This window comes from Lysinibacillus sp. NPDC058147 (assembly GCF_042884205.1).
Taxonomy (GTDB): domain Bacteria; phylum Bacillota; class Bacilli; order Bacillales_A; family Planococcaceae; genus Lysinibacillus.
Map to the genome: position 1 here is coordinate 57,672 of NZ_JBHVUJ010000002.1, position 55,559 is coordinate 113,230.

68 protein-coding genes (2 of these 68 cut by a window edge) are annotated in these 55,559 nt (G+C 34.1%); 45 read left to right on the forward strand and 23 right to left on the reverse strand.

The genetic code is table 11. The features are described from left to right. The 5 genes from ACFVT8_RS05575 to ACFVT8_RS05595 all read left to right on the forward strand — a co-directional run. A protein-coding gene (locus tag ACFVT8_RS05575) for a LysR family transcriptional regulator (RefSeq protein WP_387082615.1) crosses the window boundary here: on the forward strand, window positions 1-569 show its 3' portion. 310 nt of this gene lie to the left of the window's left edge; only the last 569 of its 879 coding nucleotides appear in the window; its start codon lies off the left edge, out of view; its stop codon occupies window positions 567-569. A 277-nt stretch (window positions 570-846) separates the two neighbouring features. Then, window positions 847-1,395 (forward strand): PadR family transcriptional regulator, encoded by a 549-nt coding sequence (locus ACFVT8_RS05580; protein WP_387082616.1) that lies wholly within the window; start codon window positions 847-849, stop codon window positions 1,393-1,395. 68 nt (window positions 1,396-1,463) lie between these two features. Then, window positions 1,464-2,159, forward strand: a complete 696-nt coding sequence (locus tag ACFVT8_RS05585) for an ABC transporter ATP-binding protein (protein WP_387082617.1) — start codon at window positions 1,464-1,466, stop codon at window positions 2,157-2,159. A gap of 11 nt (window positions 2,160-2,170) precedes the next feature. Further along, window positions 2,171-2,881: an ABC transporter permease gene (locus ACFVT8_RS05590; RefSeq protein WP_387082618.1), complete on the forward strand. Its 711-nt coding sequence runs from the start codon at window positions 2,171-2,173 to the stop codon at window positions 2,879-2,881. Window positions 2,882-3,038: 157 nt separating this feature from the next. Next, complete coding sequence (locus tag ACFVT8_RS05595; RefSeq protein WP_387082619.1) at window positions 3,039-3,455, forward strand: VOC family protein; 417 nt, start codon at window positions 3,039-3,041, stop codon at window positions 3,453-3,455. A 289-nt stretch (window positions 3,456-3,744) separates the two neighbouring features. Here the strand turns inward: ACFVT8_RS05595 and ACFVT8_RS05600 are convergent, their stop codons facing one another. From ACFVT8_RS05600 to ACFVT8_RS05610, 3 genes are all read right to left on the reverse strand, one after another. After that, window positions 3,745-4,059: a cupin domain-containing protein gene (locus ACFVT8_RS05600; protein WP_387082620.1), complete on the reverse strand. Its 315-nt coding sequence runs from the start codon at window positions 4,057-4,059 to the stop codon at window positions 3,745-3,747. Window positions 4,060-4,309: 250 nt separating this feature from the next. Further along, window positions 4,310-5,224, reverse strand: a complete 915-nt coding sequence (locus tag ACFVT8_RS05605) for a class I SAM-dependent methyltransferase (RefSeq protein WP_387082621.1) — start codon at window positions 5,222-5,224, stop codon at window positions 4,310-4,312. Between the two features lie 151 nt (window positions 5,225-5,375). Continuing rightward, window positions 5,376-6,062 (reverse strand): DUF421 domain-containing protein, encoded by a 687-nt coding sequence (locus ACFVT8_RS05610; protein WP_387082622.1) that lies wholly within the window; start codon window positions 6,060-6,062, stop codon window positions 5,376-5,378. Between the two features lie 547 nt (window positions 6,063-6,609). Between ACFVT8_RS05610 and ACFVT8_RS05615 the strand changes: the two genes are divergently transcribed. The 7 genes from ACFVT8_RS05615 to ACFVT8_RS05645 all read left to right on the forward strand — a co-directional run bounded on the left by ACFVT8_RS05615 (window position 6,610) and on the right by ACFVT8_RS05645 (window position 10,969). Further along, window positions 6,610-7,416, forward strand: coding sequence for an aminoglycoside adenylyltransferase domain-containing protein (locus tag ACFVT8_RS05615; RefSeq protein ID WP_387082623.1), 807 nt, complete (start codon window positions 6,610-6,612; stop codon window positions 7,414-7,416). Between the two features lie 189 nt (window positions 7,417-7,605). Next, entirely contained in the window at window positions 7,606-8,163 is a 558-nt protein-coding gene (locus tag ACFVT8_RS05620) for a cysteine hydrolase family protein (RefSeq protein WP_387082624.1), read from the forward strand. Between the two features lie 144 nt (window positions 8,164-8,307). After that, window positions 8,308-8,868 carry a DUF1697 domain-containing protein gene (locus ACFVT8_RS05625; RefSeq protein ID WP_387082625.1) on the forward strand — a complete coding sequence of 187 codons (561 nt, stop codon included), beginning with the start codon at window positions 8,308-8,310 and terminating at the stop codon, window positions 8,866-8,868. 592 nt (window positions 8,869-9,460) lie between these two features. Then, the gene (locus tag ACFVT8_RS05630) at window positions 9,461-9,610 is read left to right on the forward strand and encodes a hypothetical protein (protein WP_387224241.1); all 150 of its coding nucleotides are present in this window, start codon (window positions 9,461-9,463) and stop codon (window positions 9,608-9,610) included. Next, complete coding sequence (locus ACFVT8_RS05635; protein WP_387082626.1) at window positions 9,607-9,792, forward strand: hypothetical protein; 186 nt, start codon at window positions 9,607-9,609, stop codon at window positions 9,790-9,792. Before ACFVT8_RS05630 ends, ACFVT8_RS05635 begins: the two co-directional genes overlap by 4 nt. Window positions 9,793-9,886: 94 nt before the next feature. Further along, entirely contained in the window at window positions 9,887-10,072 is a 186-nt protein-coding gene (locus ACFVT8_RS05640) for a hypothetical protein (protein ID WP_387082627.1), read from the forward strand. A gap of 153 nt (window positions 10,073-10,225) precedes the next feature. Continuing rightward, window positions 10,226-10,969, forward strand: coding sequence for an amidohydrolase family protein (locus ACFVT8_RS05645; protein ID WP_387082628.1), 744 nt, complete (start codon window positions 10,226-10,228; stop codon window positions 10,967-10,969). Between the two features lie 557 nt (window positions 10,970-11,526). Here the strand turns inward: ACFVT8_RS05645 and ACFVT8_RS05650 are convergent. Next, window positions 11,527-12,843: a transcriptional regulator gene (locus ACFVT8_RS05650; protein WP_387082629.1), complete on the reverse strand. Its 1,317-nt coding sequence runs from the start codon at window positions 12,841-12,843 to the stop codon at window positions 11,527-11,529. Window positions 12,844-13,071: 228 nt separating this feature from the next. Here ACFVT8_RS05650 and ACFVT8_RS05655 point away from each other — a divergent pair, with 228 nt between their 5' ends. Both ACFVT8_RS05655 and ACFVT8_RS05660 read left to right on the forward strand, forming a co-directional pair. Next, window positions 13,072-14,310 carry an MFS transporter gene (locus ACFVT8_RS05655; protein ID WP_387082630.1) on the forward strand — a complete coding sequence of 413 codons (1,239 nt, stop codon included), beginning with the start codon at window positions 13,072-13,074 and terminating at the stop codon, window positions 14,308-14,310. 24 nt (window positions 14,311-14,334) lie between these two features. Then, complete coding sequence (locus ACFVT8_RS05660) at window positions 14,335-15,768, forward strand: M20 family metallopeptidase (RefSeq protein ID WP_387082631.1); 1,434 nt, start codon at window positions 14,335-14,337, stop codon at window positions 15,766-15,768. Window positions 15,769-16,251: 483 nt separating this feature from the next. On the opposite strand, the gene ACFVT8_RS05665 is transcribed toward ACFVT8_RS05660, so the two are convergent. Continuing rightward, complete coding sequence (locus tag ACFVT8_RS05665; RefSeq protein ID WP_387082632.1) at window positions 16,252-17,166, reverse strand: DMT family transporter; 915 nt, start codon at window positions 17,164-17,166, stop codon at window positions 16,252-16,254. A 129-nt stretch (window positions 17,167-17,295) separates the two neighbouring features. Here ACFVT8_RS05665 and ACFVT8_RS05670 point away from each other — a divergent pair, with 129 nt between their 5' ends. The 4 genes from ACFVT8_RS05670 to ACFVT8_RS05685 are packed head-to-tail and all read left to right on the forward strand — an operon-like array spanning window position 17,296 to window position 20,207. Continuing rightward, the gene (locus ACFVT8_RS05670) at window positions 17,296-18,705 is read left to right on the forward strand and encodes an aminotransferase-like domain-containing protein (RefSeq protein WP_387082633.1); all 1,410 of its coding nucleotides are present in this window, start codon (window positions 17,296-17,298) and stop codon (window positions 18,703-18,705) included. A 15-nt stretch (window positions 18,706-18,720) separates the two neighbouring features. Continuing rightward, window positions 18,721-19,365 (forward strand): DUF3267 domain-containing protein, encoded by a 645-nt coding sequence (locus tag ACFVT8_RS05675; protein WP_387082634.1) that lies wholly within the window; start codon window positions 18,721-18,723, stop codon window positions 19,363-19,365. Between the two features lie 43 nt (window positions 19,366-19,408). After that, window positions 19,409-19,792, forward strand: a complete 384-nt coding sequence (locus tag ACFVT8_RS05680; protein WP_387082635.1) for a helix-turn-helix transcriptional regulator — start codon at window positions 19,409-19,411, stop codon at window positions 19,790-19,792. Beyond that, window positions 19,728-20,207: a DJ-1/PfpI family protein gene (locus ACFVT8_RS05685; protein ID WP_387082636.1), complete on the forward strand. Its 480-nt coding sequence runs from the start codon at window positions 19,728-19,730 to the stop codon at window positions 20,205-20,207. The genes ACFVT8_RS05680 and ACFVT8_RS05685 overlap by 65 nt, the downstream gene beginning before the upstream one ends. 122 nt (window positions 20,208-20,329) lie before the next feature. On the opposite strand, the gene ACFVT8_RS05690 is transcribed toward ACFVT8_RS05685, so the two are convergent. Both ACFVT8_RS05690 and ACFVT8_RS05695 read right to left on the reverse strand, forming a co-directional pair. Beyond that, on the reverse strand, window positions 20,330-20,788 hold the full coding sequence (locus ACFVT8_RS05690) for a putative iron-sulfur cluster-binding metallochaperone (RefSeq protein ID WP_387082637.1): 459 nt from the start codon (window positions 20,786-20,788) through the stop codon (window positions 20,330-20,332). 211 nt (window positions 20,789-20,999) lie between these two features. Continuing rightward, window positions 21,000-21,902 (reverse strand): DMT family transporter, encoded by a 903-nt coding sequence (locus tag ACFVT8_RS05695; RefSeq protein ID WP_387082638.1) that lies wholly within the window; start codon window positions 21,900-21,902, stop codon window positions 21,000-21,002. 208 nt (window positions 21,903-22,110) lie between these two features. On the opposite strand from ACFVT8_RS05695, the gene ACFVT8_RS05700 reads away from it, so the two are divergent. From ACFVT8_RS05700 to ACFVT8_RS05720, 5 genes are all read left to right on the forward strand, one after another. Further along, entirely contained in the window at window positions 22,111-22,596 is a 486-nt protein-coding gene (locus ACFVT8_RS05700) for an Lrp/AsnC family transcriptional regulator (protein WP_387082639.1), read from the forward strand. 85 nt (window positions 22,597-22,681) lie between these two features. After that, window positions 22,682-23,251: a histidine phosphatase family protein gene (locus tag ACFVT8_RS05705; protein ID WP_387082640.1), complete on the forward strand. Its 570-nt coding sequence runs from the start codon at window positions 22,682-22,684 to the stop codon at window positions 23,249-23,251. Between the two features lie 81 nt (window positions 23,252-23,332). Continuing rightward, window positions 23,333-24,538 (forward strand): phosphoenolpyruvate hydrolase family protein, encoded by a 1,206-nt coding sequence (locus ACFVT8_RS05710; RefSeq protein WP_387082641.1) that lies wholly within the window; start codon window positions 23,333-23,335, stop codon window positions 24,536-24,538. A gap of 285 nt (window positions 24,539-24,823) precedes the next feature. Next, window positions 24,824-26,083 carry a Tm-1-like ATP-binding domain-containing protein gene (locus ACFVT8_RS05715; RefSeq protein ID WP_387082642.1) on the forward strand — a complete coding sequence of 420 codons (1,260 nt, stop codon included), beginning with the start codon at window positions 24,824-24,826 and terminating at the stop codon, window positions 26,081-26,083. Then, a complete protein-coding gene (locus tag ACFVT8_RS05720; RefSeq protein WP_387082643.1) occupies window positions 26,049-26,873 on the forward strand; it encodes a phosphoenolpyruvate hydrolase family protein in 825 nt (274 codons plus the stop codon). The genes ACFVT8_RS05715 and ACFVT8_RS05720 overlap by 35 nt, the downstream gene beginning before the upstream one ends. Before the next feature lie 205 nt (window positions 26,874-27,078). Here the strand turns inward: ACFVT8_RS05720 and ACFVT8_RS05725 are convergent, their stop codons facing one another. The 3 genes from ACFVT8_RS05725 to ACFVT8_RS05735 all read right to left on the reverse strand — a co-directional run bounded on the left by ACFVT8_RS05725 (window position 27,079) and on the right by ACFVT8_RS05735 (window position 28,927). Continuing rightward, the gene (locus ACFVT8_RS05725) at window positions 27,079-27,600 is read right to left on the reverse strand and encodes a GNAT family N-acetyltransferase (RefSeq protein ID WP_387082644.1); all 522 of its coding nucleotides are present in this window, start codon (window positions 27,598-27,600) and stop codon (window positions 27,079-27,081) included. A gap of 140 nt (window positions 27,601-27,740) precedes the next feature. After that, complete coding sequence (locus ACFVT8_RS05730; RefSeq protein ID WP_387082645.1) at window positions 27,741-27,887, reverse strand: YjcZ family sporulation protein; 147 nt, start codon at window positions 27,885-27,887, stop codon at window positions 27,741-27,743. 410 nt (window positions 27,888-28,297) lie between these two features. Beyond that, entirely contained in the window at window positions 28,298-28,927 is a 630-nt protein-coding gene (locus tag ACFVT8_RS05735) for a LysE family translocator (protein WP_387082646.1), read from the reverse strand. Window positions 28,928-29,197: 270 nt separating this feature from the next. Here ACFVT8_RS05735 and ACFVT8_RS05740 point away from each other — a divergent pair, with 270 nt between their 5' ends. After that, window positions 29,198-29,449 (forward strand): hypothetical protein, encoded by a 252-nt coding sequence (locus ACFVT8_RS05740; RefSeq protein WP_387082647.1) that lies wholly within the window; start codon window positions 29,198-29,200, stop codon window positions 29,447-29,449. Between the two features lie 158 nt (window positions 29,450-29,607). Continuing rightward, entirely contained in the window at window positions 29,608-30,117 is a 510-nt protein-coding gene (locus tag ACFVT8_RS05745) for a MepB family protein (protein WP_387082648.1), read from the forward strand. Between the two features lie 421 nt (window positions 30,118-30,538). Here ACFVT8_RS05745 and ACFVT8_RS05750 read toward each other — a convergent pair whose 3' ends face one another. Continuing rightward, window positions 30,539-31,174, reverse strand: coding sequence for a GDSL-type esterase/lipase family protein (locus ACFVT8_RS05750; protein WP_387082649.1), 636 nt, complete (start codon window positions 31,172-31,174; stop codon window positions 30,539-30,541). Window positions 31,175-31,391: 217 nt separating this feature from the next. Between ACFVT8_RS05750 and ACFVT8_RS05755 the strand changes: the two genes are divergently transcribed. Continuing rightward, window positions 31,392-31,667, forward strand: coding sequence for a hypothetical protein (locus tag ACFVT8_RS05755; RefSeq protein ID WP_387082650.1), 276 nt, complete (start codon window positions 31,392-31,394; stop codon window positions 31,665-31,667). 19 nt (window positions 31,668-31,686) lie between these two features. After that, on the forward strand, window positions 31,687-31,839 hold the full coding sequence (locus ACFVT8_RS05760) for a hypothetical protein (RefSeq protein WP_387082651.1): 153 nt from the start codon (window positions 31,687-31,689) through the stop codon (window positions 31,837-31,839). An 85-nt stretch (window positions 31,840-31,924) separates the two neighbouring features. Here ACFVT8_RS05760 and ACFVT8_RS05765 read toward each other — a convergent pair whose 3' ends face one another. Next, window positions 31,925-32,116, reverse strand: a complete 192-nt coding sequence (locus tag ACFVT8_RS05765) for an RNA polymerase subunit sigma (protein ID WP_387082652.1) — start codon at window positions 32,114-32,116, stop codon at window positions 31,925-31,927. 598 nt (window positions 32,117-32,714) lie between these two features. Between ACFVT8_RS05765 and ACFVT8_RS05770 the strand changes: the two genes are divergently transcribed. The 7 genes from ACFVT8_RS05770 to ACFVT8_RS05800 all read left to right on the forward strand — a co-directional run bounded on the left by ACFVT8_RS05770 (window position 32,715) and on the right by ACFVT8_RS05800 (window position 39,474). Continuing rightward, window positions 32,715-33,275: a hypothetical protein gene (locus ACFVT8_RS05770; RefSeq protein WP_387082653.1), complete on the forward strand. Its 561-nt coding sequence runs from the start codon at window positions 32,715-32,717 to the stop codon at window positions 33,273-33,275. A 434-nt stretch (window positions 33,276-33,709) separates the two neighbouring features. Next, a complete protein-coding gene (locus ACFVT8_RS05775) occupies window positions 33,710-33,904 on the forward strand; it encodes a hypothetical protein (RefSeq protein WP_387082654.1) in 195 nt (64 codons plus the stop codon). A gap of 276 nt (window positions 33,905-34,180) precedes the next feature. After that, window positions 34,181-34,606 carry an acyl-CoA thioesterase gene (locus ACFVT8_RS05780; RefSeq protein ID WP_387082655.1) on the forward strand — a complete coding sequence of 142 codons (426 nt, stop codon included), beginning with the start codon at window positions 34,181-34,183 and terminating at the stop codon, window positions 34,604-34,606. An 11-nt stretch (window positions 34,607-34,617) separates the two neighbouring features. After that, on the forward strand, window positions 34,618-34,992 hold the full coding sequence (locus tag ACFVT8_RS05785) for a DUF423 domain-containing protein (protein WP_387082656.1): 375 nt from the start codon (window positions 34,618-34,620) through the stop codon (window positions 34,990-34,992). 263 nt (window positions 34,993-35,255) lie between these two features. Then, entirely contained in the window at window positions 35,256-36,572 is a 1,317-nt protein-coding gene (locus ACFVT8_RS05790) for an SPFH domain-containing protein (RefSeq protein ID WP_387082657.1), read from the forward strand. Window positions 36,573-36,586: 14 nt separating this feature from the next. After that, on the forward strand, window positions 36,587-37,690 hold the full coding sequence (locus tag ACFVT8_RS05795; RefSeq protein WP_387083361.1) for a TFIIB-type zinc ribbon-containing protein: 1,104 nt from the start codon (window positions 36,587-36,589) through the stop codon (window positions 37,688-37,690). 578 nt (window positions 37,691-38,268) lie between these two features. Next, window positions 38,269-39,474, forward strand: a complete 1,206-nt coding sequence (locus ACFVT8_RS05800; RefSeq protein WP_387082658.1) for an EAL domain-containing protein — start codon at window positions 38,269-38,271, stop codon at window positions 39,472-39,474. Window positions 39,475-39,562: 88 nt separating this feature from the next. On the opposite strand, the gene ACFVT8_RS05805 is transcribed toward ACFVT8_RS05800, so the two are convergent. Both ACFVT8_RS05805 and ACFVT8_RS05810 read right to left on the reverse strand, forming a co-directional pair. Continuing rightward, window positions 39,563-39,781 carry a tyrosine-type recombinase/integrase gene (locus tag ACFVT8_RS05805; RefSeq protein WP_387082659.1) on the reverse strand — a complete coding sequence of 73 codons (219 nt, stop codon included), beginning with the start codon at window positions 39,779-39,781 and terminating at the stop codon, window positions 39,563-39,565. Between the two features lie 273 nt (window positions 39,782-40,054). Beyond that, window positions 40,055-40,312 carry a hypothetical protein gene (locus tag ACFVT8_RS05810; protein ID WP_387082660.1) on the reverse strand — a complete coding sequence of 86 codons (258 nt, stop codon included), beginning with the start codon at window positions 40,310-40,312 and terminating at the stop codon, window positions 40,055-40,057. A gap of 112 nt (window positions 40,313-40,424) precedes the next feature. On the opposite strand from ACFVT8_RS05810, the gene ACFVT8_RS05815 reads away from it, so the two are divergent. From ACFVT8_RS05815 to ACFVT8_RS05825, 3 genes are all read left to right on the forward strand, one after another. Next, a complete protein-coding gene (locus ACFVT8_RS05815) occupies window positions 40,425-40,511 on the forward strand; it encodes a dUTP diphosphatase (protein ID WP_387083362.1) in 87 nt (28 codons plus the stop codon). An 8-nt stretch (window positions 40,512-40,519) separates the two neighbouring features. Next, entirely contained in the window at window positions 40,520-40,660 is a 141-nt protein-coding gene (locus ACFVT8_RS05820) for a hypothetical protein (protein ID WP_387082661.1), read from the forward strand. Between the two features lie 188 nt (window positions 40,661-40,848). Further along, on the forward strand, window positions 40,849-41,247 hold the full coding sequence (locus tag ACFVT8_RS05825; RefSeq protein WP_387082662.1) for a LuxR C-terminal-related transcriptional regulator: 399 nt from the start codon (window positions 40,849-40,851) through the stop codon (window positions 41,245-41,247). A 136-nt stretch (window positions 41,248-41,383) separates the two neighbouring features. On the opposite strand, the gene ACFVT8_RS05830 is transcribed toward ACFVT8_RS05825, so the two are convergent. Next, complete coding sequence (locus ACFVT8_RS05830; RefSeq protein ID WP_387082663.1) at window positions 41,384-41,776, reverse strand: hypothetical protein; 393 nt, start codon at window positions 41,774-41,776, stop codon at window positions 41,384-41,386. A 319-nt stretch (window positions 41,777-42,095) separates the two neighbouring features. Here ACFVT8_RS05830 and ACFVT8_RS05835 point away from each other — a divergent pair, with 319 nt between their 5' ends. Both ACFVT8_RS05835 and ACFVT8_RS05840 read left to right on the forward strand, forming a co-directional pair. Continuing rightward, window positions 42,096-42,260 carry a hypothetical protein gene (locus ACFVT8_RS05835; protein ID WP_387082664.1) on the forward strand — a complete coding sequence of 55 codons (165 nt, stop codon included), beginning with the start codon at window positions 42,096-42,098 and terminating at the stop codon, window positions 42,258-42,260. A 185-nt stretch (window positions 42,261-42,445) separates the two neighbouring features. Then, a complete protein-coding gene (locus ACFVT8_RS05840) occupies window positions 42,446-42,919 on the forward strand; it encodes a hypothetical protein (RefSeq protein ID WP_387082665.1) in 474 nt (157 codons plus the stop codon). A 152-nt stretch (window positions 42,920-43,071) separates the two neighbouring features. Here ACFVT8_RS05840 and ACFVT8_RS05845 read toward each other — a convergent pair whose 3' ends face one another. The 3 genes from ACFVT8_RS05845 to ACFVT8_RS05855 form a co-directional block, all read right to left on the reverse strand. Then, window positions 43,072-43,407, reverse strand: coding sequence for a hypothetical protein (locus ACFVT8_RS05845; RefSeq protein WP_387082666.1), 336 nt, complete (start codon window positions 43,405-43,407; stop codon window positions 43,072-43,074). Window positions 43,408-43,532: 125 nt separating this feature from the next. Further along, a complete protein-coding gene (locus tag ACFVT8_RS05850; protein WP_387082667.1) occupies window positions 43,533-43,922 on the reverse strand; it encodes a hypothetical protein in 390 nt (129 codons plus the stop codon). Window positions 43,923-43,927: 5 nt separating this feature from the next. After that, entirely contained in the window at window positions 43,928-45,016 is a 1,089-nt protein-coding gene (locus ACFVT8_RS05855) for a hypothetical protein (RefSeq protein WP_387082668.1), read from the reverse strand. 422 nt (window positions 45,017-45,438) lie between these two features. Between ACFVT8_RS05855 and ACFVT8_RS05860 the strand changes: the two genes are divergently transcribed. From ACFVT8_RS05860 to ACFVT8_RS05875, 4 genes are all read left to right on the forward strand, one after another. Further along, window positions 45,439-46,131, forward strand: coding sequence for an SDR family oxidoreductase (locus tag ACFVT8_RS05860; RefSeq protein WP_387082669.1), 693 nt, complete (start codon window positions 45,439-45,441; stop codon window positions 46,129-46,131). Window positions 46,132-46,309: 178 nt separating this feature from the next. Beyond that, window positions 46,310-46,921, forward strand: a complete 612-nt coding sequence (locus ACFVT8_RS05865; protein WP_387082670.1) for a flavin reductase family protein — start codon at window positions 46,310-46,312, stop codon at window positions 46,919-46,921. Between the two features lie 215 nt (window positions 46,922-47,136). Then, on the forward strand, window positions 47,137-48,627 hold the full coding sequence (locus tag ACFVT8_RS05870) for a serine hydrolase domain-containing protein (protein ID WP_387082671.1): 1,491 nt from the start codon (window positions 47,137-47,139) through the stop codon (window positions 48,625-48,627). A gap of 213 nt (window positions 48,628-48,840) precedes the next feature. Further along, window positions 48,841-49,233: a RidA family protein gene (locus ACFVT8_RS05875; protein WP_387082672.1), complete on the forward strand. Its 393-nt coding sequence runs from the start codon at window positions 48,841-48,843 to the stop codon at window positions 49,231-49,233. A 238-nt stretch (window positions 49,234-49,471) separates the two neighbouring features. Here ACFVT8_RS05875 and ACFVT8_RS05880 read toward each other — a convergent pair whose 3' ends face one another. Together ACFVT8_RS05880 and ACFVT8_RS05885 are read right to left on the reverse strand one after the other, a co-directional pair. Further along, the gene (locus tag ACFVT8_RS05880; RefSeq protein WP_387082673.1) at window positions 49,472-50,524 is read right to left on the reverse strand and encodes a DUF418 domain-containing protein; all 1,053 of its coding nucleotides are present in this window, start codon (window positions 50,522-50,524) and stop codon (window positions 49,472-49,474) included. 93 nt (window positions 50,525-50,617) lie between these two features. Next, window positions 50,618-51,562, reverse strand: a complete 945-nt coding sequence (locus ACFVT8_RS05885; RefSeq protein WP_387082674.1) for a helix-turn-helix transcriptional regulator — start codon at window positions 51,560-51,562, stop codon at window positions 50,618-50,620. A gap of 100 nt (window positions 51,563-51,662) precedes the next feature. Between ACFVT8_RS05885 and ACFVT8_RS05890 the strand changes: the two genes are divergently transcribed. Beyond that, window positions 51,663-52,193, forward strand: a complete 531-nt coding sequence (locus ACFVT8_RS05890; protein ID WP_387082675.1) for a dihydrofolate reductase family protein — start codon at window positions 51,663-51,665, stop codon at window positions 52,191-52,193. Window positions 52,194-52,210: 17 nt separating this feature from the next. Here ACFVT8_RS05890 and ACFVT8_RS05895 read toward each other — a convergent pair whose 3' ends face one another. Next, window positions 52,211-53,233 carry a serine hydrolase domain-containing protein gene (locus tag ACFVT8_RS05895; RefSeq protein ID WP_387082676.1) on the reverse strand — a complete coding sequence of 341 codons (1,023 nt, stop codon included), beginning with the start codon at window positions 53,231-53,233 and terminating at the stop codon, window positions 52,211-52,213. Between the two features lie 68 nt (window positions 53,234-53,301). Beyond that, complete coding sequence (locus tag ACFVT8_RS05900; protein ID WP_387082677.1) at window positions 53,302-54,057, reverse strand: class I SAM-dependent methyltransferase; 756 nt, start codon at window positions 54,055-54,057, stop codon at window positions 53,302-53,304. A 262-nt stretch (window positions 54,058-54,319) separates the two neighbouring features. On the opposite strand from ACFVT8_RS05900, the gene ACFVT8_RS05905 reads away from it, so the two are divergent. After that, window positions 54,320-54,823: an AAA family ATPase gene (locus tag ACFVT8_RS05905; protein WP_387082678.1), complete on the forward strand. Its 504-nt coding sequence runs from the start codon at window positions 54,320-54,322 to the stop codon at window positions 54,821-54,823. 43 nt (window positions 54,824-54,866) lie between these two features. Here the strand turns inward: ACFVT8_RS05905 and ku are convergent, their stop codons facing one another. Beyond that, window positions 54,867-55,559, reverse strand: partial view of a non-homologous end joining protein Ku gene (ku, locus tag ACFVT8_RS05910; RefSeq protein ID WP_387082679.1) — the 3' portion only. 126 nt of this gene lie beyond the right edge of the window; only the last 693 of its 819 coding nucleotides appear in the window; its start codon lies off the right edge, out of view; its stop codon occupies window positions 54,867-54,869.

The window sequence follows — 55,559 nt, forward strand, 5'->3', positions numbered from 1 at the left end:
ATCTTTCACCGATTGTCAAAGCTTATATGGAAATATACCCGAGTGTGAAAATAAGTCTTCTACCACTAAATAGTGTACATGCAATTAAAAGTGTGAGAGACCACGTTGCGGATATTGCTATTATTGCGAATGAGTGTAATGCTATCGATATTAATAAAACTTTTTTAGAAGAAGAAAAGGCTTTATTAGTTGCTTCGTCTGAAACTAGCAAAGAAAGAAGTTTTCATGAGATTATAAGAGAAGATACCTTTATCTCCTATGACTATCATTGTAGTTTTAGTAATATCATAGAACAATACTTCAAAAAAGCTGAATTTCAACCGCAGTCCACAATTATGCTTGGAGGAAGCGATGAGATGATAAAGCGTGCCGTATTGAATGGAATAGGCTATGCGATTTTAGGTCAAAATGCTATTGCAAATGAAATACAGGACGGTTCGATTACCATCCTTCAACATATTTCAGAATCTATCATTACATCAGCCATTAATTTAAAAGTTCGCTCAGATGAACCAAATATTCTAACGTTTAATGAATTTTTACAAAACGCCTGGCAAGTTAATAATTAGTAATTAGAAAATGAGGAATACAAGAGGGCATTCCCATTTTTTATTTTATGTTGGATATATTTAAAAGTAAAAAGACTGTAGCAAAATAAATTTGCTACAGTCTAAATTGGTTCATGCCCCTTGATGGCGCAATATCATATATTTTATCATAAAATACTTTATTGTAATATATTTTGTTTATTACAACATTTCAATCAAAAATAAAAGCCTATTGACAAAAAAATGCAGAACCGTTATATTCAACTTATTCAACGTTGAATATAAAAAGGTGATTATTATGACAAGGCTATTAGTTCTTGCTATGTTAGGACTAAAACCAATGACTGGCTATGATATTAAAGTAATGCTTGAATTAAGTGACGCTGAACGATGGGGTGGTGTGCTAATCGGCTCGATCTATAATGCTTTAAAGAAGCTTGAAAAAGATGGCTATATAGAGGTGGCTAGTATTGAATCCACGGGTCATAGACAAAAAGCAATTTACCAAATTACTGAAAAGGGCAGGGCGCATGAGCAAGAATTAATTATCGAAGCTCTTGAAAAATCCTCTGTAGTTTATCCTACAACTTTATATTCTGGTGTCTCTTTTGCATTTAAACTACCAAAAGTTAAAGCGGTGGATGCATTAGAAAAGCAGAAAATAATTTTGGAACAAGAAGAAAAGGCGATCAATGCTGGCTATGAGGCGAAATTGATTGCTATGCAAGGAGAACTACCAGCATTAACACAACTAGCATTTGATAATATGTTAGAAATTGTGAAAGTACAATCCAAGTTTGTACATCAAGCTATTGAAATTATGAAAAAAAGTAACTCTCTCGAATGAGGGAGTTAAAAAATAGCTGTATATTCAACGTTGAATATACAATATTAAATAAGGGGTGGAAATATGTTATGAAAGAACTCATTAGCGCTAGTCAATTAACGAAAAGTTATAAAGATAGATGTGTCGTTGATCATATAAATGTTGCCATTAAAGAGGGGGAGGTAATAGCTTTAGTGGGCACAAATGGTGCTGGGAAAACTACAACGATCGGTATGCTTCTTGGCATCATCCCTCAGGACAGTGGAACGATAAAATACTGGACATCTGATTACAAAAAGGAAATAGGTACGCAGCTTCAATCAACACCTTTTTTCGAAGGTTACTCTGTAGAGGATAATGTGAAATTATTTGGGGCATTCTATGGAATTTCGCTAACAAAAAATGAAATTGATGAAAAACTTGCGGCTTTTGATTTATTACAGGTCAAAAAAACTCCTGCTATCAAATTGTCATTAGGACAGCAAAAACGGCTAGCAATTATCGTGACAACTTTGCATCAACCTAAATTAGTAATTTTGGATGAACCTTCTGCCGGATTGGATCCTAGAGGCCAAAGAGAAATTCAACAGATCATTAAACATTTAAAAGATACCGGCGTTACAGTTTTATTTTCTTCCCACGATATGTTGGAGGTAATGAATGTAGCTGATAGAGTGTTGATTATGCATCACGGAAAAATAGTGGCAAATGGCTCACCTGATGCTTTAATGGAGCACTATCAAACGCAAAATTTAGAAGAATTATTTTTTGAATTAACGAAGTGAGGAGAGAGAAGATGAAGGCTATTTTCGTATTAAATTTGAAATCTAGCATAAAGGATATGTATTTACTCTTTTGGTCAATATTAATGCCATTTGCTGCAATCATTGCGCTAAGGATATTTTTACCGAGCTATTCAGGAAATTATGTAGAAGGCATCATTGCCGTTAGTGTATTTTTCTATTCATTTATGACCACTGCTTTTATAGCGCTATCGCAAAGAAAAAGAGGCGTTTATAATTTACTTCACGCTACACCACTGCCTTTATGGAAATATATCGTCAGTATTTCTAGTGCTTGGGCTATAGTAGCGATTATTTTATCTTATATAGTGCTTTTATTCTCTATCGTTATCAATCAACTGAATTTTTCTTTTAATGTCCTCTTACTTATGACACCGATTATTCTTATAGCTTCATTAAGTTTTGTCTTTCTAAGCTTTTTTATTTCAAGTCTAGTGAAAAACGAAGGACATCTAAGTATGACTGCAAACGTTTTAATGATACCACTAATACTTTGTAGTAATGCATTTTTTACAATGGAAAAGGCGCCAAATCTTATACAATACATTAGTCTAGCAAATCCATTTGAATGGTTTTTAAATGGAATTAAAGCTGCATTTCTAAATAATTTTAGTACATGGGGAGAATCTTTACTTCTTTTAATGGGTTGCTTATCTATGACACTTATCGTTTCCATAAAAACATTCAAATATAATGACCAATAAATGTAAAAGTAAAAATGCAAATGACCAGAAACTAAAATTGAGACTAGTCATTTCAGACTGAAGACAAATGCAACTTTGCAGATCATTTAGCTAGTCTGAAGGGATATAAAAGTTAAAAATAGAATAATTCATTAAAGACTTTGGAGAGGGTGTTTGGATGAGTGAGACTTTAATTAGAATAGGAACTACTTATATTCCACTTAGCAATGTAGAACAAGCGTGTGAATGGTATGTAAGTAAGTTAGGAGCAGAATCTAGTTACCAAGATCTTGATAAGGCTATTCTTAATGTTGCCAATCAAAGTATTTTTCTTGTTAGAGCATTGAAAAATCAAAGCTCAAATTTCATTGATTGTTATGGCGAAGAACATTTTTCGATAACCTTTGAGGTTGATGGAATAAATGCATTAGAGACGATTCGTAAAGTTTTTTTCGATAAAGGAATTAGAGTTGGAGAAGTTGAAGATAGGGGACATGCGGGGAGAAATTTTGTTTTTTATGATTTAGACGGAAATAAATTTGATGTGTGGAGTGAGCTAAGTCCTAAATTTAAAGAAAAAGAAAATAAGGTTTGAAAGGAGTAATTCGATTCCATTAAATTTCCCAGACAATTATTTGGGTGTCGGGAAATTCTTTTATTTTGTGTGATCCAGATGGAAATACATTAGGGGTTTGTCCAATAAACTATATAGATACAATATTTTCTGAATAGTGAATATATAGAGGGTCACTTAGTATTATAAGTGACCCTTAGTAACAAGCCTCGGAGGTGTAAGACTAAACCATCTTACATTACTAAAATATGATACGATGTTATTTTTGCATAGTTAATTGCCTGAGAAATAGTTTGAAAATATTAATACGTCATTTTATAGGCATAAAAGTTGCTGGATTTAATTGCTCAGATTCTATGACGATTCCTGTCAATCCTTTATCCGTTTTTGTTTCATGCCATTCATCTTTTTCCCAAAAAACTGCATCTCCAGGCTGTACTTGAAAATATTGCTCCTGTTCATTTCTTACATATCCTTCGCCTTCTAAAATTAAGAGAAGCTGGGGAACTACAGCTTGATGAAAGCCAATAACACCGTTTTCTTCTAAATACATGCACCCGATACTTGCTGCTGCTTCAGTGTTGATAATCCGAGACATAATGAAATTCGATTTAACTTCTTTCATCAGAAGTCTCCCACCTCAATATGTGGTGAGATGAATGCGAATTTGTGTTACTTTTCAGCGGCTGTCCAAACACCAGCTGAAAGAAGTTAAGGCCTCCGGCGGATGTCACGGAATCGGAAAGGAGTGCTTTGTGCAAGCACAAAGCCGATTCCGGACACAATTATGCCGAGGCATAATTGATACTATGTTATGTTTTTCCCATTTTCTTTAGACAATTGATAAAATTTCATTAGATTCCTCCGAACTTAACTTATTTTTTTACAGCATGAACGTAATGAATCGTTTCAAAGGCTGTTAAATAATCTTCCCGATTGTCAAAATAAAGCTCATTAATTGTATTTGGCGATAGATGTTCGTAAATAAGAAGGCCTGAGTTTTCTAACATTTTTTCTAGTTCCTCATAAGTAAAGCAAGATTTCATCGGTTCACCACTTGCTGCAGCCATTTTCACCATGTTATCTACACGATTTGAAATTCCACTTTCTTTAAATAGTTTTTCATCTGCATAATCAAATACGATGGAACTTCCTGATGGTACATTGGCAAACAAATGATCAATTAAGCTTGAAGTTTGCTCTTTCGTTAAATAATAGGAAACACCTAGTAGGCTAAAGAAAGTTTTTTTATTATCAAAGCCGCTATCCATTAGATTTTGATATGAAAACTTTTTTGTGAAATCCATCGAAACGAAATGTACATTACTCGGTCGTTTTAAATCAACTTCATTCAATCTTTTCTTTTTAAATTCCTGTGTTGCAGGGTGATCAATTTCAAAGATTTCTAAAATCTTTTCAAGTTCTGGGTGTCTTAAGCTGAATGTATCTAACCCTGCTCCAAGTATGACGTATTGCTGTAAACCTAGCAAAACTTCATTCAGTAAAACTTTTTCACAATATGCTGCACGTGCCAAGGGTGTAGGGGAGAGTTGAGTTTGCACAATCCATTTTAATAGCTCTTCGGTTTGACCATTTAGTTTTTCTGCGATTTCTTTGTTAAAAAAATGAATGCCTTGAATCATATTTGTTTGGATGTCATTGAACTCTTGTTGTGTGATTAATTCTTGAGCTAGGTAGTCATCGAAAATTTTAGGGGCATCGAATTGACTATGATATGCTCTACTAAAAGCTGAGATTAATGAAGTTAAACTAGATTCACCTTTGTTCATGCAAATACACTCCTTCAAAAAATAAAAATAGGATCCCCCTGGCCAGGAGAATCCTATTGTACATATAAATATCGCAAAAGTAAATTATTGCATAAATAACTTTTTTTGTCAAGTTTTAAGTACCGAAAAGCAACAAGATATAGAAATTTCCTTAGTCAAATTTTTGGATAAATATTTTACCGTTTGGTTGAATTTCTGCATAGAAAACTTCTTCGATTGATTGTATATTTGCCTTTATTAATTCGTTATCTAACCATTCTCTACTTTTTCCAACTTCCAAAAAATTTCGTTTCAATAGCTTCCCATCAGTGATTATTTCAATAGGGATAAATGCCGGAGATGAAGGATAGATGCTTACATCGATTTTTTGGGTGCTTTGAAATTCAGGCTTTTTCAGAATACTAAGCATGCCATTCGGTTCTAAAATAGCATAGTCAATTTCTGTAATTGAAAAAACTTGATACTGTCTAATCATCATTGTTAAATCATCAATATTAATTTTAGTGTTTGCTAAAGCTTTTCTATCGATTTTGCCTTTTTTAATAACGATTGTCGGTTGTCCATCAAGTAATGTTCTTGCTTTTCCGGATTTTAGAGCGATGTAACTAATTAAAGTAGTAAGCGCACACCAAACAATTAAGCTTACTAAAAATTTTGTGTATACAATTGTTTTTAAAACTACCATATTGGCTGCCATTGAACCAATTGTAATACCAGTTACGTAGTTAAAGAAGGTTAAGTGACTTAGTTGTTTTTTACCTAGAAACCTCGTAAGTGTCAGAAGAACAAAAAAACTAATAATCGTTTGAACAACTACTTGTATATAACCTGTGTACAAATTCTCCCACTCCTTATCTAATCCCTAGAATACCCAATGAATTTTTAAAAGATACTCCAATACAACAACAGAGATTTATAAAAACTTACATTTAATTGAAAATCAAAAGTTGAAATGTATACTATGTAAATAAGTTGATTGGAATGGAGACTGGGCGACTCCTTGGGGATCAGCGATATAGAGGAACAAAGGCTAAAACCATCACATCCTGTGATAACGCCTTCGTGACCAACATCGTGTTGGCCCGAGACCCTGGAGCGAGCAACGCGAGTGAAGCGGCTCATCGGACGCCCCCAGGAAGCTCTGCTCTGTGCGAAAGCGAAGCGTCAGCAACAAATGTTTTCTGCGCGAAAGCGAAGCGTCAGCGATAAAAGCGCCCAGTCGGAACGGAAATCAACCCTACGTTATGATGAAGAGGCAATAAAGTCAAATTGTATTTCTTAATTTCGGGAATGAACTTATTATAAATAATGGAAAATACAGTAGGTGGTTTGGTAAGATAAGTATTATTATTTATGAGTATTAATCAGATAAAAGGAGTGTTTTTATGGATTCTAGAGTTCCTATTCCAGCTCAAAAAATTTTAAATGACTATATAGCCCTTTTTCAAAATAAACTACCGAATACACTTGAAGGGTTCTATTTACATGGTTCAATTGCTCTGAACGCTTACATATTCGGTTCTAGTGATATCGACTTTATGACAGTTGTAAACAGATCCTTAACCGAAGAAGATATGGAAGTCATATCAGATCTTCACAAAGAATTAAATCGAAAATATAAGAATATAGGGATGGACGGATGCTATTTATTAGTTGAAGATGTTGGGAAGAAACAGTGTGAGGTAAAAGGATGTTTAAACGTAAATGAAGGCCAAACAAATTGGGGTAATGATGATATTAACCCCATTACTTGGTGGATATTGAAAAATAAAGGGATTACCATTTTAGGACCGGATGTAGCTACATATAACTTCAGTATAGATGAACGGGTGCTAAGTGATTATGTTTTAGAAAATATGAACAATTATTGGTCGAATAGATTGAAAAAAATAAAAAAATATAAAGCATTTTTAATACCAAATAAATTAGTCGATTCAGAAGTAGAGTGGTCAATTACAGGGATGTTACGACAATTTTACACACTGCAAGAACATAAGATCGTTTCAAAAGTAGATGCTTGTAAATATGCAATACATCATTTACCAGAGGAATTTCACAATATTATTAACGAAGCCATCAGTATTCGAGAAGGTTCCAATATAAGATACTGTAATTCGAAAAAGCAACGCATTGATGACACTATTCAATGTATGGATTATATACTTAAAGATTGTAATAGTATCAAAAATTAACGAATTATTTCATTTTAACTGCTATTACATTTATAGGAAAATATGATAAAATTAATTAGTCTTAAATGACAATTTCATTTAGGGGGAGATATTATGAATAAAAATTATGTTAGCGTGATAAACAAAAAGGGGAATTCGTCTAACTAAAATTTTATATAGCGTTTCCTCAAAATGAAAGGGGAAAATTATTTGAATCAAGCATTACTTATTATTGATGCTCAGCAAGAATTAATGGATGGCAATGAGAAAGAAAAAGCAGTTTTTAATAAAGAACATCTTATTAGAAATATCAATTTAGTCATTGACAAAGCAAATAAATCCGATATACCAGTCATCTTTGTAAGGGATCTCGATGTTGCTGAAGGTGTAGGGGCCGGGTTCGATATTCATAATGGCATTCGTGTACCTAAGGAAGCAAGGATTTTCGATAAAAAAGCAACGAATTGTTTCCATGGGACTGAACTGCTAAATCATTTACAATCTCAAGATATTAAACATATTGTTGTGATGGGCTGCTCGACGCAGCACTGTATAGATAGTGCAGTAAGAACTGCAACTATATGTGGTTTGGATGTCACGTTAGTAGGTGATGGGCATTCAACAGCGGATAGTGATGTTATAAGTGCAGAACAAATTATCAAGCATCATAATCATACACTTCATGGTCATTACAATGTCGAACACTTTTCTGTTGTTAGAAATACTGAAGAAGACTTATTTCAACCTACACATGATTCGTATAGATAAAAAATGTATAAGGGCACTCATATTTATGGGTGTCTTTTCTTCTTTATTGAAATTATTATCGATTTTCTAGAGGATAAACCTTTGAAGCAATATAAGGATGTAGCTATTTTTAGTGAATAAAGTTTAATAAAAAGGCGGGATAGTATGACCATATATATTGCATTACTAAGAGGAATTAATGTAGGCGGGCATAATAAAATCATCATGGCAGAATTAAGAAGTTCTCTTGAGAAATTAGGCTTACATAATGTGAAGACTTATATCCAAAGTGGAAACATCCTTTTTGAATCAGACGAAGCTGAGGAGATTTTGCAAACGAAAATTTACAAGAAAATTAAAGAGGATTTTGGGATTTCAAGTGTTGTTGTTATAAGGACAGCAGAGGAAATACAGCAGATTGTTAGTCAATCCCCTTTTTCAGATCAGGAGATTTCAGAAGCTGAACAATCATGTAAAGGGGAATGTTTGCATGTTGCTTTGTTACCAGCAGCGCCTTCGATGGCCAATAGTGAACAATTTTTATCTTTTACTAATGAAAGAGAACTTAGTGTCATAAGTGGGAGAGATGTGTATCTTTTATTTTATGACAGCATTCGAAATTCTAAACTTAATAATCATCTGAAAAAGCTTGAGATTCCAGCAACTGTCCGTAATTGGAAAACGCTAGTGAAGCTTTCAAGTATAGTTGAAGAATTCAGAGATTGATACCCAGTTCGAAAATTTATTTCATGGTTTATTTGGAATTTATTAGAATTATATGTTAAACTAGTAATGTCAAGGTTAACAAATGAACACGCATAAAAGAGGCTAGGTATTCACAATTCTTTGTGAGCCTAGCTTTTTTGTTTAGATGAAGGAAGCTATATATAAGCTATAATTAATGTAAACTTTTCAATGACATAAGGTAAACTTATCTAAAGATACCAGGTACTCATCAATTTGAGCTTGGTATTTTTTTATTAAATAAAGCTATATTTTGAGCTGCACTTCGATTATAAGTAAGTTTCTCACAATAGGGCTGTAGATTATTTTGATGATACATACAAGAAGCCTTTAAATTAATAAATTTGTAAGGGATGAGAAAGAAAAAAGAGATGATCGGTTCGTACAATTAAGTACATGAAAGGGGCATTTCGCGTGTAAATATAACGTGTGAGAAAGGGTGAAATTCCATTGCTTGTTTGGATTGAGAGTGCTGGAAGTTCAATTCATGTTAGTTACTCTGGATTAAAAATATCAATAAATACATAGCTTTTTAGAGGAGTAAGGCTTAATTAAACGAACGGAGAGAGAATCCATGTTTAAACCGATGGAACTAGGATGGAAAAAATATCATTTATCTAAATATATTACAGGAATAATCATTTTTATAGAGGCAACCCATCTTCCGGTTAATCTTGCACCGTTTGGATTTAAAGTTGTAAGTGGACTGATGTTTTACAAATGACATTAGCGAATATTCTTTTTAAAACAATAGTGACGACTATCTCAGCTATTATTTTATTACGTTTAATAATTGATGAATATAAGAATAGTTATAGGCTTCCAATATTCAATGTAATGAGTATTGTTTATATTATTATCAAGTACTTAGCTATTCGTAGTATTGAAAAAGTGGATGCAATGTAAGTTGAAGTACGGCAAAATTGAATCGAAAGACTAAGTGAAACGGAAGAGATTTAGGTAATATTTGGTTTGCAAAAAAGAAAGAGGGCAAGAAGAAATGGGAATGATTATAGGCAATATAACAGGTACAGCTTTGGGTGTCATTTTATTATTAATTAGCGTCATACTAATTTGGATTAGCAAGAGAAAACAACAAGAGAATCGATATGCAATATGGTTCATTGTTGCAGGTTTTATAGCGTTATTTACATCTGGAAGCAATGCTTTAAGGTATTTCTTATAAGAAATTATTTTTTTGCTCAAGGCAGGAATTTTGCAAGAATTTACCGGTTTGGCTGATGAATTATTGATAAGAAATAATTATGGATTTACATAAAAAAACATAACTTTTCTTTATGTTATCTGTTTGATAATGTAAAAGAGAGGAGGCGGAAATATGAGAATTTTTGATGCACACTTTCACATTATTGATTTTGATTACCCTATTACTGAAAATCAAGGATATGTACCACCTAGCTATGTTGTAGAAAATTACCAAAAAGAAACAGTGACTTATAATATTGTTGGTGGTGCAATTGTTTCAGGTTCTTTCCAAGGATTTGACCAAGCTTATTTAGTGAATGCATTAGAAAAAATGGGGTCTGCATATTGTGGTGTTACACAGCTACCATTTGCGGTGACAGATGAAAAGATTATGGATTTACATAAAAAAGGTGTGCGAGCATTACGATTCAATGTGAAGCGGGGTGGTTCCGAGGATTTAACTAAGCTCGATTACTTTGCGAGACGTGTTTATGATTTAGCTGGTTGGCATAGTGAAATGTATATCGACGCAAAAGATTTGCCTGAAATTGCACCAACGATTGAAAAATTACCAGCGATTTCAATTGATCATTTGGGGTTATCCGAGGAAGGCTTACCTCATTTGTTGCGCCTTGTAGAAAAAGGTGTACGGGTTAAGGCAACAGGTTTTGGTCGTGTGGAGCTCGAAGTTGAACAAGCTTTGAAATCTATTCATGCTGTTAATCCAGAGGCGTTAATGTTCGGCACAGATTTACCGTCCACACGAGCAAAAAGACCTTTTGCTTATGCAGATATTGAGCTTATTCAAGAATTGTTTGATGCAATGTCAGCTGAGAAAATTCTTTATCAAAACGCGGTGGATTTTTATTTCAAGTGAGTTTTTTAGTAGAAGTACCCTTATTCCGCATAATTGCTACTGCCTTTCATATCAATGAACTGCACCCAAATTGTTAGATACAATTGTGGGGGGGGTTTTATGATGCGCTGGGAGAGCATAGGGATATGCAATAAGATCACTTTATACGATACCGCAATTATTAATCTAAAGTAATTTAAAAAAGCTTTTATCAAAATAAGATCAAAATAAAGCAATGGTTGACTTTGAATCATTTTGCGAAGACTCAGTAATTTTCACTACTAGAGAATGTAAGAGAGCTACTTGACGAACAAGTTTACCAATTTCAATTGTAGATTGATGTAGGAGAGTTTATTCATATAGATGTTCTCGTTCTGGTATTGGGGTCACTCTTTATCAGAATAGAGAAGCTATTGAACAGCATTGCAGGTGAAAAACGAACTAAACTAAAATGAAACCGAGTTACTCATAAATATTTGAGTACTCGGTTCTTTTATTTGTAGCTACCCAGCGATTAAACCCACAGATATTAGCACGAGATTACGCAGCTCGCATTGCTATATGACGTAATTTTGCGATTATTCCAATCCAGTAAATTCAATGTGATAGATTTTCTTTGGCCTTCCTCGCAACTTCTCTTGTTTTTTATAAAGGATACGTGCGACTCCTTTTTCCTCCAACCGATTTAAAATACGGTTAGCACTGCGTATAGTGACATCGAGATGATAGGCAAGTTCCTCAGCGGTCATTTCATTGCTACTGGTCTTTTTCATTACAGCCATGATTTTTTGAAGCTGCAGCGTAGAAATTTCCACATCTTTGCTAATACGTTGGATTGACTTGTTTATTCCTTTGAAATTTTCAAGATTATCTCCTTCATTCAATGGCCCAATCACCTTATTTGAATCTGTCACAACAAAAGTGCCATGAGGTCGGCTTGTAATAGATAAACGGTTTGCATACTGCGCATTTATACGCGCTTTATAAATTGTATTATTGACACCCCAACCAAGGTGAACCTGAAATGGTAATACTTTTGAGAGATAAGACATTAACAAGCATTGCGAAAGATTATTAGTAAGTGACTTCAATTCTTTATATGAACTGATGAGTTCAAAACTGCCATTCGATATTTGAATGAGGAAGGGGACCTCTTGCTCCGTATTGAATTCTAAAAGCGATTTATGCAATAACATTTGCTGAAACTCCCACTCATTTATGTTTTGTTTGGTGGTGTCCGAATATCCAATGGAGACATGACCAATAGCAATTTGGTTCTCAGCTAGTTTAATCACTGATAGTTCATTTATGATTTGTTCGAATTGCTGGATAACAGAATCAGTCGATGGAAACAGAAAAATATGGGGAATTCCATGTCGAGTTAAATCATCAACGATATTACTCAAACGGGTTAAAGACAAATCAATTTTTCCTTCTTGCCATAACTGAATATGTTCATTTAGTACTTGTTCGTAGCCATCATCCGTCACCTTAGAAAAGGAAACCAAATGTGGCATGTCCTTTTTAGACAATACGTCTTTTAATCCGAGGAAATTGTTTTGACTCGCTACAAAATCGATGTAAATCCTTGAAAATTCAAGCGTACGGTTAGACAAACTGATTTGTAATAGCTTTTCATAAAATTCCTCTTTTGTAAATTGAAAGTAATAAGTTGGAATGGGAAAGCTATCCCATTGGTCTGTTAAATAATGGTACGCTAGCTCGGTTAGTACGAACCCATCTACATCGTGCATATTTTGTTGGTATAGATCAATTGTTTCCTGTAAGCGTTGATAAGGAATCATGATGATCTCACAGCTCTCACGGAGACGATCAGGTACCGTTTTTATTTCTTTGAGAGAATGCTGAGCAATTAAGACACCCAACCGGATCATTCTCAATCCCTCCTTTTATTCACTGATAACAATTATAAGCCATTCCTTTTGACAATGGAAATGAATAAAAAAAGCCTTGAAAAAGGACATTAATAAATTTATACTTATTTTCAGACAATTTGTCTTATTTATGTCTAAAAATCAATAGTCTTATACAAGGGGGAGATATGGCGAATTTTTTTCATACAAGAATAATTGTCAGGAAAATTAACAAAGGGGGAATCAAAGATGAACACAACTGCTACAAATAGAAAAACAAAAACAGTAATTCTTGTATTTCTTATTTTTGGAGAGCTGCTCAGTACTTTTGACAAGGTTGCCATTAATGTGGCTGTTATCCCTATCTCTAAAGAGTTCGGTTTAACAGAAACACAAATGGGTTTAGTTATCAGTAGCTTTTTTTTAAGTTATGCGATTATGCAGCCAATTGGTGGTAGTCTAGCAGATCGATTTGGCACGCGAAAAGTGATTGTTATTTCTTTAATTACATGGTCCGTGATTACGATTTTTACTGGGCTTGCTTGGTCCTTAGCATCATTAATTACTATTCGTTTTTTATTTGGTATTGGGGAAGGAAGCTACCCAGCAGCAAGTGTAGCAGCCATTGGAGAAACATTCCCCTTTGAAGAACGTTCGCGAGCTAAATCCACTCTTTCAGCTGGAGGAAAGATTGGTGGTGCGCTAGGTTCTTTATTTGTGGCTGGTTTAATAACTGGATTCGGATGGAAGTTAATGTTTGTTATTTTAGGTTGTGTTGGTTTACTTCTTTCTCCACTATACATCAAGTACTACCATCCTGGAGGCACCGATGTTCAAAAGCATAGTACTAATGAAAAAATTACATTGATTGAGTTATTCAAAAAACCTTTATTGTGGAAATTGATGGTTGTTTATTTTGGTTTTTCCATTGTATCTTGGGGCAGTCAGTCATGGTTACCTTCATATATGGTAAATGTACATCATTTAAATTTAGTGTCGATGGGTGCATTAATTACTATTCCGGCAATTTTAACAATAGTGGGTGTAATTGGAATAGGCTGGATACTTGATAAATATGTAGCTGGACGGGAGAAAATTGTTATCATTACAGGTTCTCTTACGACAATTATCTCTTTACTGTTTTTGACACAATCTCCTTCCATCGTAGAAGTTTTGATTTGTATGACGATAGCAAGTATCAGCATTGTATCTGGAGTTGTCACAATATTTACAATTATTCTAAAACATATCCCTGGTTCAGGTGTGGGGAGAGCCTCAGGATGGATCTATCTTTCTGGAAATTTTGCAGGTGTCGTTGCTCCTACAGTAATGGGATTTATGATTGAGCGATTTAATGGTTCATATGAGGCTGGATTTTGGTTTTTAATTGCAGCGCTTATCATTTCACTTTTGATAGGACTGACAATTGAAACGAACTCGGATAAAACAAATAAAAAAGAAAGAGAGATAGGTTTCCAAGTACAATAGCCTATCACAGAAAGGGTGTTTTTTATGTTTAATCATCAGAGAATATGTGACATTATTGAGGAAAAAAGAGAGCAATTGATTCGTGTAAGTGATTGTATTTGGGAATATGCCGAAACAAAGTTTGAGGAGTTTCGCTCAGCAGAGCTAATTTGTAAGACATTAGAGGAAGAAGGATTTAAGGTTGAAAGAGGAGTAGCCGGACTTGAAACTGCTTTTATCGGTCACTATGGAAATGGTGGACCAGTTATAGCCATTCTAGGAGAATATGACGCTTTACCTGGTTTAAGTCAGGTAAGAGGTCAAGCTACACAAAGTCCTATCGAAAAAAGCGGAAATGGTCATGGGTGTGGTCACAATTTGCTAGGTACTGGGGCGTTAGCTGCTGCAATAGCAGTACGTCAATACATGAAAGAAAACCAGCTACAGGGAACTGTTCGTTATTACGGTTGCCCTGCGGAAGAAGGCGGATCTGGCAAAACCATTATGGTAAGTGAAGGCTTGTTTGATGATGTAGATATTGCTATTTCTTGGCATCCTTATCCATTTAACGCTGTTGCATCAGTGACAAATGTAGCAAACTATCAGGTAGCATTTAAATTTAAAGGGAAGGCAGCCCATGCATCATCATCTCCGCATCTTGGGAGAAGTGCATTAGATGCCTTAGAACTTATGAATGTTGGGGTTAATTTCCTGAGGGAGCATATTATACCTGAAGCGCGTATTCACTATGCAATTACAAATTCTGGTGGACTAGCTCCAAACGTTGTACAAGCCGAAGCGGAAGTACTTTATTTGGTACGGGCTCCTAAATTGGAGCAAGTTGAAGAAATTTATCAACGTGTATGTAAGGTAGCAAAAGGCGCAGCGATGATGACTGAAACAGAAATGGAAATCCAATTTAACAAAGGATGTTCTAATCTAATTCCAAACAAAACTTTAGCTGCTGTAATGTATCAGAATTTCCTCAAGGTAGGTGTCCCGATATTTAATGAAGAAGAAAAAGCTTTTGCAAGTGAAATTCGCAACACGATGCCAGAGTCAGACAAGTTAAGTATTTTCCGAATGCTCTCTCAGCTACCAGTACCAAAAGAATTACTACAGCAAATTAAAGAACAAGAGATTTCTTCCATTTTAATGCCATATGTAGATAAAACATTTAATATGACAGGTTCTACTGATGTAGGAGATGTTAGTTGGAATGTACCTACTGTGCAGTGTGCAACGAATTGTTTTGCAATGGGTACACAGCTTCATACTTGGCAAGTTGTAGCACAGGGAGGAACATCCATCGGACACAAGGGGATGCTTCATGCCGGAAAGGTAATGGCAACTACAGCCATCGATATTCTGTTACAACCACAAATCATTGAAAAAGCAAAAGTTGAGTTAAAGGACCAATTAGGGGGCGCAATATATAACCCACCGATTCCAAAGAATATCGAAAGCCCAACCATCTAGGTTATAAATACTCATAAAAGATTAAATAGAAAGAACTCAATACTGAAGATTTCTTTACAAATTAAACATTAATATGTTTTGTTTAGCATAGGAAGTAGAGGAGACGAGGTTGGTTCAAAAAAACTGGTCAAAACCTTAAAAAAACGTGAGAAATTTATACCGTATCCTACACTCTTTAACGAAGTTTTTTCGACATTTATTTGTAGATTCTGAAATTGTAAATGTAACGGAAATGAATAGGTTAAATATGGATTTTGGGGTAACTGGTTGTTTAATTTTATTTTTGATTGATCTAAATAGTAAATATATTCATTAACGAGTAGTGAAACGTGATATGCCCCCATTAGGTAGACAGATTAAAAAATAAAAATCTGTTTTTCTAGGGGGCATTTTTTTATGGCTCGAAGTAACTACTCAAAAGATGAAAAATTAGCGATTCTTAGATTTTACTAAGGGTTGTCAACGCTATTTTTTTAATCGAGATCATTTGATTAAATTCTGAGCATTTTTGTTTTCTTGAACAATATCTTCTTTCTTTATATTGGCAATAAATACCCCTATTAAAGTGATTAAGCCACCTGTTACGGCTGAAAAATGTGGGACTTCACCAAGCCAAATCCATGCGATAAGAAATGCAAAAACAGAGGTTAAATATAGCGTACTTGTTGCTTCAGCTGCTCCAGTTCGTGAGGTAACATAAGCTAGCGTAAAATAAGGAATGATTGTTGGAAAGATTCCAAGATATAAAATGACCAATGTTGCATTTAACGGTGCATCCATTATTGCATCACTTAGCCCGGGTGAGAATAGTAGCATAAAAATAGTACCTGACCAAATTGCGTACATCGTAAAGGGGATAGCCCCGTATTTTTCTAGATAATGATGTTGAAAAACAAAATAAATACTTTCTGAAATGGATGCTATTAAAACGATAATAATCCCCGTATTAAAAGAAAAACCTTCAGTTGAACCTCCTACTGTAATAAATGCTACACCACAAAAGCCAACAAGTGAACCAACCCATCCCCATAATCCAAGCTTCTCACGATAAAAGACTACAGCTAATAAAGCGGTGAATATAGGGGTTGTTGAAACAAGTAAACTTGCAACGCCAGCACTAATCGTTTGCTCTCCATAATTTAGCGCTAGTTGATACACGGTGAAACCTAAAAAGCCAAGTAATAAAATAATTGGGATATCTTTTAACGCAGGCAAAGGAGTTTTTGTAATAACTGCTATGATTATTAAGACGAATGAGCCGACTAATAATCGTAAAAGTGATATATGTTCAGGTGAATAGGCCGTCAATGCCACCCGTATTCCTGGAAAAGCCGATGCCCATAAAATGATTGTTATGAAATGAGCAGAAATAATCTTAAAATCTAATGTTTTTAACATGAATACACCTCGTTTTACTTTTATCATCCAACCAATTAAATTGTTGTTTTCAATATTAATAGGATTTTGATAAAATTTCTCCAACAGGTTAAAATAAAAAAAACCAACCAGTCAGAAGAGGGCGTACATATGAAAAAACCAAAATATCAATTGATTATTGATTTTATAAAAGAAAAAATTGCTAAAGGGGAGTGGGCGATTGGAAGCCCCATACCAAGCCAACGTAATTTGGCAAAACAGTTTGAGGTTAATCGTAGTACAGTCATAACGGCATTAGAGGAACTAATGGCAGATGGGCTACTAGAAGGTAAGGCAGGAAAGGAAACAATCGTCACCAATAATACTTGGACTTTGATGGGGGCAAAATCCTCGACAAACTGGAATGAAAATGTCACTTTAGGCATTCATAAACCCAGTGTATCTATGGTGCAGGAGATTAACGAAGCGGAATCGAATACGAATCTTATTCAATTGAGTAAAGGGGAGTTATCACCAGAGATGTTCCCTTTAGAAGAGATGAAATTCATCGTTCAAAAGGTATCGAATCAATTAACCTCTTTTGGCTATGAAGAGCCGAAGGGAAATATAAAATTACGCCAAGCCATTAGTGACTATTTAAAGGTAAGAGGAGTCGAAGCATCACCGTCGTCCATTCTCGTAGTATCTGGTGCGCTCCAAGCTTTACATCTAATCTCGATTGGACTTCTAAAAAGAGGTTCGACGGTGTTGTTAGAAATGCCGTCCTATCTTTACTCGTTGACTGTTTTTGAGTCTGCGGGGATGGAGTTGAAAGGGTTAGTGATGGACAATGAGGGGATTATCATCGATTCAATTTATCCGACAAAGGAAAAAGGAAAAAATATTTTATATACGATTCCAACCTTCCATAATCCAACAGGCGCCTTAATGCAAAAAGAGAGACGAGAGAAATTAATTGCTTATTGTGAAAGAGAGCAGCTGCCAGTTATAGAAGACGATGTGTACCGTGATTTATGGATTGATAACCCACCACCTAAACCACTGAAAGCAATGGACCTTTACGGAAATGTATTATATGTCGGGAGTTTATCAAAAACCCTTAGTCCAGGATTACGAATTGGCTGGATAGTTGGCTCGGAGTCAGTTATTAATCGATTAGCAGATTTAAAAATGCAATCCGATTATGGCTCAAGTACTCTATCACAGCTCGTTGCCGCGGAGTGGCTATCTAGTAATTTCTATGATGGACATCTTGATAAAGTAAGAGAACAACTTAGGATTCGTAGAAAAGTTGCTTTAGATGCACTGGATAAATATTTGAGTCCTTACGCTACGTGGGACATCCCAAAAGGTGGATTGTTCATATGGGTTAAAATAAAACCTGAATTTAAGGTGAAAAGGCTGTTTGAAAAAGCATTATCCAACAATATTCTTCTAAATCCCGGTAGTATTTATGCTGAAAAATCAGGACAGTTTATACGAATTTCTTATGGGTATGCTTCTATCGATGAAATAAAAGAGGGTATATTCCAATTAAGTGAAATTATTAAAATTCAATAAAATTGGAGGGGTTAAATGAAAATACTAAACAAATTGCCAAAAGGTAACCCAAATTTACATGAAGACTTAATTAAAAATGGCTGGATTCCGTTGAAAGAGCCTAAGAATTTAACAAGTGCTATATTGTTATCTATCCCTTTAATGATTGTCGCTTCAATGATCTCTATTGGGGTAATAAATATTTTTTCAAGTATTTCTTTGAGAGATTTTGGATTTACATCTGGTGGAATTTCAATAACCATTAACTTAAGCGTTATTTTGGGGATCGCCTTACTATTAATAATTCACGAATTACTTCATTTGATATTCATTCCTAACTTTATTAGATCAGAAAAAACTTCAGTAGGGCTTACTCTATTCGGGGGTTTTGTAATTACGGAAGAAGAGATTTCAAAATCAAGGTATATATTCATTACAATTGCTCCTTTTATTATACTTTCAATAATTTTACCACTGATTTTAAGTGTATTTGGACTCTTAACAACGACACTAAAGTTCCTGATCATACTTAACTCGATGGGATCGTCAGTTGATTTACTAAATCTTCTTATATTGAAACAGGTACCAAAAAATGCAACTTTAAAAAGTAATGGATCAAACACTTATTGGAGAAAAGCTCAGACTGAACAAAAGGGTAAAGATAAACGAAAGTCATCCTAATAGGATAAATACTGTTATAGAAACATTGAAAGAGGAAGAAGAAATGAAATCGGCCCGAATGTTTAGTATTTTAAATTTATTAGTTAATCATCAGAAACTCACAGCACAAGAATTGGCCGAAAAGCTTGAAGTATCGAAACGAACTATTTATCGCGATATTGAATCACTGAATTTAGCTGGAATCCCGATAGAAAGTTATCCCGGTCAAGGTGGAGGATTAGGGATATTAGCCAACTATAAAATTGATAAAAAGTTTTTATCCATTGATGAATTACAAACTATACTAATTGGTCTAGACGCCCTAAAAAGTATACATACAGAAAATAATATTAATCATCTTATTACTAAAAGGGTGGAAAAAGATGAGCAAACGATTCTTAAAAATGCTGATATTGTCTTCGACTTATCATCAATGGTTCTCGGATAACAATTCTTCTATCGAGGACTATTTGAGAAACAATAGCAATTTTAATATGGAACTGCTTTTGTTGTGCGGAGGAACTATTTGGAGAGAGAAAAACTATGAATTAGCTGAAGTAACAAAATTAGTTGATTACTGTCAACGAAACAATGTGTTAATTTCAGCTATCTGTGATGCAACTACGTTTTTAGCATACAACGGGTATTTAAATAAAGTAGAGCATACTTGCAACTCTCTTGGGTTTATTGCAAATAGTTGTTCAAATTATAGTGGAAGTGAATTTTATATAGAGAAGCAATGTGTCAACTCCGGTGATTTCATTACAGCAAAACGGGACTGCTGCATTGGAATTTACACAAAAGAAATTATGAATCATCTAAAAGTTTATTCAGAAGAGAAGATACAAAATGGTATGATTTAAATAAAAATGGCTTTTTACGAAGAATAATAGTTTAGTTTATAAACGATTGGAGGTTAGAAGGAAATAAGAACAAAAAAAGGTCCTAAAAACCTTGTTTTTTTAAGGTTTTTAGGATAACTACGCTAGGCTAGACCTTTAATATATTTCGTAACATTCCCTAAACAGCAACTACCTTGTGGATTGTTTATCTCGCAGCCACAACGATTTTCTTTTATATTTGCACGAATATGTTCTAATGGATTAGGCTTAAGTTCATTTTCAACATATTGCTTAATTTTTTCTTTAGTCCAATCAAAACAATAACAAACCGGTGTACTTAATGAATCATCCTTTTGATGTACATCTACCTTTATATCAGATAGAAAGTACTCCTTATGACTCGTATCAAAATAAACGACATGACAATCTTTAGTAGCACAAAAATAGTGATTTTCCATAGCATTTATTGATCCTAAGACAGCTGGTTTCAACATTGATTTAAGAGTTAGTAGTTGTACATTTTTAGCTTTAGTTTTGCAAGAGGGACATACAATAGTGTTTTCATTTATTTTTTTATTACTACTACTACAACAATTTCCCATCTTCATACCACCTCATACAATTTATTTTCAGTCGCCGAAGACATTCGTGCAGTTTTCGTGAGGACTCATCATACCCCTTATATAAAGTATAACCCATGTACGAAGGTTAATGGGAAAGGAATTGTTTCATTATCAACAAGACAGTGAACATTAAAAAATCAAGAACTCGAAGGAATAAATAGTAATTCCTTTTTAGAAAACACCAAAATTTTTAATTTGAAAGCGACGTATTTAAATAAGTTGTTTTTGTTTTAAAATGTGAAAATAAAAAACATCCCATAATAACAATCAATCCCCCAATTCCTTGCGTCCAAGAGATGCTCTCTCCTATAAATAAAAACGCTAGAAGTGCCGTGAAAATCGGATTGAAATTAAGGAAAACACCGGATGTTGTAGCCCCTAATTTTTGAATACCAATGCTCCAAAGTACCATACAAACGACAGTGGAGATAAAGCCTGTATATAACAGGGATAGAATAAAAGAATGATTCACGTTAGAAATGGTAAAATCCTTAAGGTTAAACGGCAATAGTATAATAAGTCCGAATATACCTGAATACAAAGTAGCCATTAGTGGAGAGGTAGTTTGCATTGCCCATTTATTACAGACGGAATAAATACCCCATATACATACAGCTGCAAGCATCCATAAATCCCCCAAATTAAAATGAAAAGAAAATAAAAGGTTGATGTTTCCCTTTGAAAGTACGAGAAGAACACCGAACAATGAAAGTAGCATTGAAAGTGCTTGGAGCATATTAATTTTTTCTTTTAGAAAGACAAATGAAAAAACGGCAATTGAAATTGTATTTAATGTTGAAATGAGGCCAACATTCGTCGACGTAGTTCTTTCTAATGCTAAAAATTGAAAGATATTGAACAATACCACACCAGTAATGCCCATTAACAATAAAGGGAGAAGGGCATCTCGGGAGGGAAGCAATCTTTTTTCTTTCCACCAGACCATTGGAAGAAGTACAGCGACGGCAATAATCCATCTTAAGCTCGTCAATGTTAAGGGAGAGGCATGATCAACAAGAGATTTGGCAACAACAAAATTGCCTCCCCAAAGTAAACTAGTTAAAAGCATTAATAAAACATAGACATTCGGCAAATCCGATCTCTCCTTTGATTCTCATATGTACAATCGAGTTATATTAGATAAAAGAATCATAACATTTTCACTTTTTACGCAGTATAATATTTTGTACAATGAATAAAAATCAAAATAACAATAAGAATAATAGAGTTTTACGGAATAATATTAATAATAGCTGTTAAATGTAGATGAATTTTCGAATAAAAAAAGGAGAAAAAATAGCATGAGAGATGTTGAAAGAAAATTATTAGATAGTGTTGATACTCAAATACTAGATATTTTGCAGAGAGAGGTTCAGATAAGTAATGCAGAGATAGCGAGACGGGTGAATTTGTCCCCACCGGCAACCCATACGAGGATAAAACGTTTAGAAAGTGAAGGGTTTATTGACAAACAAGTTGCCATTCTAAATCATGAAAAACTGGGATTCGACTTACTGTGCTACGTTTTCATGAGTACAAATATTCATCAAGCTAAGGAATTAGAAGCTTTGGAAAATGCCTTAAAAACAATGCCAGAAATATTAGAATGTCATTGTTTAACAGGAGAGTATGATTATCTTTTAAAGGTTATTATTCGAGATCGAAAAGAATTAGATTGCTTTATAAGAAAATTAAATAGGCTAGGCATCTCCCGCATTCAAACAAACCTATCTTTAAGAGAAGTTAAATATTCTACAGTCTTACCGATATCAGATGATGAACAGTAGAAGAATATGGATTTTTAGCTTCGTTACATAAATGCTTAAGATCATAACCTCGAGCATAGAAAGTATGAAAATTATAGGAGGCATTATGAAAACATTCATATATATGGTACGTCACGGTGATTCACCAAAAGACGGAAATGAAAGAACGAGAGAATTAACTGAAAAAGGTAGATTAGACGCTCAAAGAATAACTGATATTCTACAAAAAGAGGGCATTGATACTGTTATCTCAAGCCCGTATAGTCGTTCAATCCTAACTGTTCAAAAAGTCGCTGAACAAATAGGAAAAGAAGTAATTATATTTGAAGATCTTAAAGAGCAAATTTTTTGTACTGGAGATAAGCGAATTTCTGACAAGGAATTATTCCCTTTATTAGAAAAGTCATTTTCTGATCCAACCTATGCATTAGAGGGAGGGGAGTCTAATGCTGACTGCCAACACCGTGCTATAAGAGTTTTAAAAGAAATATTAATCACAAATCGAGGAAAGAAAGTAGTCATTGGCACACATGGGGCTGTGATGACTTTAATGATGCAGTTTTTTGATAGTAGATACGATTTGAACTTTTTATTACATACAACAAAGCCAGATATATACAGAATGGAATTCGATGGACAAGAATTGATTGATGTAAAAAGGTTATGGGTAATTTAAGTGAGGGTTTTATTAGGAGTCTTGAATTAAAAACAAATGATTTTTACAGCACTTTATAAAGTTAGTAGAGGTGAAAAATATATGGAGGACAAGCTAAATAAGAAATATGAAATAAAAAATAATATAAGAAAACAAATTAATAATAATAATTATATTTTAGGTGTTGCTGCTGGTTCTGGAATGACGGCTAAATACGCAGAACAAGGCGGTGCTGATTTTATTTTAGCATTAAATTCAGGCCGATTCAGATTAATGGGTGTAAGTTCATTAGCCGGTTTCTTACCGTATGCAAATAGTAATGATGTAGTAATGGATTTTGCCTGTAAAGAAATCATTCCGATAATTAAAAAAATTCCAGTTTGTTTTGGTTTATGTGCAACTGATCCAACAATTGAGTTAGATAGCTATATCGATTTAATTCAGAAAAATGGATTTACAGGCATTAATAATTATCCAAGTATTGGCCTAGTAGATGGACTTTTTAGAGAAGCTTTAGAGGAACAAGGGATTACTTATGAACAAGAGGTTGAAGCAATTCGTATCGCTAGTGAAAAGGGATTGTTTACTGTAGCCTTTGTTTTTAATGAAGAGCAAGCTAAAAGTATGGTAGAAGCAGGTGCAGATATTATTTGTGTTCACTTAGGTTTAACGAATGGTGGTTCGTTAGGGGCAAAAAAGATTTTATCTTTACAGGCTGCTAAAAAAGTGGCGGTAAATATTTTTAATAAATGTAATGAACTGAATCCAAACATTATTAAAATGATTTACGGCGGCCCGGTTAATAAACCAATAGATGTTCAATATATGTATGATGATACTACGATTATGGGCTACATCGGAGGTTCTGTTTTTGAAAGAATTCCAAATGAACAAACTCTCATACATATTACGAAATCATTTAAGCAAACGAACGATTTTCAGTTGGAAGAATTAATCGGTAAAATTACAGATGGTTTAGGAAGTCATGATGATTATATTAATTTTATTAAGAAATATATAAGTTTGCATTATATGGACGAAATATCATTGAATGAAATGGCAGAAATATTAAACTTGTCTCGTTCTTATTTAAGCACCTTATTTAAGAAAGAAATGGGTATTTCATTTACAGAATATCTTATTCATTTTCGACTTAATAGGGCGATTGAAATTTTAAAATTTGAAAAACTACCTCTAAATAATATTGCTGAAATGGTAGGTTACCCTGATTATACTCAATTTAGTAAAATATTTAAAAAATATAAAGGTGTATCACCTAAAAACTATTTAACTTCTTTCAGCAGGTGATGTTAGCCTAAAATTATCGCATCCATGCAATAACGGCTAACTGACCTGAATCGGTGCTACTGTCGTTTACGCTTTCGCACAAAAAATGCAGGCCAAAGCACAAAGCTGATTCCAGACGCAATTATGCAAGGCATAATTGATAATATAACAAAGAGACAATTTTATAGAACAAAAACACATTAACTCTCCCGAAAGAAAACGTTATTATGGAATGGAGTAATAAATGAAACCGCTTTCTTATATGATTATTTAATGTTTTAAAGATCAAGAAGGGAGAGAGTTAATATGAAGACAATTGCTTTAGCAGGAACATTTGATTCAAAAGGAAAAGAATATTTATATGTAAAAGAGTTGATTGAGTCGTTAGGTTTCAATACTTTCACAATCCATACAGGTGTTTTCACCCCAGTATTTGAGCCTGATGTATCAAATGCTGAAGTAGCGGCTGCAGCTGAAGAAGATATACAGGAGATTGCAGCAAAAAGAGACCGAGCAAATGCAACCGCAGTTCTTGCTAAAGGGATGGAAGTGCTTTTACCGAAATTGTATGAAGAAGGTAAATTCGATGGTGTACTATCCTTTGGAGGTACTGGAGGGTCGTCTATTGTTACAACTGGCATGAGAGCTTTACCAATTGGTGTTCCTAAAGTAATGGTTTCAACAGTTGCTTCTGGTAATACAGAGCCGTATGTAGGGACTAGCGACATCATGATGATTCCGTCAGTAGTGGATGTAGCTGGTTTAAATGTAATTTCGACTAAAATTTTTACGAATGCAGTATTTGCGATAGCAGGCATGCTTAACTTTGAAAATAAAGCGATAGTGAAAAAGAAGCCCCTTATTGCTGCAACAATGTTTGGACTGACAACACCTTGTATTAATCAGGCTAAAGATTTCTTAGAAGCTAAAGGATATGAAGTATTAATTTTCCATGCAACAGGTGTTGGTGGTCGTACGATGGAGAATTTAATAGCTAATGGATTTATAGATGGTGTCCTTGACATTACTACCACTGAATGGGCCGATGAGTTGATTGGGGGCGTATTGAAAGCTGGACCGCATCGTTTAGAAGCAGCATCAAAAAAACAAATTCCTCAGGTTGTATCAGTAGGAGCAATAGATATGGTGAACTTTGGTCCATTTGATTCTGTCCCTCAAAAATTTGAAGGAAGAACATTTTATAAGCATAATCCTACAGTTACTTTAATGCGCACATCTGTTGAAGAAAACAAGCAAATAGGTGAGGTAATTGCTGAAAAATTATCTTTAGCCAAAGGGTACACGGCATTATTTTTACCGCTCAAAGGGCTCTCTGGACTTGATGTTGAGGGGCAGCCTTTCTATGGTTTAGAGGAAGACAATATGTTATTTGATACATTAAGAGAAAATGTTGACCAACGTAAAGTGGAAATGATTGAAATCAATGCGGACATAAATAGTGAGGAGTTTGCACTAGCTGCAGCGAAAAAGTTAATTGCATTAATAGAAAATAAAGTGAGGGACAACGATCATGTTACAGAGACAAGAAATATTGAATCGTTTTAAAGAAGAAATTAATAAAGGAAATATTCTTCTAGGTGTTGGCGCTGGTACAGGAATTACAGCGAAAAGTAGTGAAGCTGGTGGAGCCGACATGTTGATTGTCTATAATTCAGGTCGTTATAGAATGGCTGGCCGAGGTTCACTAGCTGGTTTATTATCGTATGGTGATGCGAACCAAATTGTTGTTGAAATGGGTAATGAAGTATTACCTGTTGTAAAAGATACCCCAGTACTAGCTGGTGTTAATGGAACAGACCCTTTTAAACTAATGAGTGTTTTCTTAAAGCAGCTGAAAGATCAAGGCTTTAGTGGCGTTCAAAACTTTCCTACAGTCGGTTTAATTGACGGGGTTTTTCGTCAAAATCTAGAGGAAACAGGAATGGGCTATGATTTAGAAGTGGAGATGATTAGAGAAGCGCATAAATTAGATTTGCTAACTACTCCATATGTTTTCGATGAAGAGCAAGCGAAGAAAATGGCTGAAGCGGGTGCAGATATTTTAGTGGCCCACATGGGATTAACAACAAAAGGGACGATTGGTGCACAAACAGCATTAACTTTAGATGACTGTGTGGATCGAATCCAAAAAATTATTCATGCTGGTAAGTCTGTAAATCCAGATATTTTAGCAATTTGCCATGGAGGTCCAATTGCAGAACCGGAAGATGCTGCTTATATTATTGAAAGAGTCGATGGAATAGTTGGTTTCTTTGGTGCATCTAGTATTGAAAGATTTGCTGCGGAAAAAGGAATCAAGGAACAAACTGAAGCTTTTAAGAGTATAAACAATTAACTTTCAATCGAAGACAATTTCCTCTTTCAAAAGTCTGAAATAGGCTGAGACATAAGTATATTTGCAAAGCGAAATTAACATCAGAAATAAACGCGAGAAATCAATGTTCAAAAATTGATTCTCGCGTTTTTAGGCATTGATTGTTATGGATCTTGAAGTAGGTTGGATATTAGGAAGAAATTGTACATCTAATAATAATATATAGTTAGATTTTAGTAGTTTTTAATTCCATTAACAATGCACTTTCATTATTAATTTTTTTAACTTTTGAAAACCCGCATTTTTCGTAACATCTAATAGTTCTTTCATTAGAAATTTCAGGGTCTAATATTATTATATCAGCGTCAGTAATGCTGATAATGAGTTCAATAAATTTACTAACCATAATCGTTCCAAAACCTTTATTATACAGTTTAGGACTACCGATAAATTGGTCAATTCCAAAAATCATTTGATTATTTAAATATCCTAATTCTTTTTGTTCTTCTTCTTGAAGTTTATAGTATTGCATAAATCCTATAGGGGAACCGTCTAATTCAACAATGAAAGGGAAAACTGGGATTTCACCATGAACTCGTGGTTCATATTTTATCCTTACTTGTTCTTTTGTAAATGGTGAATTAATATCCCCATAAAATTCTAAAACTTCTTTTGTACTTAACCATGTAGCCATTAAATCATAATCATTATCAGTCATTTTCCTGATGGATATATTGTTTGTCTTCAAAATATGTACCCCTTTCAAAACTTTTTGTATATCATAATATACCAAAAATTGTATGTGTAATACAGGTGATTACTGAACGATTTGAGGAAAGTAACTATAAAAGGGTCACCAGTCTGAAGGCGACCCTTAAATCGGAAATATTAATACTCTCTATTCAGGAATGTAGCTCCGATAATAATTAGAAGTATAAATAGAACTACAATTAAGGCAAATGAAGAACCATTATTATATCCGCCACCATAGTAGCATCCATTATTTATTCCACCAACGTTTCCGTAGTATCCCATAATATATCCCTCCTTTCTACACTCTATAATATGTAAGCTGTAGAGAAGGAGTAGGGTGTTAAACCATTCAGCTGTAGGCATAAAAAAATATATTTTTGTGAGATAGGATAATAAAAAAGGGCCACTTGGGATAGGAGTGACCCTTAGAAAAAAGTTTCGGAGGTGTAAGGCTAAATTAGCTTTACATTACTATTATTATGATGTGATAGCTATGTTTGTATAGTGAATTGCCTGTGAAATAGATTAAAAAATAAAAAAGCCGTAGCGTCGTCACATGCCTCATTAAACTAATGAACAATATGACGAGTGCAGTCAAAGGAGTGGATTAATAAGAAAACAGTCCTTTCTAATTTGAAAGGACTGTTCAAATTCAATATAACATTGTGAATAGGGGGCATTGTTATACAAATTTATTGAGGAGCTTTCGTTTGAAGCAGCTTTAACCCCATCCAAATAAATATCATTCCTGTTATCTTATTCAAGATTATTCCTACCTTTTGGTTTCCTCTTAGTTTTTTAGTAACGTACGAAGAGAAATAAGCAACAAATAAACACCATAATAGTCCAGTTGCTGTAAAAGTAAGACCCAAAATTAAAAAAGGGATAGGACCTGATGCCCTAACATCTATAAACTGCGGGAGAAACGCAATAAAAAATAAAGAAACTTTAGGATTCGTTAGACTCGTTAAAAGTCCTTGTATATAAATTTTTCTTAAGTTTAATTTATTAGATGACGCTTCGAAACCAATGTTTGACTTATCTAGTATCATTTTAATCCCTAGATAAACAAGATAAATAACACCAACAATTTTAATGGTATTAAATAATACAATCGATTTTGTAAGTATTAGCGATAAACCAAAAGAAACTAATAACGTATGAACTAAGGAACCAGTAATAATACCAAATACAGAATAAATACCAGCTCTTCTACCTTGTGAAATACTTCTACCAACAATATACATGGTGTCCGCACCAGGGATTAGATTTAATAAAACCCCGGTTAATAAAAACATTTCATAATTAATAATACCGTACATTTTAGCACCTCGATCTCTTTTTTTGGGGGTGCCCTTATCGATATTAAAGTAAATGAATGAAAAACAAAAGCTTTTTTTATACAAGTGGCTTAGCACAAAGAAAATATCAGTGGTTATAAAGCTTGGGAGTCTACATACACCACAGCTCAGAACTTAACCTTTTACGGTTTGCAGTAAAAAGAGAAAACATTATTTATAAAGAAAACAAGTGAACTAACAGATTTATTTGAATATAATATCTGAAACTAAATGAATGAGGGGGACGGTGTAGTGAGTGAAATAGATAAACGAAACAGACTTGGTGAAGAACCATTTGATTATCAAATAACGAAAAAGGGAACGGTAGTAATATATTACGAAGGTAAACAAATTAAAATTGTAAAGGATAGGGAAGCCGAACGTCTTATCGTAAGAATAAATGAAGTTGAGGATAATATACTCGCGGTACAGTTATTGTTAGCTAAAATTACGGGTAATTTTAAACGTGGTAATGAGAAATTTGGGAAAAATAAAAGAAAATAACTTGAACTTAATTTGCGCAGAGGATTGGGTAAGTGAGTAATTGAAAGAAAATGTTCAGTAAATCGAAATGGAGAAATAAAGCTTTTTTAATTATCAATGACGGTGACAAATTCTTAATGATATACTGGGATATTGTAGTAAAAGATAAGGAGGGAATTATGAATAATTTTAAGAAGATGTTAGCATATGTAGATGAATTACTTTATAAACCATATCATTTAACTATAAAAAATATCGAAGAAGAAACTCAAAATTCAGATTATGGAGCAGGGATATTTCAGTTAAATTCTAAATCGGTTAGGTTTAGAGTTGCAAAAATAACACCTACTAAGATAGGACAGTTTGTCTCCTTTTGGGAAAAGAATGAAGATAATAAAAACCAAGCATTCTCATATGATAATGCTACTGATTTATTGGTAATAAACACTTTTAATAATAATGGAGATTTTGGCCAATTCATTTTTCCGAAAAATGTTCTTTTAAAACAAAACATCCTTAAAACCACTAATACAACGGGGAAAATGGCAATTAGAGTTTATCCTAGTTGGGATACTCCCACTAGCAAACAAGCGATAGCAACACAAAAGTGGCAATTACCATATTTTATAAACTTGAACGATATTAATAGTTTACCATTACATGAACTATTAAAATTATACACTAACTAAAAAATTGACATCTTTAAGTTTGACATTTACTGCACATTTTGAGTAGAAGGAGAGTTTTCCATTAAAAAAGAGGATTTAATTGAATCCCTACATCATCTTTATTCATCAATCTATATCTAATTTGTATGTTACAGTAAGTTCCTGACTATAAGTGTTTGAGACGTTTAATCAAATGCGAAATTGTTCACTAATTCAGTTGATTCTATCCAAGGGTAAGTGAATATTTCAATGCGAAGCAAAGGAGCATTAAGAATTAGAAAGAGATTGGGAAAACTATTGGTATACAGACCAAAGAAAGCTGAATTTGATATGGTTCACCGGGGTGTATCTAAGCACAAGAAACTTTTTTATTAATTAGCAAAAGGCTGACAATAATGCTCAGCCTTTTATTAGAAAAATGATTATACCTACTGCCTATGTCCTATAACGGGGAAAATCCGAGCTTACTAAGAGCTAATGCCATTTGATAGTATCCTCTACTATTAGGATGAACGCCTCCTGATGATATAAAAGCTTTTTCATTCCCCTTAAATACACTATAAATATCAGCTACTTTAACGTTCATTTCCCGACCAAAACTTTTAATCAATGAATTAAACGCTCTAATTCCCTCATCTGCTATAGGAATATCGCTAAATGGATTGTATAAATTCTGTAACCGTAAAATATATCGATCTTGTTTGTCTAGATGGTGAATTTTATCTAATATTTTTGAAATGTTTTTCCCTGATTGTTTAATAGCACGAGCTATAATTTCTTCGTTTTTATTAATTAGAAAATCTTTAGCAGCGTTTATTAAATCATCCCCTCCAGCTGTTATTGTGATGATATTTGCACACTTTACAGCTTCCATAACAATAGGTGCATTTAGCATATTTATAACATCCTCTGTCGTTGCTCCTGACCTTGCAAATTTTTGATAAGAAATACGATTTTTTAAAATTTGCTGGCTTAGACATCTATAATATTCAACATATCCAGGATCCATAAAAGGAACACCGATACCTACAGTGAGGGAATCGCCTATCGCAAGATAACGTAAATGATTGAAATCCATATTTCACCTCAACTAATCAGTTATAATTCTTATAATATTCAGCGAAAGGTAAATGGGGAAGCATTAAAAAGAAGGGGGAAACAAAGCTAGACAAGGATAGCAACTGCCGTCGTCATTAGAATCGATAAAAAATTATAATTACTTCCTTCTTTATGAAAGAAATGTTTCGGAAAGAGAAAGGGCTGCTAAGAATAAGAAAGTTAAAGGCATCATCGGTATGACATTTTTGGACCAAAGAAATCAACAAGTTCGTGATGAAACAGCTAGAAATATCTTTATGAGCCGGGTTGGAATTCCAATGGCAGGGGTTGCATGTAAAATGGGGCTCGGAAGCTTCAAGATGAAGATGAGTACGGCTTCTAAAATGAGTGCCCTATGTAATAATAAGAATGTTATGGAAGTATTTAATCGTGATAAAACTTCTGCTGCAAATAAGGCGAGTATGGAATTTTTAAATAGTTACGGTAATTACATGCCATTTAACACAACCTGAACATGATAGATGGACACCGTTGCATTTAAGTACACCGTTCTTAGATAAAATAAAAAAGGTATATGTAAATATAGTTAAGTTAGAAAACGGTGGTCACTATCCAGTGGAACAACCGGCGTTAGATCAAATGCATGACGCCATCGTGAAATTCATTAATAAGGTTACAAAATAAATCTAATTCATCATAGTATTTACTGGATATGCTGAGAGAAATGTTTTGTAAAAGGTGAATAGAATATTCAAATCAGCCTCTGGTTTTAGCTTTTTTCCGTTTCATCTTTTTTACTTCTAAGTAGCAATGCGATAAATAAAAAACTTGCTACCCAAAAAGAAAAGAGAAAATTTTCAAGCCAAGGCAAATTACCGTTTTTGAAATAATCCCAAACAGTAGTAAATAAAAACAGTGTTAAAAAGAAAGCGATATATAAGCATTTTCCGAATGTAGTCAATTAAAGCACCTCTATATGTAATAATAGTAAATTGAATAGAAAAATAACTATTGATATGGAATGAATTACCTAAAGTACAAATATGGAGGTCATGACGACCAACAAACGCCACAATCTAATAAGTAAGATACACTCATATTAATTTGTGCAAATTGAAGATACTTATACATTAAAAAAAGCGTAAAAATATTAATTTGGCGGTGTTTTTGCTTATAGCCGGCCCAAATAGATTAGGAATCTTTAAAACATTTATAGATAAAAGAAAGTACAAGTTAGTCTATTTCATTTTTCCTTCTTTGAATAATGTAGTAAAAAGGAGGGATATTTAAATGGGGAGTAACTGTAATAATACTTTGAATCACCACCAAGAAAAAAATAAATGTGGGTGCGAGACCGACGACTTACCTGCACCTCATAAACTTGTTCGAGGCAAGACAAACCTGGCCAGTCCATACTTTTTAAGAGATTAGAGATTAACTTAGCTTAAATGTTTTATTTAAGAAGAAGATTTTAAAATCATTCCCTTCATCATAATTGTCTCCCTTCATCATAATTGTCTCCCTCCATTGAATAATGTAATAACAAGGAGGATGACAAAATGAATTTTGAAAGTTTCGATAGACGTGAAAAGGATTCAATTAATAAAAGAATTAGCAGAATTCATGATGATTGCGAAGAAAGTTGTAATAATAAAAATGTTCATCGAGGAATACAAGTCCCACAAGAACCTTTAGGTACAGGTCTTCCAGGGTTTGCTTATATTTATGATACAACTGCTCAACCAGGTATTCCGAATAATGGTTCAGTTACTTTCAATACAAATGGCAATATTACACCTGCAGGGTTTGTAACACATGTACCAGGAACAGCACCTATCATTATAAATCAAACGGGTATTTATCTTATTACCTACGAGGTGTTCGTTACAGGTGGCCCTTTTGCATTTTCCCTTTTCAATGGCGACAACCAAATAGCAGGTTCCAATTACGGAGGCAATGGTGGTTCTGACCCGCAAAATGGTCAAGTAATCACTACTTTAAATGCATCGAATGTTCTTACTTTGAGAAATATTCATCCAAACCCAACAGCTTTATTAAATACAGTTATTGGAGGCACTCTGGTTATCAGCGCGTCTATTGTCATTTTAAGGTTGGCTTAAGAATTTTATTGCAAGTCACATCTAACCAGGTGTGGCTTTTTACATTTATAGCTTAGCTTTATTCTTACAAATAGAAGTTTGAGAGGATTGTGCATTTTCGAGCACTTGTTGCTCAGTAAGTTTGTTTTAGTAAGTTTGACTGAAATATGGAAAGTTGACGAAGTTCACACGATTACCACTAAGTAAAAACACAATTTGCTTTACGATAAAACGTGGTGCAGCTCTACCACAGTTTCGCAAGTGAGCTAACTCGAATTACTACAATAACGAAGCTTTCATCTTAGGATGGAGGCTTTTTCTTTTGGCTTTGAAAACTGCATCAAACAGCCAAAACACTTTGTGATGAGAGGGTAGAGTTTGGTGCGGTTTTGAGAGCAAAAAGTTCTTACATATAGTTCATTTCTTGGTTTATTATTGGGTTGGAGGTGAGAATTATGGAGTTTAAAGTAAGGCTATTATTTAATGATGCTCCAGCAGAAGATATAAATGTTTCTGGTGCTAACGAAAATGATGTAATTGATAAAATAGGAAGCATGATTAAAAATGGAGAGATCTTTTGTCAGAATGAAGGACAGAATTGGTGCTTTAACATGGCACAAGTAAGGAAATTCCGCGTTTCATATAATTAAATGTTTTGAAGCATCCACTTAATGTGGGTTTTTTTTATTTTCATTAAAAGATGTTGGAGATGGTGTTTATGAGATAAGGCTATTTACCCCAGAAAGTATCCTTAAAAGATTTTAACGAGTTAGTTTAAATGGCATATAGTTAAATATAAAAAAACTTCTTTTTTAATGAATCACCTCTATTATTCAGGTCATTATTTTCTCCCCACAAAAATCAATAAAGCAAAAACACCGCCAAATCAATATTTTTACGCTATAATGTAGGACGAGGTGAAGAAAATGTTTGTAAGTGAAAAACAAATCGAAATTCGATATGCTGAGACCGACCAAATGGGCGTAGTGTATCATGCGAACTACATTATTTGGATGGAGATAGGCCGTTCTCAGTTAGTAAATGATGCCGGCTTTGAGTATGCTCAGTTAGAAAAAGACGGTTATGTATCTCCAGTGATGGATTTATCCATTTCTTATAAGGCTGCTATGCATTATGGCCAAGTGGCAACGGTCCGTACATGGGTGGAAAAACACGATCGTTTACGTACAACATATGGCTATGAAATTTTACATGAAGATGGCACGATTGCAGCTACTGCTCAGTCCGTACATATTCTAGCTCAAAAAGATACGTTACGTCCGGTGTCCTTAAGTAAAATTGATCCGGCATGGGATGCGAAGTACAAAGAAATCGCACGCGAGACGAAATAGGAGAATCATACATGGAACTTTTATTGGCGATAGGAGCAATTATGGCTTGTCTCGGTGTCGTGCTGGGCGCTTTTGGAGCACATGCACTAAAAGATAAATTTGCGTCACCACATTATGCAGCTATTTGGGAAACTGCGGTGCAATACCATATGTATCATGCATTAGGCTTACTAGGGCTTGGTATTTTATCGAGTGATGCCCTTTTAGGAGCCTCTAGTATGCTTTCTTGGGCAGGCTACTTAATGTTGGCAGGTATTGTGTTTTTCTCCGGTAGTTTATATGTATTGGCCGTTACAGGTGTGAAAAAGCTTGGAGCAATTACCCCGATCGGCGGCATGTTATTTATCGTTGCCTGGGTGCTTGTAGCTATTTCTGCATGTTCTTAAGAAACGCTAAGATCTACTAAAAAACGATATAGTACTTACAATACGAGAGAGGTAGTTCCTTAGGAGCTATCTCTTTTTTTATAGAGAAGTTTAAAAAAATGAAACAATTTGACCTTTTTATGCGTACTACATAATGATTAAATTATTTTTAACGTCTTTCAGCGGTGTACATACATCAGCTGGAAGTTAAGGCCTCCGTATGCCGAGGTATAATTGATATGGTAAAATAAGTCTTAGTATATAAGTTGAAGGTGGGAATAAAAATGGGTTTATTAAAAGCAGGAGTTGGGGCATTAGCAGGTGTTCTAGAAGATCAATGGCGTGAATATTTCTATTGTGAGTCACTCTCCGCGGATGTTCTTGTGGAGAAGGGTCATAAACGTATTTCAAAACGAGGGTCCAATAAAGGTAATGACAACATTATTAGTAATGGCTCTATTATTGCTATCAATGAAGGGCAATGTATGATGATTGTCGAGCAAGGGAAAGTAGTGGAGTTTTCTGCGGAGTCTGGGGAGTATGTTTATGATACATCAACAGAGCCTTCGATTATGTATGGTAATGATTTGTCTGAAGGCATAATGGAAACATTCAAGCAGATTGGTAAACGCTTCACATTTGGAGGAGAACCTGCAAAGGATCAGCGTGTGTACTATTTTAATAAAAAAGAAATCGTAGGCAATAAATATGGGACACCAGCACCAATTCCTTTCCGTGTTATCGACCGCAATATCGGCCTAGATATTGATATTGCTATTCGTTGTCATGGTGAATATTCATATAAAATTGTCGATCCATTATTATTCTATACAAATGTATGTGGAAACGTAGAGCGTGAATTTACAAGAGATGCAATCGATAGCCAATTAAAAACTGAGTTGATGACTGCATTACAGCCGGCTTTCGCACATATTTCAGCAAGTGGGGTACGCTATAGCGAAATTCCTGCACATACGGTTGCTCTTGCAGATGCCCTTAATAAAGTATTATCAGAGAAATGGCTAGCAACTAGAGGTTTAGCGGTCGTATCCTTTGGCATTAGCTCTTTAAAAGCATCTGAAGAAGATGAAGCAATGATTAAACAACTACAACGAAATGCAGTGATGCGTGATCCAGGTATGGCTGCAGCTCAATTAACAGGTGCTCAGGCGGAAGCAATGATTGCAGCAGCTAATAATGATGGTGGAGCAATGGCAGGATTTATGGGCATGAACATGGCGACACAAGCTGGCGGTGTTAATGCAGGACAGCTTTACCAAATGAATGAGCAAAATAAACAGGCAGCCCAGCAAGGTCAACCGGCGACGAGCTCAGGTGCATGGAAATGTGCATGTGGCACTGAAAACACGGGTAAATTCTGCTCAAATTGTGGGACACCAAAACCTGCAGAAGAAGGATGGACTTGTACATGTGGAGCTGTCAACAAAGGCAAATTCTGTAGCGAATGTGGTGCTAAAAAACCTTCAGGATCATTACAATACGCTTGTGATAAATGTGGTTGGCAGCCAGAAGATCCTACAAACCCGCCAAAATTCTGTCCAGAGTGTGGCGATGTCTTTGATGAGAATGATGTTAAGTAAGGAGATGACTAATGATGCCAACGCAAGATGCTGAAAATGCTAAACAAGTAAAGCTTGATTTTGACGCTGAGTGTCCATCATGTAGTGCATCCATTGAATTCAACCCAGCAACTGGAAAGCTGACATGCCCTTATTGTGGTTATGAAACTGAAATTGCAGCCCCAGAGAAGCAAGAGGAAAAAGTTGCCCAGGAAATGGATTTTGCAATGGCTGAAGAACGTGGGAATTTTAACTGGGGTGTTGAGAAAAAAACAGTCATTTGTAAATCCTGTGCGGCAGAAACGATTTATGATGCATTACAGGTAGCTGATAGTTGCCCATACTGTGGTTCTAATCAGGTTATGGAGGCTAGTGCTGAAAATACACTAGCTCCAAACGGAGTATGCGCGTTTGAAATAACAGATAAGCAAGCAGGAGAGAACTTCCAAAGTTGGATTAAGGGAAAATGGTTTACACCGAGAGCAGCAAAAGATAGTGCAAAGCCAGATTCATTTAAAGGGGTTTATCTTCCTTATTGGACTTTTGACACGAAAACAAGCTCAAGGTATTCCGCAAGATACGGTAGACATCGCACAGTTACAGATAAAGAGGGGAATACTCGAACTGAAACAGATTGGTATTCTACAAGTGGTTTTTATCAAGAATTTATTGATGATCATTTAATAAGTGCAACATCTCGTTATGATCGTAATATGATGCGAAAGATTGAACCTTTTAATTTACTCAATAATAAAGCCTATAAACCAGAATATGTATCAGGATTTTTATCAGAACGCTACAGTATTGGTTTACAGGACGGGTGGAGTCAGGCGAAGCGGGAAATTTCAGATCATCTGAATGCACAAATTACCTCAAAAATACGTTGGGAACAAAATGCGGATGTAGTATCCAATTTACATTTCTCAACAACACATGATGATATTACATACAAATATCTAATGTTACCAATTTGGCTTTCTTCATTCCGTTACAAAGAGAAAATATACCGATTTATGGTAAATGGACAAACAGGTCGAGTAGGTGGAGATGCTCCAATTTCACCACTTCGTGTAACAATTGCTGTAATCTTATCATTAATCGCGATTGCTATTATTTGGTATTTTTTTATGTCTGAATAGTCACGAGCAGTATTCCTGTAGGGTCTAATCCATACTTTGGAATGCTGCTTTTTTACTGGGGTGGGTGAACGGCTGAATAATTTTAGGATATAGGATGAAAATCTTTAGTTATCATAGCTTTCACTTTAAATTGTTGCATAAGCTATAGTGACAAAGGAATTTTGGGGTAGTTTTTTTATAAGTCAATACATGAAAAATTCAGCGAATGCATATTTAAAAAATATACGTACATAGGCAACCTATTTTATGGGAAAGTCGTTATTAGTGATGATTTGTCAGAAAAATGTACTTAAGCACATGTATATGTTTTAACGAACTAGTGTGTTATCGAAAAGAAAAAAATTTCATCATAGTCTAGCGTTATTTAATGTAAAGGAAGGCTAATTTAGTTTCATAATAAAATCCGTTAGATGGGATTTTGTTAAATTTCAGGACAGATTTATTCCATAAAATAGCGCCATGTGAAGTTGCCAATTTACTTTAAACAAATTATTATACATTCAGAGAGCTTTTTTTCATGTAATGAGCTGTGAATGTAATGTTATTCTTGAATAACATCATGTATGGAGGTTTCGACAATGGATGCAATTGAAGTTTTAACAAATTTAGATCAAATACATGGGTATTTTCAACCTATATTTAGCGCGGATGCGCATACGGTGATTGCCTACGAAATTTCCGGACAGTTACAAATCGAGGGTCAACAAATTAATTTAAAGGATTTTGTGAATAACGAAGATATTCCAGAAGAATATCGAATTGACATGGAACATAAAATTTTACACGCTGCATTAGCTAAAGTAGAAGAAATCGGGCAGGATATTGATATTTATATTCCAAGTAACCCGAACTTACTGATGCAGGATTTCGGTGAAAGCCATTTTAATATTATTCAACAATATATAAGTGAAGAGGATTTACATCGTATTGTATTAGTTGTCTCTGAGCATCGATTTTTAGGTGACATTCATAAGCTGCACCATGCTGTACGTTACTTTACGACTTTTGGTGTCAAAATTGCCATTCAGGAAGTAGGAGCGGAAAGTCATTTAGAACATATTGCGCTATTATCACCTCAAATATTAAAGGTCAATATTCGAGACTTAAATTATGATTCTTGGTCTGCACAGTCAGATATGATATCGGCAATAGGTAGCCTCGCTTATAAAATAGGTGCAAATCTCTTATTTGAAGGAATCGAAACTGTTTATCAATTACAGTTTGCTTGGAAGAATGGAGGCCGATTTTATCAGGGCCGATACTTGGCAAACCCTGCATTGACCTTTGTAGAAAAGGATATTTTAAAGGAGCGTTTTAAGGAGGAGTGCCAACAGTTTATTACCTCTGAAAAGAAGATTTTAGAGGCACAATATTTTGAATTGAAAAAGTTGAGGGAGGAGCTAGAAGCGATTGTCCATCGTGTTAAACCTTCTAGTGACAACATCACACATTTAGAGAATTTAGCTCAGCTGTTGGATAGTTATTCGTTCCGAGTATATATTTGTAATGAAGATGGTTTCCAACTATCTCCAAACGTAATGCGTATAGATGGTCAGTGGGAATTGCAGCCAAGAGCCATCAATAAAAACTGGAGTTGGCGTCCTTATTTCCTACAAACAATCATTAAAATGCGCAATGATCAAAGCGGAGAAATCTCAGAGCTTTATCGAGATATTGAAACAGGGGAAATTACAAGAACATTTTCAATTGCTATTAACGAGCATGAATATTTGTTCGTCGATCTTTCGTATGATTACCTTTATGAACACAATATATTTAGATAGTTCTACAAATACTTATATATCAAGGTTTAATGGGTACAAGAATAACTTGTACCCCACTTTGTACCCCGAATTTGAGTAAAAAAGAGAATCACTTGAGTTTTATTAATGATGAAAGAATATTAGTAGATTTTAATTCTTCATCATCAAGTGAATGTGCATATGCCTTCATCACCATTTCAGGTGTATCTCCAATTATTTTTCCCACAGTTGTAACAGCAACGCCTTCTGCGATTAAAATACTCACAAAAGTATGTCTTAATACATGGGCAGAAAATCTTTCGATTTTATGCTTATTTTTTAGGGGCATTGAACATTTTTACAATGTAACTGCTACTTATTGGTTCTAAGTTTGCAGTAATAAATACATAATCATCATCTATTAATTCACTGCCATATACTCTCTTTGATTCGGTACACCAGTACTTAAAACTTTTTAAGTACTCAGCTAGTTCCGAACTCATATTAATAGTGCGGATACTATTTCTAATTTTTGGATCTCTAACTCCAATTCATCACGTGTTTTGGTTATATCGATAGTTTTACTTTCGAAGTCTAAATCTTTCCAAGTAAGAGCTGCTAATTATCCCTTACGCATTCCATTAGTAGCTAAAGTTAAGAGAATAGCGTACCGAGTTGCATTTTCTGTTGCCTTTGTAGTGACTAAAATTTCTTCGAGCTTCGCTGCAGTTAATGCCTGTTTTTTACGAGTAGGTTTTGTTTGACTAAAATCTAATTTAGTATATCGTCTACGACCTAATATTTCTTCTGCGACAGCATCGTTTAAAATAGATCCTAATGTAGCACATACTGCTCTTATTGTATTCTTATTAAAATCCATCCTACCATTTCATCAGACCAATTTAGAAAACTATTTAGAACTATATCTTTGTTCGATATGCATAGAAATATGGTGAATTATAGTGATATGCTCGTTGATTTAATTAGGTAAGGTGCTCTATTTCACAACTGACCAGATTGAAATTGCCTACTATGCTAAAAACAAGATCAACCATGAACGTCAAAACACTGGATACTGAGGTGCAACATGAACGAATGGTGGCTATCGGCAAATGCACTGCAAAAAGGCGATATAGTTGAGGTTTTGAATAAATATCATGACCCAACTACTATCGGCGATTGGATTTACTCAGTAAGAGTGTTGAAAAGTAGTAATTCAGAGAAGTAATGAAAAATGAATTGAATGGTATCAGACTGGTTGCTTGTTATAAGGTTGATATTTTACCAAGTCACCAATAAACAATTTGAGTAAAAGAAAAAGCCGCAACGTCTACAGACGCTACAGCTCAGAATTGGTTTATGCCCTTTGACGGTGCTTAACAATATTATTATATCACACCGTAGGAGGGCAAACCTATGAAATTACTAACGCAAGACAAGCTAGACGCAATGATTACAGACTACCACTGGATGGTTAACGCCATCAAAGAAATGCGAGCAGAAATGGTTATTGGGGCAAAAACGGCACAGTATGGTATTGAAGCTACACTACCAAAAGCAGTTGGTGGAGTAGGCGATCCGATTATGCAGGAAGCTATTAAACGTTCGAAAAACATCAAACGTGTTGTAGATTATGAGAAAAAGCTTTTAGAGGTTCAAATGCTTCTCGATAATGTTACTGGCGATAGAGAGGTACAAGTTCTGAACTGGATGTTAGACGGCAAGTCACAACGTTGGATAGGGCAACATATGGCTTTATCAGCAACAAGCATTAAACGTATTAAGGATAGAATCGTTAAACAGATGATGGCATGAAGTGGGACCTTGGCTCCTGCGAATTTATTGCCACAATCTTCGGATTGTGGCAATAAATAAGCTTTCTATTTAGGTATCTGTTAAAACTTCACGCAAATTAATAATCAATACTAATCATGGTTTATGTTGTTCGTCCTCAAATACCTGTTTTATATTTAGAAATATTTTTTTCTTTTTCAAAAATAGAAGTATTCTGTTCATATTTTTTTGGATTAGATAACTTTTCAAGCTCTTGTATCAACATATCCTCTAAATCTATGGACTCTTTCATGTTTTCTTGGGTTTGTTTAATCTCCCTAACAAGTAATCTAACTAATTTTTGTCCATTCGATTTCACAAGATATGTACGTATATAACCATCTTCATATCTGGTTTCGAATTTAGGTTTGATATTTTTTTCGTTTTCGTCTTCGTCTTTGTCTTTATGTATATTTTTAATTGCAAATAAATCTAAGAGACTTTCATTTTTTATATTTTTATTTACCTCTGTTTTCAAATAATTTAATGTATTATTGGTTTGTATTTTCATTAATAATTCTCCTTAATTACAAAATATTTTAAATCAAACACTTTATTTAAATTTGAAATAGGTTTAATTTAGTATTTTTTATACTTTATTATAACCTTTATAGTTAATAAATGGAGGTTTTTGAAAATTCATTCAGTACTTTTAACATCAGTTTGCTGATGCACAAACAAAACCACGTGTAGGTCCTCTTATTCCATTATTAGCAACTGTTACTATTAGATATGGAGTTCCGTTTTTAGCAAGGACTGCTTCAAAAAGAATAGTTTATGTATCAAAACATGCTGCTGAACAAGCAGTAGATCGTAAGATTACAGGAAAAATGATAGATGATGCTTTGTCCAATGGTACAAAATATGTAGATGGATGGAGTGGAGAACGAATTTCTTGGTTAGAGAATGAATTCGAAAATAAAAGAACTGCAGTCTTACTTAAAAAAGGTACGGATGAAATTGATACAGTATATAAACAAAAGTCAAAAAACTAAAATGGTTGAAAAGCACTTGGCAGTATGTAGGAGATAAGTAACAGGAATTCGAGAGGAGAATCTAATAAAGAAAATTTCCTAGTAGTTCATTTATAGTATGACAACAATTCATGGTATAGTAACTGTGGATTGTTGTAATTTATCTAGTATATTCAAACGCTAATTAGGGTAAAGGGGAATTATTTATGGCTTTATTAAAAGATTATTTTAGTCAACCCAGTTGTGAAGTTGAAATAAATTTAAAATTAGTTAATGATGAGAGTGTAAAATTCTACATTCATTTCCGCTCTGGTCTTGCTTTTCCAGGGGTACATACAGAAATTGTTTGCTTAAAGAGAGATTTCTTAAAGTTATTAGATGATTTAAAACAGATCGATATTATGCATCTAAGTATGCTAGAGCCTCATGATCCCGGCTTGTGTATCTATCACATTCCTCTATTTGGTAATTATTATTATCCTGGACATGGTTTTCTTCAAGTGCCTGAAGATGAAAGGGATGAATGGGAGCCTTATTATAGATTAATTTTTGTGTTAGATGCAGGGGAGAAGAATAATCATAGTGCATCAGAAAGTGGTCCTGCACTATGTTTAAAAGTAAAAATGGAACAAATTAGCGAATTTGTAGACAGTTTAAAATCAGAGGTAAATAGTTTTTGAGTTTATAAAGAATTCACTGGTGTTCTATGACACCATTCTTGAAAATTATTGAGACTTAATGATTTATTACGCATTTATGAACACAGCATTTTTAGATAAAAAATATTTCAGGGATACAAAAATAATTTGTACCCCTGTTTGGTCTCTATTTATTATTTTAAAGGAATTCCAAGCCCTAAGGCAGAAGCAATCGAGATAATAGAGGTAATAACACCTAGTATACTAGTTAATTTCTCTAAAGGTTTTTTAGCTTTCTCTTTATCTCCATTTTCTATATGAGTTTGAAGAAGTTCAAAATTAGCCTCTGCAATCTCTCGTTGTTCTTCTGATAGATGTTGAATTTCTTCGTGAAGTTGTTGTAAAGCATTAATAATCTCATTAGGCAAGCTGCTAGCTATCCCTTGATTGAGTGTGCCATTGTTTTCAATTGTTATATTACCTTTGTTTTCTCCGAAAGTTAAACCACCATATTTACTAGAATCACCCATATAACCATCTCCTAAGATAATAGTAACTTTCCCGAGCTTTGAAACTTTGTCTAATAATTGATCAGAATTTTCTTCGGCTAAAATATCGATAATTTCTCTTAAACTCTCAGGTTTATTTTGATACCTTAACCCGACATTTTCCTTTTTGTTATTAATTTTTTTTTTGAAAAACTTTGTCTGAAATCATCACTTAATTCGATTATTGGAATAGCATTTAAAGGATCAAAACAGTTTTCTGTACCACAATACTTGCAAGGAATGGACTCAATATTTTCAAGTTCAGATTTATTAGCAGTTAAAATACTTCTACTACATTCCTCGCAGTGAAATTCTAATTTTATAACGAGCGCTTCTTTTTTTTCTAATTCAGATAATGTATCAATAACTACTCCAAGAGGTAAGTTAGTCATTTTTGCAATATAACTATGGTAAAATTTATCCATTTTACTAATAGCAATTGCCTCAAGTGCATTATCTATTTTTTGAGAAATTTCCCATGGCTTTAAATTGCTCAATACTTTTACCTCGCAGAATAAATTTGGTAAATCAATTTTTCTCTAATATAATCCAATACAGGTTCTGACGCAAATACATTGAACTTAAATGTCTTAGTATTTACGCCGATTCGAATAGAATATTCTTGTTTTACGCCATCAACACTATGTTCAAATAAGATGGATCCTTTTTGTTTGGATAGATAAGGTTCTAAATAATTGTATAATGGCAAACCTCGTAATTCTCTAATACTACCTAATCCTATTGTTTCAAGACCACTTAACAGTAACAAAGTAAAAGGTGTTGTTTCTAAAATTCCGGTAATATCTTCGCTATTTAAATTTTGCTCAAGAACTGATAATTCACCATTAGTATAGTATTCGTCAATTGCAGATAGTATGCTCACAATTGATTGACCCTGTGTTTCTTCAAATGCACTGACTGATCCTGCTGGTCTTCCTGTAGCATCAATTAGCCTCCCTTGAAGGGTATCAGCTAAAGACTCAAGTGTACCACCATATTTCTCTAATAAATCATACTGTTTAAATTCATATTCTTCATCGACAATTTTAGTTAACCAAGCAATAATTTTTTTGGCAATAGCTGAACTTGCTCGTACTTCAATTATCCCCATTTCTTCATCAATATAAACTGTTGTAATTTCGTGCTTAATGTATTCCCTTCGATTAGTTAAAAAGTAATCAACATTAACACCTGTTCTATGAATAAATCTTAAATAATAAGCTTGAGAACCTTCAATTTGAGCAGCAGCAATAATTGTAGGATCAATAGGAACATTTTCGCAAATTGGAGTAACTACTGTTTCGAACGGGTTAAATGGCATTGTATCAATAATACTTTGTTTAAATCCGATTAAACCAGTACTATTTGTAGCCTGGTACCAAGCTAAAGAAACTGCTCCTGAGAAAATATTATTGCTGATCATTTTAAGTACGTCGCCCTCTATATGCTCAAAAGAGTCCCAAACTCTACTTGCTAATTCATTTACATTGCCGGCAGTTTCTAAAGACATTTTATTACAAATTTCTTTGAGTTGAGTTTTGTTTAATTTATTCAAGTCTTGAGGAAAAATTAAAGATTTAATTGTATTCATTTAACACCCTCCAGAATTATATTCTGCGTTCGATGAAAGTATGTCTCTTTATTTATAAATATAATAGTATATGTATTGAATACCCAGAAAATTACATAAAAGTGTCGATTGACATGGAAGTATGGATGAATGGGAGCGTATATGAGTCGAAATGAATAAAAATCGATATAGTTCTTTAGGTTCGTTTTGTGCTGATGGTTTTTTAGAATAAATTACTACTATTGATTAGGTAATAGTGAATTTTTAGTATCACCTTCAATTCTTTTTGCGTGAGCTCCACAAAAGCAGTTGCATTTTTTAGGTGTTCTCATCGTCTTGTATTTAACTAAATAGAGCGGTAGTGAAGATACAATTCAAGGCGTTCCTTTTATTGATAAGAGTACCTATTCTGGTATAATTAACTGCGAGAGAGGATGATCAATATGAGCAAAAATATCGTTGTTATAACAGGGGCTGGCAGTGGTTTAGGTGCAGCACTTGCTAAAAAATATTCGTCTTTAGGCAATCACATTTGTTTACTCGGTCGAACGAAATCAAAGCTTGAGAATACAGCTAAAACTTTAACTAATGGCTATTCTATTTATGAGGTTGACGTGACTTCGAAACAAATGGTCGCTCAGGTAATTCATTCTATCCAAGAGGATTTTGGATCAATTCAGTTATTTATTAATAATGCTGGTGTTGGCTATTTTGATAAAGCTGAAAACTTGAATGAGGATTCAGTACATCAAATGATTGATATAAACCTAAAAGGGACCATTTTTTGCACACAAGAAGTGCTAAAAGGTATGAAAGAACGAAATGAAGGAACAATCGTCAATATCGTTTCTACTGCTGGTCTAGAAGGAAAAATAACGGAATCTGTTTATTGTGCTAGTAAATTTGGTGTTCGAGGATTTACAGAGAGTCTAGCACTAGAATTAAGTGAAACAGCTATTCATGTATGTGCTGTATACATGGGTGGTATGAGCACAGATTTTTGGGACGGGATATTTCCTGAGGAAAAAACTAAGACATTAATGGATCCTAATGATATTGCGGATATTATTATGGAAAATATTAAACCAAGAAAAGCGTTAGCTGTAACTGAGGTTGTTATTAAAAATAAGCGATAACGAAAAGGATATGACCAGGCACTTCAATTAATGTTGTGCCTGGTCATTTTCCATTTCATTTATTATTTAAAATTACTAAGGTACAGTATATGTTTTGAAATGTAATCTATATTTCGATGAAAATTGAAATGTTTATCTTGTACTATGAAAATTGAAAGTACAGATAGGAGGAGATAAAATGACTCGAATTGATGATACAGAAATGATTCATCCAAAAATTCTATACTACGGAACACCTGTGATCTTATTAACTACACTAAATGAAGACGGCACAGTAAATATAAGCCCTCTTTCATCATCGTGGGTGTTAGGGGATTGTATTATTTTGGGAATTGGGCTTGGGGGAAAAGCTATTGAAAATTTAGAACGACAACCTGATTGTGTCATTAATGTCCCAAATCCTTCATTATGGGAGAATGTAGAAAAGTTAGCCCCTTTTACAGGGAAAAACCCCGTTCCTGAATATAAGAGAGCAAATGGGTTCACATTTGAAAAAGATAAATATGAAATTAGTAATTTAACACCTACCGAGTCTAAATCAGTAAAGCCTACAAGAATTGCAGAGTGTCCAATTCAACTTGAGGCAAGAGTAAAACATATTCGAATCCCTGATTATGATCCCTTTTTTGCCATTGTTGAGACACAAGTAATACATGTACATGCTCATAAGGAAATTATTGTTGAAGAAAATTATATTGATCCAAATAAATGGAGCCCACTTATTTATAATTTCCGCCATTATTTTGGGCTTGGACAACAGCTGGGGAAAGCTTTTAGGGCAGAAATTTAAATCTTAATAGTCATAAAAAAGGGTCGGCTTTCATTTTTTTATGGTTACTGGTTCTTTTTGCGTTTATTCAAGATTTCCTATAAGCACGGTACGTTACAAAACTGTCATATTGTGATATTTTTAGTCATCTAAAACGATGGTTGTGATATTAATTCATTGTTATAGTTAAATTAAGGAATTTAATAACCTTGTACCAGCTTAAAGGAGAATTGAAAATGAAGCTATCAATAAAAATCTATACGTTAATATTAGCTATGATTGTAACCTTATATAGTTTAACGCCAACAATCGTAAATGCAGATTCAAATGAAAAAATTCAAAAGATTGATCAATTTGTTAAAGAGCAAAAAGAGATTAGTAAAATTCCAGGAATATCGTTAGTAATTGTAGAGAAAGGGAAAACGGTTTATGAAAAAGGCTTTGGATATGCCGATGTTCAGTCAAAAACACCAGTTACCTCTATTACATTATTTGAACTAGGATCTACATCGAAAGCATTTACAGGACTAGCCATTCTACAATTGGAAAGGGAAGGCTTACTAAAACGTTCTGATGATGTCCAAAAGTATATCCCGTGGTTAAAGTTAAAATATAATGGGAAGCTTCAATCAATTACTATTAATCAGTTACTGTATCATACAAGTGGAATAGCTACTAACACAATTTCTAATATCCCAAAAAGTAACGAACCGAATGCTCTTGAGTTAACTGTGAAAAAATTACTTGATCAGCCATTAAATAGACAACCAGGCAGCTCATTTGAATACGCAACAATCAATTATGATGTTTTGGGACTCGTTATTGAAAAGGTTTCAAAACAACCCTTTGATACGTATATTAAACAGCAAATATTAAAGCCAACCTCTATGAATGATACATTTGTTGGAATTCATCAACTTAAATCTAATGAGATGGCCACGGGATATAAAATAGGACTGATGAGAGAGCAGAAGTATACACCACCGATCTACCGTGGAAATGTACCTGCAGGATATGTAATAAGTAACACAAGCGATATAGCAAAATGGTTAAAGCTACAGTTAGGAAATAGCCAAATTGATACGATTGATAATAAAATTATTCAAGAATCGCATATCCCAGATCAATCTGTAGAGCCTTTCGATAAGGACACATACTATGCAAGTGGATGGGGAGTTATGGGAAAAGAAGAACAATATATATCCCATGCTGGTGAAAATCCAACATTCTCATCTTATTTCATCATACAGCCCGATGAACAATTAGGAGTAGCTGTATTATCCAATATGAACTCGAGCTATACAACTGCGATAGGGCAAGGTGTGATAGATTTGTGGGAAGGGAAAACGATAAATACTATTCATTCTGACATCTTTCAGAATTTGGATAAAATTATTTCACTTATATGTGTTATTGTTGTAGGCTTGGGGATGTTTTTAAGTATTCTATTGCTTACAACCTTAAGGGAAATTGTTAAAAAACAACGAATTAGAGTATCTTTAAATATTAAAAGAACTATTTTATTAATCTTTCATTCTTTAAGTATTGCAATAATTTTTGCACTTATCATATTGTTCCCGAAACTATTACCAGAGAAATCAAATTGGGAGTTTATTAAAGTATGGGGTCCATCTTCAATCACTGTGTTATTTTATAGTGTTATAGTGTCAGCTGTGATTTATTGTTTATTGGGATTTGTGAAGATATTCACCAAAAAGGAAAAATAAATAAAAATGTAGAGATTTGATTGTTATATGAAAAACATGGTAATATGGAAATAACTTTAGGTGAAAGGGGAGAATCCAAATGAAAAAAAGATCATTACGTTTTTTAAGTATGGGAATTGGGTTCTCAACTGCTGTTTTTTTCTAAAATTAAGTTTATAGGGACGAGTCTGTCCTTTTTTAGAAAAATAAATAAAAACCTAGAGGAGATTAACCATGAATAATAAAATAACACGTAAAAATCCAATCCAAGTACCTAGTCCTGTTGGCAATTACAGCCATCTTACAATAATTCCTAAGGATGCAACAATATACGCATTATCTGGACAAATTGGAGTTGGGGTAAACGGTGAATTGCCATCATTACTAACAGAGCAGGTTAAGAATACATTAAAAAATATTCAATTAATATTGGAGGCAGAGGGACTTAACGCAGACAATGTGGTGAAAGCCAATATTTGGGCAACTGAAGAAATAGATTGGGATGACTTCTATCAACAGTGGGAAACGATGTTTGGAAATCCTTATCCTTCTATGACGATAGCTTATATTACTGCTTTAGGACTCCCTGATATTAAATTGGAAATAGATATTTGGGCAGCTAAATAACTGAGTAACCGACAAAATCTTAAATGATCTTGTCGGTTTTTTTATAAAGCAAATTTTAGGCTATATGAAAAAAATGGTCACTTTTCCTAAGCGGAAAGTGACCAAAAAATAAAGATTTAATGATGGGGGTGTGTTTCTTGCTCAAGGTATGAACAAGCTGGAAGCGAATTGAGTACACTACTATTTTATGATGGAAAAAAGCTTTTTGCTAGGTATTCGCCATTTTTAAGTTTTTTGATTAGGAGCGTTCCTTAGTATTAGGAGAAGCTTTAAGCAATGAAGGTACTGTCCAATACGTACCCATGCGCCACAACCATTCTAATGGACCGAATTTAAAGAATTTCATCCAAACCTTACTAAATAATAATTGGAAAATGTAAATGCCTATGCAAATCCAAAGAGATTGGATGAAACGAATATTTTCAAAAAGGTGAAAGGCATTGCCTATTAGTAAGATTAGTGCTGTTTGCCCTAAATAATTTGTTAATGCCATTCGGCCATAGTTTTTTAATGGTGAAAGCAAACTCTGGTATACAGGGCGTTGCAATAAAAGTATTAATAATCCTACATAAAATCCAGATACAAATGGGCTAAATTGAAGCCCTATTAATGAAAATTTTTCAATGTTTGTAACATGTTCTGTAAATTCATCTTTTGTCATATTGTTAACGTTCGCCATTGCCTCTGGGACATAATGCCATTGATACAGCAAGCCCCCTATACTAATAATGAACATTATAGCTGTAAAGATAAATATGCTTTTACGGTTGTCATTGATCTTCTCAAAAAATCGATACTGCCCAGCAGCTAATCCCAGTAAAATAAGTGGAAATGGCATAGCAATTTTGATGCCATAATAAGCAGTTACTGCTAATAGTATAAGTCCTATAGTTACGTTTATTTCCTTGCGAACTTTATAAAATGGTAACGCAATTAGCCCAAATATTGCATAGATAGTTAAAGCTTCTCCAGGTTGAAAATAAAAATGTACAAGCCCGATTAACAATAATATAATGATTCTTCTAATAAATAATAGATAGGCGTTCCCATTTTTAGCCATTGCACGTGAAATAAAAATATAAAAGCCTACACCAAATAAAAATGAAAAAATCGAGAAAAACTTACCTTCCACAAATAATATTAAAAATCTATGATAGGTAATATCTATAGATGTGTCCGGTGTATTAATCCATAATAATGCCGGAATATTTACTAAAATAATTCCTAATAAAGCAAATCCTCTTAAATAATCTAGTGTATCAATTCGTTTGTTTAATTCAATTGGTTGCATTTTTTCTCCTCCTTACTCACAAAGTATAAGGAATTTCCCCATAAAGTAGTAACGATGAATGTTACGCCAATCTTACAAAATCGTCATATATTATTAATCATATTCTGGATATAAAGATAAGATGTCTTTTGCCTGATGTCGTAAAATATTGATTAATTCTTCTGGTTCTTCAATTTGAGCATGCCTGCCAAGTCGATAGAAGAGGGGGCTAATAAAATTAAGCTCACCTTTGTCTATTATAGAATCAATATAACCTGTGCCATCTTCGTTTATAACGACAAAATCTTCGAGGTTAGGATCGCTTTTGCATTGGCGTACTCCTTCTCTTGACAATAGAACATGTAAACGAATAGGTTCTTTATTTTCATATGTGCTGCCAAACCACTCCTCCAAATTCATAAATTCCTCTTTGTTTTCTTCGCTATCTACGATTGAAAGAATACGATCTACACGAAACAATAATATTTTTTGTTTAGTGAAATCAAACGCTGGCATATACCACAACCCATCATGTGCATAAACACCAATAGGATGAATATGTTTCTTTGTTGTACCTGATTTGGATTCATATTGAATATGTAGATTTTTGTTTTCAATGGCTGCCTCTAAAATGGCATTCAATAAAGGTGTTTCAATCGCTCTTTTAGGATTCCAAAACGCAATGTAGGATTGAAGTTTATCCACTTTTCGCTTCGCCTCCTCCTGAAGCGAGCTATAAAGCTTATGAGAAGCGGATTTACTTTCCGTATTAAACGGTAAATCTCGATAATAATGCAGTGATTGAAACGCAAAGAAAATCGAAACCGCTTCATCTTCTGTAAATAAAATAGGAGGAAGAAGTCTGCTCGATAGAACAGTATAGCCACCGTTTCGCCCTTGTTCTGCGTAAATTGGCAAGCCCATATCACTTAAATCTAAAACATATCGATGAACCGTTCGAATCGATATATTGAATTCATCAGCAACTTCCTGTGCAGTAAATTTCTTTTTTGCACTAACAAACAGAAGGATGTCTAATAAACGTTTCGCTTTTGTCATTTTTTCACCTTTTCTTTTAATCGTGACAGTAGTTGTCATGTTTTATGTATATTATAAATATTGTTCATGAGTTTTACAAAAGAGAAAAGGAGATGACGTTATGTCACGAGAAATAATTTTATATATTGCGACTAGTTTGGATGGATTTATTGCGAAAGAGAATGATGATTTACAATGGCTAGAAGAAACAGAGGGGGAAGGGGATGCTGGATATTCAGATATGTATCATTCCATTGATACTGTTATTATGGGAAAAAGAACGTATGATTGGGTTGTAGACCATATTGAGTCTTTTCCATATCCCGATAAGAAATGTTATGTATTTACAACGTCACTAAGTGGACAAAACGAACATGTTGAGTTTGTAAATGAAGATATTGTAGCATTTACTAAAAAGTTAAGGGAACAGGAAGGCTCTAAAATTTGGATGGTTGGCGGAGCAGGAATTCTCGATGCATTCATGAAGGAAGAGTTAATAGATGAAATAATTATAACGGTTACGCCGCATCTTTTAGGCTCTGGAATTCCACTGTTTAAGGATCAAAACCCATATCAAGATATGAAGTTAGTCAATACACAACGCTATGGGCAAATGGTGCAAATGCATTATAAGGTGATGAAAGAGGCTTGATGCCTCTTTTTCTGCTATTAGTAAATTGAATGATAGATTTCACCCATGATTCCCTTCATTTGATGCATACCTGTATCAGTATTAGTCATCATAATAATCCCTTTTTCGAGGTATGGATTGGCTACTAGCATACATTGAAACCCAACACCCCAGCCAAGAGAGGAAAACTCAAGGTTGTCGTCCGTGCCATCTAAAAATATGCCAAGACCTGTCCATTCTTTACATCCCTGTGGGTGGAATAGTTCTTTTACTTGTTTGGACGTAATGCCAATTTTACTTTGGCTTTTGACAGCATTCATAATATCTAGTAATAATTTTGCTAAATCGCTAGGAGTAGTCCATATACCACAAGCTGCAAGATAAGGGTAAATAGAATATTTCTCTGGAATTAAAGCTCCATATTGATCATGGCCACATGCAAAGTTATCCATATTCGATGTTGAAAGAGCGGTAGAAAATGTACTGTTTGTCATGCTTAATGGCTTAAAAATAAATGTGTCCATGAGATGAGAAAAAGGTTTTTGTGTTATATCTTCTAATAATAATTGAATAAGGCAAAAACCTGCATCAGAATAGTGAAATTCACTTTCAGGTTCAACAGTCACTTCAATAGAAGTAGGGCAATAAATTGTTTTTCCATTCAATATTTCGATCATGGTTGGCATTTCCTTGAATGATTCTACGGGCATAAAACTGCCTTCAGGGTCCACAATCCCAGATTGATGACATAGTAAGTTGCGTAATGTAACCTTTTTATGCTTTGTAAATGGATTGTCAGGAACCTTCCACGAAACTAGTTTTTCATTGACATCTTCATCTAAATCTACGATCCCTTGTTCCACCAATTTCAACACTAAAACGCTTGTTAGAAACTTACTGATCGAACAAGCGTTGAAAATGGAATGCTCATTAATTTTCTTATTAGTACCTGTTTCTAGAACACCAAAATGATCAGTCTTACTGATTTTTCCCTTTTCAAAAGCTACAAGACTTAAACCTGTTATATGGTAATGCTCCATGCGTTCACGAATGTTTATCATCTGCTTAGCTCCTAACATTTTTTCTTAATTATAACAGAATAGAGAACTAACGTTTGTATTTTGCGATTTTATTTTAATAACCGTGCATGGACGATCATAGCTGGACTATCTTTTGTAAAGTCACTTTTTTTCCATGAACCATAAATGTGTAACAGTTCGAATCCATTTTGTTCTAATAGCCTCTTCATTTCCATTGGATATGTATAGCGAAGTCGAATTGAATCTTCAAAAATAGAGTGTTCTAGCTTATTTATAGAACGGCAAGTTAAGATTTGTGTAATAGGGTCGTATTCTTCACGATGCTGAATGGTTAGTTTTTCACCTTTGCTGTTAACTGAACTTTCTTCGTATTCATCCACGATAGACAGTTCACTGAGAAGAGCATTTCTCGTATTAAATACAAATTCTCCACCTGGATGTAAGTGCCTTTTGACGGATTGAAATAAAGCATTTTGGCTTTCGTTACTAAGAAAATGTTGAAATGCATTTCCTGTCATATAGACAAAATTTGATGTGATTGGTAATTGAAGTTGCGTGCAATCTTGCACAGTAAAATGCACGTGTACATTCTGTTTTTTCGCTTTTTCAATTGCCAATTGAAGCATGCCTTCATGGATATCTACTGCATAAACTTCAAATCCTTGCTTGGCGAGCGGAATAGCTAATCGACCTGTGCCACAGGCTAATTCGATTATCGTACCACTATTCTTTTTGAGGAGATTTTCTATAAAATGCAAATCTACATTATAATTTTCATGAATTACATCATATTCAATAGGGTTATTATATTTCTCTAAATTTCCATTAAACTCATTTTGATACATACAATTTGCTCCTTTATCTTTATCTTTATCTTTATCTTAGAGGTATTGTATAATAAATCCAATATTCTCACAAATCAGGCTTGAGTTATAAATATGGGGTTAATTTCCGTTCCACCTGAGCGCGTCCGATGAGCAATCCCCTATAAGTCGCCCAGCCACACTCCAATCAACTTATAAAATATCTCTTTTTAACAAATTGCCATCCCTAACTTTTGGTGATGAGCCACAAAATTAACAAACTATAAAAGAAAGGAGGGTTCGTTTGAACAAAAAATTTCCGCGCAAAATACATATCATTGGTTCTGTTGGGAGTGGAAAAACTACTTTAGCGAAAGAATTATCCGCAACATTAAATATTGCATATTATGAATTAGATAATGTTGTTTGGAAAAGACAAACTTCTGGTGACATTAGAAGAACCGAACAACAAAAAGTCGATTATTTGAATAATATTATTCTTACGAAAGCGTGGATTATCGAGGGTGTTCATAATGAGGACTGGGTAGCACAAAGTTTTTCGAATGCCGATTTAATTATTTTTTTAGACACAAATTATTTCATACGAATCTATCGAATAATAAAAAGATTTATATTACAAAAACTAGGTTTAGAAAAGTCCAATTACAAACCGACCTTTTCAATATTTATAAAAATGTTTAAATGGAATCGCTATTTTGAGGAGATTGGCAAACCTAATTTTTATCAGAAATATGGAATGTATAGTGACAAGTTATTGGTTATAAAAAATAAAAGAGAATTATTTTAAAAAGCGTATCCAAATCAATGGATACGCTTCTTACTTTTATTTTTTAAGCATTCTTCTTCGTTTTCGTTGCTCGTTTTCTCGTTGCTGGCTTTTTCGTTTTTTCTAAGGAAGCTTGAAGTGCTGTCATTAAGTCCGTAACATTATCAGGTACTGGACGTTTATCGCTAGTCGAGATTGTATTTGTAGCTTTTTTCTCCTCTATAAGCTCCATTAAAGCATTGCGATAGTCGTCTGTATATTTTTCAGGATTAAATTCTGTTGTTAATTGATCGACTAGCATTAGGGCGGTTTCTAACTCTTTTGGAACAATGTTTTGTTCGCTTGGAATACTTGGAACATCAGCAACACTTCTTACTTCATCAGGGTAATGAATTGTTTCCATTACTAATGCATTTTGATAAACACGGACAATTGCTAATTGCTCTTTTGAACGGATAATAATTTTGGCCACACCTATTTTTCCGGACTGTTCCAACGTTTGACGTAAGAGGGCATATGCCTTTCCGCCAGTCGAATCAGGGGATAAAAAATAAGTACGTTCAAAATAAATAGGGTCGATTTCAGTTAATTTTACAAAATCAATAATTTCAACGGCCTTATCTTCATTTTCCTTACGTAAGTTCTCTAATTCTTCAGGATCTAATACGACAAACTTATTTTTGGCATATTCATAAGCCTTCACAATGTCTTCTTCTTTTACTTCTTGGTTACAGCCTTCACAAACTTTTTTATAACT

What these genes read in the sequence shown, in the direction of transcription:
- ACFVT8_RS05580 (WP_387082616.1), top strand. Translation starts at nt 847, where the DNA reads ATGACAAGGCTATTAGTTCTTGCTATGTTAGGACTAAAACCAATGACT.
- ACFVT8_RS05585 (WP_387082617.1), top strand. Translation starts at nt 1,464, where the DNA reads ATGAAAGAACTCATTAGCGCTAGTCAATTAACGAAAAGTTATAAAGAT.
- ACFVT8_RS05590 (WP_387082618.1), top strand. Translation starts at nt 2,171, where the DNA reads ATGAAGGCTATTTTCGTATTAAATTTGAAATCTAGCATAAAGGATATG.
- ACFVT8_RS05595 (WP_387082619.1), top strand. Translation starts at nt 3,039, where the DNA reads ATGAGTGAGACTTTAATTAGAATAGGAACTACTTATATTCCACTTAGC.
- ACFVT8_RS05600 (WP_387082620.1), bottom strand. Translation starts at nt 4,059, where the DNA reads ATGAAAGAAGTTAAATCGAATTTCATTATGTCTCGGATTATCAACACT.
- ACFVT8_RS05605 (WP_387082621.1), bottom strand. Translation starts at nt 5,224, where the DNA reads ATGAACAAAGGTGAATCTAGTTTAACTTCATTAATCTCAGCTTTTAGT.
- ACFVT8_RS05615 (WP_387082623.1), top strand. Translation starts at nt 6,610, where the DNA reads ATGGATTCTAGAGTTCCTATTCCAGCTCAAAAAATTTTAAATGACTAT.
- ACFVT8_RS05625 (WP_387082625.1), top strand. Translation starts at nt 8,308, where the DNA reads ATGACCATATATATTGCATTACTAAGAGGAATTAATGTAGGCGGGCAT.
- ACFVT8_RS05630 (WP_387224241.1), top strand. Translation starts at nt 9,461, where the DNA reads ATGTTTAAACCGATGGAACTAGGATGGAAAAAATATCATTTATCTAAA.
- ACFVT8_RS05635 (WP_387082626.1), top strand. Translation starts at nt 9,607, where the DNA reads ATGACATTAGCGAATATTCTTTTTAAAACAATAGTGACGACTATCTCA.
- ACFVT8_RS05640 (WP_387082627.1), top strand. Translation starts at nt 9,887, where the DNA reads ATGGGAATGATTATAGGCAATATAACAGGTACAGCTTTGGGTGTCATT.
- ACFVT8_RS05645 (WP_387082628.1), top strand. Translation starts at nt 10,226, where the DNA reads ATGAGAATTTTTGATGCACACTTTCACATTATTGATTTTGATTACCCT.
- ACFVT8_RS05650 (WP_387082629.1), bottom strand. Translation starts at nt 12,843, where the DNA reads ATGATCCGGTTGGGTGTCTTAATTGCTCAGCATTCTCTCAAAGAAATA.
- ACFVT8_RS05655 (WP_387082630.1), top strand. Translation starts at nt 13,072, where the DNA reads ATGAACACAACTGCTACAAATAGAAAAACAAAAACAGTAATTCTTGTA.
- ACFVT8_RS05660 (WP_387082631.1), top strand. Translation starts at nt 14,335, where the DNA reads ATGTTTAATCATCAGAGAATATGTGACATTATTGAGGAAAAAAGAGAG.
- ACFVT8_RS05665 (WP_387082632.1), bottom strand. Translation starts at nt 17,166, where the DNA reads ATGTTAAAAACATTAGATTTTAAGATTATTTCTGCTCATTTCATAACA.
- ACFVT8_RS05670 (WP_387082633.1), top strand. Translation starts at nt 17,296, where the DNA reads ATGAAAAAACCAAAATATCAATTGATTATTGATTTTATAAAAGAAAAA.
- ACFVT8_RS05675 (WP_387082634.1), top strand. Translation starts at nt 18,721, where the DNA reads ATGAAAATACTAAACAAATTGCCAAAAGGTAACCCAAATTTACATGAA.
- ACFVT8_RS05680 (WP_387082635.1), top strand. Translation starts at nt 19,409, where the DNA reads ATGAAATCGGCCCGAATGTTTAGTATTTTAAATTTATTAGTTAATCAT.
- ACFVT8_RS05685 (WP_387082636.1), top strand. Translation starts at nt 19,728, where the DNA reads ATGAGCAAACGATTCTTAAAAATGCTGATATTGTCTTCGACTTATCAT.
- ACFVT8_RS05690 (WP_387082637.1), bottom strand. Translation starts at nt 20,788, where the DNA reads ATGGGAAATTGTTGTAGTAGTAGTAATAAAAAAATAAATGAAAACACT.
- ACFVT8_RS05700 (WP_387082639.1), top strand. Translation starts at nt 22,111, where the DNA reads ATGAGAGATGTTGAAAGAAAATTATTAGATAGTGTTGATACTCAAATA.
- ACFVT8_RS05705 (WP_387082640.1), top strand. Translation starts at nt 22,682, where the DNA reads ATGAAAACATTCATATATATGGTACGTCACGGTGATTCACCAAAAGAC.
- ACFVT8_RS05710 (WP_387082641.1), top strand. Translation starts at nt 23,333, where the DNA reads ATGGAGGACAAGCTAAATAAGAAATATGAAATAAAAAATAATATAAGA.
- ACFVT8_RS05715 (WP_387082642.1), top strand. Translation starts at nt 24,824, where the DNA reads ATGAAGACAATTGCTTTAGCAGGAACATTTGATTCAAAAGGAAAAGAA.
- ACFVT8_RS05720 (WP_387082643.1), top strand. Translation starts at nt 26,049, where the DNA reads ATGTTACAGAGACAAGAAATATTGAATCGTTTTAAAGAAGAAATTAAT.
- ACFVT8_RS05730 (WP_387082645.1), bottom strand. Translation starts at nt 27,887, where the DNA reads ATGGGATACTACGGAAACGTTGGTGGAATAAATAATGGATGCTACTAT.
- ACFVT8_RS05735 (WP_387082646.1), bottom strand. Translation starts at nt 28,927, where the DNA reads ATGTACGGTATTATTAATTATGAAATGTTTTTATTAACCGGGGTTTTA.
- ACFVT8_RS05745 (WP_387082648.1), top strand. Translation starts at nt 29,608, where the DNA reads ATGAATAATTTTAAGAAGATGTTAGCATATGTAGATGAATTACTTTAT.
- ACFVT8_RS05750 (WP_387082649.1), bottom strand. Translation starts at nt 31,174, where the DNA reads ATGGATTTCAATCATTTACGTTATCTTGCGATAGGCGATTCCCTCACT.
- ACFVT8_RS05755 (WP_387082650.1), top strand. Translation starts at nt 31,392, where the DNA reads ATGACATTTTTGGACCAAAGAAATCAACAAGTTCGTGATGAAACAGCT.
- ACFVT8_RS05770 (WP_387082653.1), top strand. Translation starts at nt 32,715, where the DNA reads ATGAATTTTGAAAGTTTCGATAGACGTGAAAAGGATTCAATTAATAAA.
- ACFVT8_RS05775 (WP_387082654.1), top strand. Translation starts at nt 33,710, where the DNA reads ATGGAGTTTAAAGTAAGGCTATTATTTAATGATGCTCCAGCAGAAGAT.
- ACFVT8_RS05780 (WP_387082655.1), top strand. Translation starts at nt 34,181, where the DNA reads ATGTTTGTAAGTGAAAAACAAATCGAAATTCGATATGCTGAGACCGAC.
- ACFVT8_RS05785 (WP_387082656.1), top strand. Translation starts at nt 34,618, where the DNA reads ATGGAACTTTTATTGGCGATAGGAGCAATTATGGCTTGTCTCGGTGTC.
- ACFVT8_RS05790 (WP_387082657.1), top strand. Translation starts at nt 35,256, where the DNA reads ATGGGTTTATTAAAAGCAGGAGTTGGGGCATTAGCAGGTGTTCTAGAA.
- ACFVT8_RS05795 (WP_387083361.1), top strand. Translation starts at nt 36,587, where the DNA reads ATGCCAACGCAAGATGCTGAAAATGCTAAACAAGTAAAGCTTGATTTT.
- ACFVT8_RS05800 (WP_387082658.1), top strand. Translation starts at nt 38,269, where the DNA reads ATGGATGCAATTGAAGTTTTAACAAATTTAGATCAAATACATGGGTAT.
- ACFVT8_RS05805 (WP_387082659.1), bottom strand. Translation starts at nt 39,781, where the DNA reads ATGCCCCTAAAAAATAAGCATAAAATCGAAAGATTTTCTGCCCATGTA.
- ACFVT8_RS05810 (WP_387082660.1), bottom strand. Translation starts at nt 40,312, where the DNA reads ATGGATTTTAATAAGAATACAATAAGAGCAGTATGTGCTACATTAGGA.
- ACFVT8_RS05820 (WP_387082661.1), top strand. Translation starts at nt 40,520, where the DNA reads ATGAACGAATGGTGGCTATCGGCAAATGCACTGCAAAAAGGCGATATA.
- ACFVT8_RS05825 (WP_387082662.1), top strand. Translation starts at nt 40,849, where the DNA reads ATGAAATTACTAACGCAAGACAAGCTAGACGCAATGATTACAGACTAC.
- ACFVT8_RS05830 (WP_387082663.1), bottom strand. Translation starts at nt 41,776, where the DNA reads ATGAAAATACAAACCAATAATACATTAAATTATTTGAAAACAGAGGTA.
- ACFVT8_RS05835 (WP_387082664.1), top strand. Translation starts at nt 42,096, where the DNA reads ATGATAGATGATGCTTTGTCCAATGGTACAAAATATGTAGATGGATGG.
- ACFVT8_RS05840 (WP_387082665.1), top strand. Translation starts at nt 42,446, where the DNA reads ATGGCTTTATTAAAAGATTATTTTAGTCAACCCAGTTGTGAAGTTGAA.
- ACFVT8_RS05845 (WP_387082666.1), bottom strand. Translation starts at nt 43,407, where the DNA reads ATGGGTGATTCTAGTAAATATGGTGGTTTAACTTTCGGAGAAAACAAA.
- ACFVT8_RS05855 (WP_387082668.1), bottom strand. Translation starts at nt 45,016, where the DNA reads ATGAATACAATTAAATCTTTAATTTTTCCTCAAGACTTGAATAAATTA.
- ACFVT8_RS05860 (WP_387082669.1), top strand. Translation starts at nt 45,439, where the DNA reads ATGAGCAAAAATATCGTTGTTATAACAGGGGCTGGCAGTGGTTTAGGT.
- ACFVT8_RS05865 (WP_387082670.1), top strand. Translation starts at nt 46,310, where the DNA reads ATGACTCGAATTGATGATACAGAAATGATTCATCCAAAAATTCTATAC.
- ACFVT8_RS05870 (WP_387082671.1), top strand. Translation starts at nt 47,137, where the DNA reads ATGAAGCTATCAATAAAAATCTATACGTTAATATTAGCTATGATTGTA.
- ACFVT8_RS05875 (WP_387082672.1), top strand. Translation starts at nt 48,841, where the DNA reads ATGAATAATAAAATAACACGTAAAAATCCAATCCAAGTACCTAGTCCT.
- ACFVT8_RS05880 (WP_387082673.1), bottom strand. Translation starts at nt 50,524, where the DNA reads ATGCAACCAATTGAATTAAACAAACGAATTGATACACTAGATTATTTA.
- ACFVT8_RS05885 (WP_387082674.1), bottom strand. Translation starts at nt 51,562, where the DNA reads ATGACAAAAGCGAAACGTTTATTAGACATCCTTCTGTTTGTTAGTGCA.
- ACFVT8_RS05890 (WP_387082675.1), top strand. Translation starts at nt 51,663, where the DNA reads ATGTCACGAGAAATAATTTTATATATTGCGACTAGTTTGGATGGATTT.
- ACFVT8_RS05895 (WP_387082676.1), bottom strand. Translation starts at nt 53,233, where the DNA reads ATGATAAACATTCGTGAACGCATGGAGCATTACCATATAACAGGTTTA.
- ACFVT8_RS05900 (WP_387082677.1), bottom strand. Translation starts at nt 54,057, where the DNA reads ATGTATCAAAATGAGTTTAATGGAAATTTAGAGAAATATAATAACCCT.